We start from the raw sequence: 57,671 nt of genomic DNA, 5'->3' as shown, positions 1-57,671 counted from the left end.
CGAAGGATAATGGCTGCGAGCACCAGAATCGCTACTGGGTAAGCCAGCGCATAGTTACCCAGCGAACTGCTGAAGTAATAGAAAATACTGCTCGTGCCCTCGGTGCCGTCCATGCGTGAAGTGAATTGCATGCGCACCACTTCGTTGAGGAACTCTTGACCGCCGCTGAGCCTGGCGAGCAGCAATAGCGCGCCGATGCAGACCGCCAGTAATACCGCCGCTTGCACACCGAAAATAAACATCCGACGCCATTGGCCGCCCAGCACGTAATAACTGCACAGCATGCCGGTGGGAACCACCAGGCCGATGGGGCCGCGAATGGCAAAGCCCAGCACCAATAGCGCGAGGATCAGACCCATGCGCCGACGCGCGCCGAAGTGGTCTGCGGCGTAGCCCAGGTAAAACACGGCGAACGAGACGGTCGCGAGCATTTGGTCCAGGGAAATCGCGCGGGTTTCAGTGATGAAGGTATTGCTCAGCAGCAGCAAGGCCACGCTGACCAATGCCCATGTCCGCGAGTGCGCCGCTACCAAGCGATAAATAAGCGTGACCAACACCGTCGAGGCAATGGCCGTCGGCAACCATGCGGTGAGGCTGATCACTTGCCCAAACGGCAGCGAGAGCAGGTAAATAAAGAACGTCGATGTGGCGGAATAGTCTGGGTAAGGCTCGCCGTAGGTCGTGGGGAAAAAGCTTGGACCGTGGCGCAACATTTCCTGGGCGAAAATCACAAAGCGCGAGTCGAAACCGATTGCCGCCTGTTGATAGTTACCCACGACAAATAGCAGGAATGCCAACACTCCCAGGGCGATGGACTGGCGGCGTAGGGTCGCCGAAGAGGCCGCTGAGGGCTGGGGCAGAGGTAGGAACGGCAAACGTGTATCTCCAAAAAAACAAAACGTCGCTGCGCTTCAACGTGAACGCTCACGAACACCGGATGCACAAAGGGCCAGAGCCCGCAAACCACAGGTGGCTGCAGGCGCTGACCCTGGCGGATTACAGTGCGTTAGCGTCGGTAACGCTGTTCGCATTCCATTGCTGAAACGGAATCGGCAGGGAGCGAGAATCGCCACGGCCCATTGGGAAATAGGTGAAGCCCTTCCTCTTCATGCGCTCGGTGTCATACAGGTTGCGACCGTCAAAAATCACCGGCGTTTTGAGGCGTTCGTGGATCAGATTGAAATCCGGCGCCTTGAACTGTTGCCATTCGGTGCAGACGATCAATGCATCGGCGCCGCCCAGTACGGATTCTGGCGTACCCATCAAGCTCAGGCCTGGGTGGTTGCCATAAATGCGCTGGGTTTCTTGCATGGCTTCCGGGTCGAACGCCCGAACCGTTGCGCCAGCTGCCCATAGCGCTTCCATCAAAATCCGGCTCGGCGCATCGCGCATGTCATCGGTATTGGGCTTGAACGCCAAGCCCCACACCGCAAAGATTTTTCCGCGCAAATCGCCCTTGTAGAACGCGTTCACGCGTTCGAACAGTTTGGTTTTCTGCCGTTGGTTGATGGCTTCCACCGCTTGCAGCAAATCGCTGGAGCAATGTGCTTCCTGAGCGCTGTGGATCAACGCGCGCATGTCTTTAGGGAAGCACGAACCGCCGTAGCCGGCGCCCGGATAGATAAAGTGGTAACCGATGCGTGAGTCAGCACCGATGCCCAGACGCACGGACTCGATGTCCGCGCCCAAGTGTTCGGCCAGTTCAGCGATTTGGTTGATGAAGCTGATCTTGGTGGCCAGCATGCAGTTGGCGGCGTATTTGGTCAGCTCGGCGCTGCGCAGGTCCATGAAAATGATGCGGTCATGGTTGCGGTTGAACGGTGCATACAGGTCGCGCATCACGTCGCGCACCTCTTCGCGCTCGCAACCGACCACGATCCGGTCCGGGCGGCGGCAATCGGTCACTGCCGAGCCTTCTTTCAGGAATTCAGGGTTGGAGACGATATCGAACTCCAACGGCCGGCCGGCCAGGGCTTTTTCAGTGTGCAGGCGCAAGGCGTCGCCAGTGCCGACCGGTACGGTGGATTTTTCCACCAGAATCAGCGGCTCGACCCGATGACGCGCAACCATGTCGCCCACTGCGAACACCGCTTTCAGGTCCGCTGAGCCGTCATCGCTGGACGGCGTACCGACGGCGATGAACAGCACTTGGCCGTGCTCGATGGCGAGCTTCTCGTCGTTGGTGAAATGCAGGCGTCCGCTTTCCAGATTTTCCCGTACCAGCGTCGCCAGACCGGGCTCAAAAATGCTTACGTGGCCTTGCTGCAACTGCTTCACTTTTTCTGCATCGATGTCCATGCAGATCACATCGTGGCCGACTTCAGCCAACACGGTTGCTTGCACAAGGCCGACGTAGCCACTACCTAATACTGTGATTTTCATGCCGAATTCCTGGACCGTGTCGCGGAGCTACGTTTTGAGGAGCTACGTTGTGAGTTGATAGTGATGACGCCGAGGATAACCAGAGTCACACCTAATGTTTTGGAAGCGCTGAACTGTTCATGGAAGACCGGCAGACCTGCTGCCAGCAAATACACCAAGGCGTAACTAATGCTGAGTAATGAGTAAGCACGGCCCAGCGGCACGTCGCGCAATGCAAGTAACCAGCACAGCATCGAGAGGGCGTAAGCCAAAATCGCGGCACAGACAACGCCAATCGCGAGCAAATCGATGCTGCCGTTACCGAGTGCGTCCAGCCATTGGGTCGGCAAGGGCAGGCGCGTCATGCTCCAGCGCATCCCCAGTTGTGCGCCGCTGACCAACAACACGCTGCCCAAGGCGAAGGTGACGCCACGTCGCAGGTTCATGCGTGTTGTCCGAGCAAAATCACGCCACCGATCACCAACGCGACGCCAATCCAGTGGCGGCGGTCGATGGACTCTTTGAACAAAAAGCGTGCAACCAGTGTGATCAGAACGAAGTTCAAGCTCAGCATCGGGTAAGCAATACCGACTTCAACGCGCTGCAGCACTAGCAGCCACAATAGCAATCCGAAACCCAAGCTCGCCAAGGCCAGCCATAACCAAGGCGAACGCAGGGCGAGGCCGATGCCGACGTTTTTTCCGCGCCAGCCCTCGACCGCGAATTTTTGCGCGACTTGGCCCAGGCAGCTCAACAAGCAGGCGGCCAGCAACAAAAGCAGGGTCATGAGGCGGATTGCGCGAAGATCAGGATCACAATGTTCCCTTCTTCATAACGCTGGCCGTCCTTGGGCAGCAGGTTGACCTCATCGCGGTCTTCCTGACTGTTAACCCGCATGACCACGCCGACCTGGCCTTCGCTTCGCGCTACGCTCATCCACTGCTGCACGTTTGCAACGTCGACTTTGCGGGCGACAGAATCTGCGTACGTCAGGCCATATTTGACTTCGCCCACGGTGTTGTACAACGCGACATCGGGTCGCTGTATGCGCCATGACAGCGCGGAAGCGGCGCCCAGGTCGTTACTCAACAGGCTTTTGCTTTGGCTCAGCGCTGTCGCATGCCGGGCGATAAACCGGTCGGGGGTTTTGTTGAACACCATGCTGTTGGGCAGGCTCATGGGTATCAATGCCACAAACAGCCAAGCACCCAGCGCTGGCATGAGCCACAAGGTCAACGGTCTGACCACTTGAAAAAGATTGGCGACGGTCCAACCCACAACCGCAACCAAGGCCAGTGTCAGGTGCAGCGGCTCGTTTTCATAGATGGGCTTGCTGTACTGCATGTAAGCCAAGGCAATCAGGACAATCACACCGATGGCGATGTTCAACAGCCCATTGAGGCGCAACGCTTGGAAACGGGCACTGGCGAGTCGATCCACCACTGCCGGTCCCATCAGCAATGCCAGCGGCAACATGCACGGCATTACGTACGTTGGCAGTTTGCCTCGGCTCAGGCTGAGAAACGCCAACGGCAACAGTAACCACAGCAGCACAAAGACCGTGTTGGGGTGGGTTCGCGACTGCCAGGCTTGTTTGAACGTTGCCGGTAGCATCGCGGCCCACGGCAAACTCGCCATCACCAGCACCGGCAGGTAGAACCACCATGCCTGAGGGTGCGGCGCATCGGCCCCGGCAAAGCGACGAATGTGTTCATGCCAGAAGAAGAAGTTCCAGAAGTCCGGCTCGCGTTGCTGCACCGCCAATGCCCAAGGCAGGCATACCACCAGCGCTACAACCACTGCCAGTGGGCCGAATCTCAGCAGTTCACGAAAGCGTTTTTGCCAGACCATGTATGGCACGGCGATCAACGCCGGCAGCAGCCAGGCGAGAAATCCTTTGGTCATGAAGCCCATGCCACAGGCGAAACCCACCAACATCCACGCGGCAATGCGTTCGCGGCCAGCGCTGTTAACGGCAAACCACACCCCGGCCAAACTCAGATTGACCCATAAGGTGAATTGCGGATCGAGGTTGGCGTAACCCGCTTGCGCGGCGATCAGGCCAAAGCTCAAAAAAATCAGGGCGCACATAAAACTCTTGCGCGGGTCATTCCACATCCGACGGGCAACGGCGTAGATCAGCAGCGCACTGAGGCCGACGCTAAGCGCCGAAGCAATGCGCACACCAAACAGGTTTTCACCGAAAATCGCCTGACCCACAGCGATCATCCAATAACCGCCTACGGGTTTTTCAAAGTAGCGCAGGCCCATGAAATGAGGCGACACCCAATTGCCGCTGAGCAGCATCTCCTGACTGACTTGCGCATAACGGCTTTCATCTGGAATCCACAGGCCATGACTGCCCAGCGGTAGAAGAAAAGCCAGAAAAAACGCAACCAGCAAAAAAAGTAACGCCCAGCGTCCCGTCACGTGCGCTGCACTCCCAACCAGCCTTCGCGACCACTCAGGGTGCCACGGACCAATAGTCCTGCTGGCAGGGTATCGATCTGAGCGGGCAACAGGTTGCCGAGCGGTTGGAACTGGATGTCGCGCAACTTGGCTTGCGCCAGCAGTTCGCGGAAATCATTGGCCATTAGAATCCCTTCTACTTCTGCGTGGATCGTATAAATGTTCAGTTTCTCGGCGCCGAAGCGGTCGAGAATAAAAGCGTTGAAATCCTTGGCGCTAACGTCTGGACCGACCACTTCATCGAAGGTGGGAAGATCCACCGGAATCTGTGGTGTGCCTAAACGGCCGTCCTTAAGCGTGGGGCGAAACAGGCTTTGGCCGCGACAATCGCTGTTGTAGCGAAAACCAAACTGCTCTTTGGCTTCAACTACACGTTCATCGGCGCGCCAGCCAGCCGTTGCTGAACAGTCGACCCGGTGACCGGTGATATCACTCAAACAGTCCACGCCGCGACGAATCTGCTCGATCAGTTGCGCGTCGCTCCAGCGTCCTGCATTGGCTTGCCAACCGTGATGGTCCCACGCGTGCAAACCGACCTCATGCCCGGCCTCGACCGCTTGGCGCATCAGATGACCCAGGTCGCGGCCGATAGGCTTTCCTGGCCAGGCAGTGCCCGCCAGAAGAATGTCCCAGCCATACAAGCTGGCCGCCTTTGAACGAAGCATTTTCCAGAAAAACTGAGGGCGGATGAGACGCCATAAATGACGCCCCATGTTGTCCGGTCCGACACTGAAAAAAAACGTCGCCTTGACCTGTGCTTCATCGAGCATTTCCAACAACCGCGGCACCCCTTCTCGGGTGCCTCGATAGGTGTCTACGTCGATTCGCAGTCCTGCCTGCATCAGCGTTTATCCGCGATTTCAGCCATGGCTTCACGCAGGAAGAAGTCCAGGGTGTTGCCGATGGTTTCGCTCATTTCTACCGTCGGTTCCCAGTTCAGCAAGCGCTTGGCGTTGTGAATGCTTGGTTTGCGATGGGACACGTCTTGGTAGCCAGTGCCGTAGAACGCCTTGCTTTCCACGTCGCGGAAGCCGGCAAACGGAGGGAAGTTGGCGCGCAGTGGGTGAGCTTCGAACTGACGCAGCAGTTCTTCGCCCAACTGACGAATGCTGGCTTCGTTGTCCGGGTTGCCGATGTTGATGATCTGACCGTTACACGCGTCATTCTCGTTGTCGATGATGCGAGCCAGCGCTTCGATGCCGTCAGCGATGTCGGTGAAGCAGCGTTTTTGTTCGCCACCGTCGAACAGGCGGATGGGCGTGCCTTCAACCAGGTTCAGGATCAGTTGGGTAATGGCGCGTGAGCTGCCGATACGTGCGGAATCCAGACGGTCCAGACGCGGGCCCATCCAGTTGAACGGACGGAACAGGGTGAAGTTCAAGCCTTTCTGGCCGTAAGCCCAGATTACGCGGTCAAGCAATTGCTTGGAGACCGAGTAGATCCAGCGCTGCTTGTTGATTGGGCCGACCACCAGGTTCGAGGTGTCTTCGTCGAAGTTTTGGTCCTGGCACATGCCATAGACTTCAGACGTCGAGGGGAAGATCACGCGCTTGTTGTACTTCACGCAGTAACGAACCAGTTTCAGGTTCTCTTCGAAGTCCAGTTCAAAAACGCGCAACGGGTTGCGGGTGTATTCGATTGGCGTGGCGATGGCCACCAGCGGCAGGATCACGTCGCACTTCTTGATGTGATATTCGATCCACTCGGAGTGGATACTGATATCGCCTTCGACGAAGTGGAAGTTAGGGTGGCTGCGCAGGCGCTCTACCGCGTCAGAACCGATGTCCAGGCCATAGACGTCATATTTGTCGTCACGCAGCAGGCGCTCGGACAAGTGGTTACCGATAAAGCCGTTAACGCCGAGGATCAGCACGCGGGTACGGCGTGGGGCGCGGCCGGACTCGGCACCACGCAGCACGGAGCCGTCTACCAAGCCCAATTCGTTAGCCAGTTGCGGACCGCTCAAATACAGACCGTTTTCGTTACGCTGACCGGCTTTGATGACCAGTGAGTCTTCGCCACACGCGATGCGCAATGGATCGATGCTAATCACGCGGCCTGGGGCCAGACCTTCGTTGCCCTTGATAACGTCCGCGTTCCAAACGATCAGCTTGTGCTCGCCGGCTGCGCAGAAAGCGCCTGGGTAAGGCTGGGTGACCGCGCGAACCAGATTAAACAGTTCTTCAGCAGGGCGTTGCCAGACCAACTTGCCATCGGCCGGGGTGCGACGACCGAAGTAGGTCGCTTTGGATTCGTCCTGAGGCGTTTCGCTCAGTTTGCCTTGAGCCAGTTGTGGCAATGCTTCGTTGAGCAGGTTGGCAGCCGATTCGCGCAGTTTGCTGTGCAAGCTCAACGCAGTGTCGGAACGCTCGATGGCAACCCGTTGCTGAGCCAGAATGCCGCCCGCGTCAGCGCGCTTGACCATGCGGTGCAGGGTGACGCCGGTTTCGGTTTCGCCGTTGACCAGAACCCAATTAGCCGGAGCGCGACCACGATAGCGTGGCAGCAGCGAACCGTGCAGGTTGAATGCACCTTTGCCGGCACAGGCCAGCAGTTCGTCGCTCAGCAGATTGCGGTAGTAGAACGAAAAGATGAACTCGGGTTTGAGCTTGGCGATGCGCTCGATCCACAACGGGTGGTTGGCATCTTCAGGGGCGTGAACCGGAATGCCTTTGCGGGCACACAGCTGTGCAACTGAACCGTAGAAGGTGTTTTCCTTCGGGTCATCAGCATGGGTAAACACAGCGGCGATTTCATAACCTGCGTGCAGCAGGGACTCAATGCCCGTGCAGCCAATATCGTGATAGGCAAAGACGACAACTTTCGGATTCATAACGTGACCTGAGTAGAAGATGAAGATTCTTTTGAGTCGCTAACGCTAACGGAAGACGTGACCGGTTGGCTGCGCAGCACTTTCTCGATGAAAAAGCGCGGGCGGGCCCGAACATCGCTGTACATGCGGCCGAGGTATTCACCCAGCAGCCCCATGCCAATGAACTGGCCACCGGTAAACACGAACAGTACCGCGAACAAAACGAAGGAGCCGTCACCGGCCCAGACTGCGCCGAACATCAAGCGCAAGATGATCAGCATAATGGCGAAGAGACCGCCCAATAACGCCATGCTGAAACCGATAATGCTCAGCAAGCGAAGGGGGGTGGTGGTCATGCAGGTGATCAGATCGAACATTAGATTGATCAGGCGCATGGTGCTGTATTTCGAGTCGCCGTGTTCACGTTCGGCATGCTGCACAACCACTTCAGTGGTGTGGCGCGCGAAGCTGTTGGCGAGAATCGGGATGAAGGTGCTGCGCTCGCGGCAGGCGAGCATGGCGTCTACAACGGACCGGCGATAAGCCCGCAGCATGCAGCCGTAGTCACTCATGGCGACACCCGTGGAACGTTGAACCGCCAGATTAATCAGTCGCGAAGGCCAGCGGCGCCAGGCAGAATCTTGACGGTTGCTGCGCACGGTGCCGACTACGTCGTAACCCAGAGCTGCCTGTTCTACCAAGCGCGGAATTTCTTCCGGCGGGTTTTGCAGGTCAGCGTCAAGCGTGATGATTACATCGCCCTTGCATTGTTCAAAGCCCGCCATGATCGCGGCGTGTTGACCATAGTTGCGATTGAGGATCACGGCAACGATATGGCTGCCTTCTTGCTCGGAGGCGTCCTGCAGAATCTGCGCGGATTCGTCTCGGCTGCCGTCGTCGACCAACACAATCTCGAACCCATAAGAAAGTTGGGCGCAAGCGGCTTCGGTGCGGCGCAGCAGTTCAGGCAGGCTTTCCTCTTCGTTGTAGACCGGGATAACGATCGACACGAATTGAATCGGATAAGGTCTCACAGGCGCTTTCCAAGAGTAGTTTCAATGGCGCTGGCGACCCGCTCGACGTCGTCGAGGCTCATGTCAGGGAACAGCGGGATTGAGCACAGACGTGCGGAGTTCCACTCGGTGTTGGGCAAATGAACATCCGGGAAACGTTGACGGTAATAGGTGTGCATGTGGGTGGCGACAAAGTGAATGCCGCTGCCGATATTCTGTTCCTGCAGGCCTTTCATAAAGGCCTCACGGTCAATGCCGCATTGCTCGGCGTCGATGCGCAGGATGAATAAGTGCCAGGCGTGTTGCTGCGGATACTGCGGCAGGTGCAGCGGTTGTACTGGTAACCCCGACAGGCGTTTCAGGTAAGCCTGGGCCAGTACTTCGCGCTTGGCGTTGATGTCGTCCAAGCGCTGCAATTGCACCAGCGCAATGGCTGCGTTCATGTCGGCCAGGTTGTACTTGAAACCAGGCTCGATAACCATTGCCTGGGGTTTGCGGCCATGGGTCATGCGGTCATAGGCATCGACGCCCAGGCCGTGGAATTTGAGCGTCCGTACGCGATTGGCGAGCTTTTCGTCGTCACTGACGAACATCGCGCCTTCGGCGCAGGTCATGTTCTTTATCGCGTGGAACGAAAAGATCGCCGTGCCTTTGGCGCCGACCGGGCGGCCACGGTACACCGTGCCTGCCGCGTGAGCAGCGTCTTCAATCACGGTGATGCCGTGACGATCGGCAAGGGCGTACAACGGATCGAGGTCGTAAGCAGCCCCGGCGTAGTGCACTGGAATAATGGCTTTGGTGCGTGGCGTGATGGCCGCTTCGATGGCAGAAACGTCACTCATCAGCGTATCGCGGTCTACATCGACAAACACCGGCGTCGCGCCCAGCAAGCAAATCATGTTCGCGGTAGATACCCATGTTTGCGACGGCGTGATGACTTCATCGCCTGGGCCAATACCCAGCGCCAACAGGGTGACGTGCATCGCGCCGGTCGCCGAAGAAAGCGCCACGGCATGAAGGCTGCCTACGCGTTCGGCGAACTGCTGCTCAAGTTCCTGACTTTTCGGGCCGGTGGTAATCCAGCCGGAGCGAAGTACCTGCTCTACGGCGGCTATTTCCTCGTCGCCAATACTTGGGCGGGAAAACGGAAGGAAACTTTGACTCATGGGACCCTCTGGTGCAGGAAGACATTGCGGCCGTACATACAAGCCGTGCGCAATGCCCAGTGATCAACTGTCTATTTGTTGGAAAAACGAGGCTGTATTAGCCGAAACGTTAACCGACCCTCGAAATATCGGTGTAGTGAAGCATAGTTCGGGGCTGGTGAAAATTGCGTTTACATTCCGCACCTTCCGGTACGTTCGTGCACTGTTCAGATAACAGCGGGTTAGCCCAGTATTCATTGGGCTATACAGGCCTAAATCAGATAATTGGCGCGGGTGTCAACTATTTTAGATTTTCTGCGATGCACAGGTTTTGTTCGTGGATTGCCTCCGCAGACACTAACAGTTCGAACCTGAACAGTAACTGTCGGCAGAAAGGCTACAGGTCCATTGGCGTGTAGCGTGTAACGTCCTATAGCCGCTTGGGTTGTTTAAACAACAGGTTTAATAGCGTGCTATGTAGGGGCTTAAGGCTATTTATTCTGGTTTGCAGGTGTTACCCCGTACGTGCGACGCTTGTTGCGGGTCCTTCGATAGGCTGACCTGCGTAAGAGTGTGATTAGCTGGGGCAGGTGATCGCAGTTAGTTAACGAATCGGGAAGCCGTATTAATGCAAACCGCCTACACCGTCCTGATTTTGTTAATGCTGGTCGGCGTTTCCCGACTGGTCGCACGATTGATCCCGGTGCCGCTGCCGTTGCTGCAGATTATTGCTGGCGCATCGTTAGCAGTGCCGACCTTGGGGTTGCACGTCGCGCTGGACCCTGAACTGTTTTTATTCCTGTTTTTGCCTCCGCTGCTGTTTTCTGATGGTTGGCGCATGCCCAAGCGTGAGTTATGGCGGTTTCGTGGGGCCATCTTTACCTTGGCCGTGGGGTTAGTGCTTTTCACCGTGCTGGGGGCCGGTTTTTTCATTCACTGGTTGCTGCCGACAATCCCGTTGCCGGTGGCCTTTGCACTGGCGGCTGTGTTGTCGCCAACGGACGCCGTGGCGGTGTCAGCCATTGCTCAAGATCGATTGCCGGGGCCGATCATGCACATGTTGCAGGGCGAGGCGCTGATGAACGATGCCACGGGTCTGGTGACGTTCAAGTTCGCCTTGGTCGCCGCTGTAACCGGTGTTTTTTCGTTGGCCGATGCCAGCCTGACGTTTGTTCTGGTGGCCTGCGGTGGTCTGGCCATCGGCGTGGCGCTGAGTTGGTTGGTAGGCAGACTGCGAAGTTGGATGGTCGCCCGGGGGTGGGACGACCCCGCGACCCATGTGGTGTTCATGTTGTTGCTGCCGTTCGCGGCCTATGTGCTGGCTGAACGCTTGGGCGCTTCCGGGATTCTATCGGCAGTGACCGCGGGCATGATGCAAAGCTGGGTGGACCTGTTGCCGCGCCAAACCAGCACGCGCTTGCTCAACCGCAGCGTGTGGGCGTTGCTGGAATTCGCCTTCAACGGCTTGATCTTTCTGCTGCTGGGCCTGCAGTTACCGGACATTATCAAGGCGGTTGCCAGCCACGAAGTCTCACTGTGGCCGATGCTGTTGTGGCGCAGTCTCGACGTATTGATAATTTTTCTGGTGCTGTTGGTGCTGCGCTATGTGTGGGTGCAGAGCGTTTGGCGGCTGATGGCGGGCATCCGTCGCTGGCGTGGTCATGGTCACGGCCATTCAGGGCTCGAGCTGACGGCCCGTTCGGCGTGGCTGTTGACGATGGGGGGTATACGCGGTGCCGTCACCTTGGCGGGCGTGTTATCAGTGCCGCTGCTCATCAGTGCCGGGGTGGAATTCCCCGAGCGGGATTTGCTGATCTTTATCGCGGCGGGGGTGATTTTGCTGTCGTTGATTTCGGCCTGCATTGCCCTACCGTTATTGCTGCGCGGGGTGGTCAAAGGTCCAGATCACGCCATGAAGCGCGAGGTGCGAGAAACCTGGAAGCGCACGGCTGAAGCGGCGATTCACGCCTTGGAGGTTGAAGAACTCCCGGACAAAGGCGGCAAACTGGATGCGACACAAGCGGCATTGGCGATGGAAGTCAAAGCGCGGATCATGACGGAGTATCGTCATCAGTTGGACGTGTTCAACGACACCTCCGAAGCGCAAGCACTGGCGTGGCAAATGGACCAGCTAGAGCGTCGGCTTCGCTTGCATGCCCTGCGTGCACAGCGTCTGGAGCTGTATAGCCTGCGCCGGCATCACCGAATCGGCGATGACGTGCTACGGCAGGTGCTTGGAGAACTTGACCTGAGTGAGGCGAATCTGGGGGCTATTAACTGATGGATGTTGGTCTTGGCGACACCTTCGCAGGCAAGCCTGCTTCCACGGGACTTGTGCTGGGCACAAATGTGTAGCCACTGTGGGAGCAGGCTTGCCTGCGAATGGCTTGCCCGGTACTCAGCAAACAATCTGTACAGGAGTTGCGTCCATTAGCCGTTGATAAAGTCCCGAATCCGTTCTGCTGCTTCGACGCACTCGGCCAGCGGAGCCACCAGTGCCATGCGTATGCGTCCGGCGCCTGGGTTGAAGCCGTTCACTTCCCGGGACAGGTATGAGCCCGGCACAACAGTCACGTGCTGGGCCACAAACAGATCGCGGCAAAACTCGGCATCGTCAGTCCCGACATTCGGCCACAGGTAGAAACCACCGTCCGGGCGCTGCACATCAAGCACCGGGGCGAGTATCGCCAGTACTGCCTCAAACTTCTCCCGATACAGCGTCCGGTTGGCGCGAACGTGCTCCTCGTCATTCCAGGCAGCAAGGCTCGCCAATTGGGTTTGCACCGGCATCGCGCAGCCGTGGTAGGTCCGATACAGCAGAAATGCTTTAAGGATATCGGCATCACCTGCCACAAAGCCCGAACGCAAACCGGGCAGGTTTGAACGCTTAGACAAACTGTGGAACACCACGCAGCGTTTGAAATCCTTGCGACCCACTGCCACGCACGCACTCAGCAGGCCGGCGGGCGGCGTCGCTTCGTCGAAATACAATTCGCTGTAGCACTCGTCCGCTGCAATCACGAAATCGTGCTCATCGGCCAGTGCGATCAACTTTTTCAGTGTTTCCAGCGGCACCAATGCGCCCGTTGGATTGCCGGGCGAGCAGAGAAACAGAATCTGGCAGCGTTTCCAGACATCCGCAGAAACAGCGTCGAAATCCGGGTTAAAGCCGTTCTCGGCCAAGCACGGCAAGTAATGCGGCTGCGCTCCGGCAAGGAACGCCGCGCCTTCATAGATTTGGTAAAACGGGTTTGGGCTGATCACCAAGCCGTCGTCGCTGCGGTTGACCACGGTTTGAGTGAATGCAAACAGCGCTTCACGGGTGCCGTTGACCGGCAACACATTGCGTGCCGGGTCAAGCCAGCCAGCAGGGACACCAAAACGCCGTTCGCACCAAGCCGTAATCGCTTCGCGCAATGCCGCAATGCCGAGCGTCGTCGGGTACACCGCCATTTGGTCGAGATTAGCGGCCAGTGCTTGAGCGACGAACGCCGGTGAGCGGTGTTTGGGTTCGCCAATGGACAACGCAACCGGGCGCTTGTCGGGATTGGGGGTCACGCTGCCGAGCAGGACGCGGAGCTTTTCGAACGGGTAGGGCTGAAGCTGCTGCAGGGCGTTATTCATGGGCGCAAGGTCTCAATAAGCGTGGCGCCCCGTGGGCGCCGTTGAGTCGAATCATATAAGGCGGGCGTCAGATACTGAGGCGCATCTCGCCGTGAGGTTCGTAGCTGACGTTAAGCTGCTCGACGATGGCATCTTGTAATCGAATGCACAGTTCCGGGTCGGACAGTGGTTGATTGTTCGCGTCCGTAATAAAGAACACGTCTTCTACCCGCTCACCCAGCGTGGCAATTTTCGCGTTCTGCAACGACAGGTCGAAATCCAGGAAGATCTTGCCGATCCGTGCCAGCAAGCCCGGTCGATCCGGAGCGCTCAATTCCAGAATCGTCACTGGGCGCTGGGCGTCGGTGAGAATCGTGACCTGAGGGGCAAACGCAAAATGCTTGAGCTGACGCGGCACCCGGCGCTTGATGATGGTCGGGTAATCGTCTGGGTTGCGCAGGGCATCGGTCAGGCCGTCACGGATTTTCTTGATGCGCTCCGGGTTATCCCCGATCGAGCCGCCGTCGGCGTCGAGCACGATGTAAGTGTCGAGGGTGAACTGGCTGCTGGACGTAATAACGCGGGCGTCATGAATGTTCAGGTTGAGCTGATCCATGGCCGCCACGGTTACCGCAAAGAAATCATGCTGGTCGGGGGCGTAGATGAAAATCTGCGTGCCGCCTTCGAACTCACGCTGGGTGGTCTCCCTCATGAGTACCAGGGGGCCGCCGTCAGCAGGCTGTCGCAAAATGGCATCGCTGTGCCAAGCCACATCGCCAGCCGTGTGACGCAGGAAGTAGTCATCGCCCAACTGAGACCAGAGTTGTTCGACGTCGTCCGGGTCAGTACCGTTACGCACCAGAATATCCAGCGCTGCACTTTGTGTGCGCCGAATCTGCTCTTCTCGGTCGACTGGGTTTTCCAAGCCGCGACGCAAGGCCCGCTTGGTCTCGGTGTACAGCTGGCGCAATAAACTGGCGCGCCAAGAATTCCAGAGCGTCGGGTTGGTCGCGTTGATGTCGGCGACAGTCAGCACATACAGGTAGTCCAGGTGGACTTCATCACTGACCAGCAGCCCGAAGTCATGAATGACCTGCGGGTCCGACAGGTCCTTGCGCTGGGCAGTGGTCGACATCACTAAGTGGTTCTGTACCAGCCAGACGATCAGACGCGTGTCCCAGACCGGCAAGTGATGACGCTGACCAAAGGCTTCGGCATCGATCGCGCCCAGCTCGGAGTGATCGCCGCCACGGCCTTTGCCAATGTCGTGATAAAGCCCGGCCAGGTATATAAGCTCGGGTTTGGGCAGTTTGCCCATGATTTTGCTGGCGAGCTGAAACTTGTCCGAGGACTGTGTGTACTGCAGCTTGCGCAGGTGCTTGATCAGGTTAAGCGTGTGGGCATCGACCGTGTAGATGTGGAACAGGTCGTGCTGCATTTGGCCGACGATATGGCCAAACTCGGGCAGGTACAGACCGAGAATGCCATAGCGGTTCATCCGCCGAAGGTTGCGGTGGATGCCGAACTCACACTTGAACAGCTCAATGAAAAGGCTGGTAATGCGAATGTCGTGGCGGAATTCATCGTTGATCAAATACCGGTTTTCGCGCAACAAACGAATGGTGTCGGCGCGAACCCCTTTTATTTCCGGGCGTTGAGCCAAGAGCACAAAGATTTCAATCATCGCAAACGGCGTGCGCGCGAACACGTTCGGGTGCGTCGCCTCGATGAAGCCATCGTGCAACTGAAATCTTGAGTTGATCGGTTGGGTGTTACCGCTTTCGTCCGGCGAAAGAATGACTTCGTCAAAATGCTGAATGATCAGTTCGCTGAGTTGGGCGATGCTGATGACCACGCGGTAATACTTCTGCATGAAGCGTTCGATGGCTAATTTAGCATCGCTGTCTTCGTAGCCCAGCAGGCCGGCGATGCTGCCTTGATGGTCGAACAGCAATCGATCCTCTGAGCGCCCGGCAAGCATGTGCAAGGCGTAGCGCACTTTCCACAGGAATTCCTGGGACGAAGCGAGCAGGTTGTTTTCGCTTTCCAGCAAAAAGCCTTCGTCTGCCAGCGCGTGCAGATTCAAGGTGCCGTACTGGCGGCGGGCTACCCAAAGAATGGTCTGGATATCACGTAAGCCGCCGGGAGACCCTTTGACGTTCGGCTCGAGGTTGTATTCGGTGTCGTTGTATTTGTGATGGCGCGTTTTCTGCTCGGCGCGTTTGGCCAGGAAGAACTCTTTGCTCGGCCACATTCTTTCGGGACTGGTGACCTCAAGCATGCGTCGACGCAAGCGTTCAGGACCGGCAATGGTGCGGCTTTCCATGAGGTTGGTGATGACGGTCAGGTCGGCCAAAGCTTCCTGAGCGCACTCGTCCACCGAGCGAACGCTTTGGCCAACTTCCAGGCCGATGTCCCACAGTAGCGTCAGAAAACGCTCGATGGATTCGCGGAAAACTTCGTGGTCGGCGCTGTCGAGCAGAATCAGCAGGTCAATGTCCGAATACGGATGCAGTTCCCCGCGCCCGTAACCGCCCACTGCCAGCAGCGCGATGTCGGCTTCTTCGCTCCAGTCAAAATGGTCCCAGGCCTGTTGCAGGATGTTGTCGACAAACCAGGCGCGGTCCTCGATCAGGCGCCGTATATCGCGACCCGAACGAAAGCGGTCGTCCAGAACCTCCCTGGCCTGCCGGATGGCTTTCTTGAAAGCGGCAATAGGGCTTGCTTTCAACGCCAGTTCTGCCTGGAACTGGCCGCGGTCGAATAACTCTGGATCCACCTGCGGCATCGAACAGCTTTCCTTTTATTGTCTGGAGTTTTTATCGACGAGTTTTAGCGGATGTATTTATGCCGACGCTGACGTGCGAGCAATGGTGTCATCGCTGCGCAGGGTAAAAATTTCATAGCCTTCGGCGGTGACCAAAATAGTGTGTTCCCACTGAGCGGACAGCTTGCGGTCCTTGGTGATCGCGGTCCAGCCATCGCCTAACAGTCGGGTTTCGGCGCGGCCTTGGTTGATCATTGGTTCAATGGTGAAGGTCATCCCTTCCTTCAATTCCATCCCGGTGCCAGCGCGGCCATAGTGCAGTACTTGCGGCTCTTCATGGAAGACCGTTCCGATACCGTGACCGCAGTATTCGCGGACCACGGAAAAACCGTTCTTTTCCGCGTGTTTCTGGATCACTTCGCCGATGTCGCCAAGACGAGCGCCGGGGCGCACGACCTCAATGCCTTTGTACATGCATTCCTGAGTAATCTTGGACAGACGCTCAGCCCACTCAGGCACTTTACCGACGTGGAACATTTTGCTGGTGTCGCCGTGGTAGCCATCCTTGATTACCGTGACATCGATGTTCAACACATCCCCATCCTTGAGCGGCTTCTCGTTCGGAATCCCATGGCACACGACGTGGTTGATCGAGGTGCAGATGGATTTGGGGAAACCTTTGTAGTTCAGCGGGGCCGGGATCGCCTTTTGCTCGTTGACAATAAAGTCATGGCAGATGCGGTCCAGCTCGTCGGTGGTCACGCCAGGTTTGACATAGTTACCGATCATTTCCAGCACGTCGGCAGCCAGACGGCCAGCGATGCGCATCTTTTCGATGTCCTCATGGGTTTTGATGGTGACAGTCATAAGATTCTCTCGGCGCGACGGAGCGCGGCTCAACGGGTAAAGACGCGATTCTAACAGACCGTCAGGCTCGAAGTGACCCTCGCATTTTTCTCCTCCTATAAAGAAGCCGTCGCAACGGCCTGAAGCGCCGTTACAAAGCACGTTTGCCGTAGCGCTTATTTCGGGTTTCGTTATCCGGTCTTTTATGATATAAAATGCGCCGCTTTCCGGGGTATGCCCCGAGAGCTTAAACCCACACACGTGTCGACACGATGACCTGGGTGCCCTCAGCTTGAAGCTGTTGGTTGGTCATTGGGATACGTGGAGGCCTAACCCGACTTATCAAGGAACTATCATGTCCCAAGTCAACATGCGCGATATGCTGAAGGCCGGTGTCCACTTCGGTCACCAAACCCGTTACTGGAACCCGAAAATGGGTAAATACATTTTCGGCGCACGTAACAAGATCCACATCATCAACCTTGAAAAAACCCTGCCTATGTTCAACGAAGCGTTGGCTTTCGTTGAAAAACTGGCTTCGGGCAAAAACAAGATTCTGTTCGTTGGCACCAAGCGTTCCGCTGGCAAGATCGTCGCTGAAGAAGCTGCACGTTGCGGCTCGCCTTACGTCGATCACCGCTGGTTGGGCGGCATGCTGACCAACTTCAAAACCATCCGTGCCTCGATCAAGCGTCTGCGTGAGCTTGAAATTCAGGCAGAAGACGGCACGTTCACCAAGCTGACCAAGAAAGAGGCGCTGATGCGTACTCGCGACCTGGAAAAGCTTGATCGTAGCCTGGGTGGTATCAAGGACATGGGCGGTCTTCCTGACGCACTGTTCGTCATCGACGTTGATCACGAGCGCATCGCGATCACCGAAGCCAACAAACTGGGTATCCCGGTTATCGGCGTAGTTGACACCAACAGCAGCCCTGAAGGCGTTGACTACATCATCCCAGGTAACGATGACGCCATTCGCGCCATTCAGTTGTACATGGGTTCGATGGCTGACGCAGTTATCCGTGGTCGTAACAATGCTAATGGCGGCACCGACGTATTCGTCGAAGAGGCTCCAGCAGCAGCAGTAGTAGAAGGCTGAGTAGCAAACGCCTAGCGTTTACTCAGTACGCAAAAAGGGGGCTTAGCCCCCTTTTTGCCACCTCGAAAACCATGTTGGCGCCGCCTGCAGTCATGAGCCGCAGCCAGCAACGGTTCTCAAGAATTTGAACGCCCGTTTGATCGGGTGGAATGGTTTAAGACCTATCCAAGAGGAATTTGAAATGGCAGAAGTTACTGCAGCGTTGGTTAAAGAACTGCGTGAGCGCACCGGCGAAGGCATGATGGATTGCAAAAAGGCCTTGACCAAGGCTGACGGCGACATCGAAAAAGCAATCGACGATATGCGCGCATCCGGTGCGATCAAAGCAGCCAAAAAAGCAGGCAACATCGCTGCTGAAGGCTCGATCAGCATCAAGGACGACGGCAAAGCTGCCGTTATCGTTGAAGTTAACTCGCAGACCGACTTCCTGGCTTTGCAGGACGACTTCAAAGCGTTCGTCGCTGCCAGCGTAGAAAAAGCATTTGCTGACAAGCTGACTGACGTAGCTCCATTGATCGCGGCTCAAGAGCCTGATCGTTTGGTGCTGGTTGGTAAAGTAGGCGAAAACGTCAACATTCGCCGTCTGGCGCGTATTGAAGGTGACGTCGTGGGTTCGTACCTGCACGGCAACAAGATTGGTGTTGTGGTTGCTCTCAAAGGCGGTAGCGTCGAGCTGGCTAAAGATATCGCCATGCACGTAGCTGCCAGCGCTCCTGAGTTCCTGCTGCCTACCGAAGTGTCTGCTGAAGCCATTGAACGCGAGAAAGGCGTGTTCATGACCCTCAACGAAGACAAGATCAAAGGCAAGCCACCTGAAATCGTTGAAAAAATGGTTGCAGGCCGCATCAGCAAGTTCCTCGCTGAAGCCAGCTTGGTCAATCAGCCGTTCGTGAAGAACCCTGAGCTGACCGTTGGTGCCTTGGCCGCAAAGGGCGGCGCTGAGATCGTTTCTTTCACTCGCTTTGCAGTGGGTGAAGGCATCGAGAAGCCTGTAGACAACTTCGCTGAAGAAGTTGCCGCACAGGTTGCAGCAAGCAAGAAGTAAGACGGTTTTTTAACTGTCGCTAAGAAGAGGCTGCCCGCTTACGCGCGCAGCCTCTTCTTCAAATAGGTAAAACGAATTTGTTTTCCTTAGGGAAGTGGCTTACAAGGCTGCATCCCTGTGACGCTGTCAAAGCGTCAACTAGAGTTAGCGCAGGCTGAAAACAGCCCGCACAGAATTTTTTTAAACGCCGCAGGAGAGATTCGCAATGGCTCAGCAGGGCAGTGGTTATCAGGCTCGCTATAAACGCATTCTACTCAAGCTTAGCGGCGAGGCCCTGATGGGCTCGGAAGAGTTCGGCATCGACCCGAAAGTCCTGGATCGCATGGCCCTTGAAGTCGGCCAATTGGTCGGTATCGGCGTGCAGGTCGGGCTGGTAATTGGTGGCGGTAACCTGTTTCGCGGCGCCGCATTGAGCGCTGCCGGTATGGATCGGGTCACGGGCGATCACATGGGCATGCTGGCCACTGTGATGAACGCTTTGGCCATGCGCGACGCGCTGGAACGTGCCAATATTTCAGCCATCGTGATGTCGGCGATTTCTATGGTGGGTGTGACAGATCATTACGATCGCCGCAAAGCCATGCGCCACCTCAATGCCAAAGACGTAGTGATTTTTGCTGCCGGTACCGGTAACCCTTTTTTCACTACCGATTCGGCAGCCTGTCTGCGAGCAATCGAAATCGACGCCGACGTCGTGCTCAAAGCGACCAAGGTCGATGGTGTTTACACTGCCGATCCTTTCAAAGACCCGCATGCCGAGAAGTTCGATCATCTGACCTACGATGAAGTGCTGGATCGCAAGCTGGGTGTGATGGATTTGACGGCTATTTGTTTGTGCCGTGACCACAAGATGCCGTTGCGCGTATTTAACATGAACAAGCCCGGCGCCCTGCTGAATATTGTGCACGGCGGCGCTGAGGGAACCCTGATCGAGGAAGGCCAACAATGATCAACGAAATCAAGAAAGACGCCCAAGCCCGTATGCAGAAGAGCCTTGAGTCCCTGGCTCATGCGTTCAGTCGTATCCGCACCGGCCAGGCCCACCCAAGTATTCTTGGTGGTGTGATGGTGCCTTACTACGGTGCTGATACCCCATTGAATCAAGTGGCAAACGTTACGGTCAAAGACTCACGCACCCTGCAAGTCGTGGCATTTGAACGCAACATGCTGGGCGCCGTGGACAAAGCGATTCAAAGCTCTGGGTTGGGTTTCAACCCAACGAACCTTGGCGAATTGTTGCTCATCTCGATGCCGGCTCTGACTGAAGAAACCCGCAAGGGCTTCGGCAAGCAGGCACGCGATGCCGCAGAAGATGCTCGGGTGGCAGTGCGCAACATCCGTCGCGATTCGTTGAGCCAGTTCAAAGACCTTATTAAAGAGAAAGAAATCAGCGAAGACGAAGAGCGTCGTGCCGCTGATGACATCCAAAAACTGACCGACAAGTTCGTGGCGGAAATCGAAACCGCTGTGAAACAAAAAGAAGCGGACCTGATGGCCGTATAAAGGGTCAGTGCGTTTTATGGATAAGACCAAACAGGCTGTGCTGACATCGGTACCGCGACATGTCGCGATTATCATGGATGGTAATAATCGTTGGGCAAAGAAACGTCTTTTACCCGGTATCGCCGGGCATAAAGCTGGCGTAGATGCCGTTCGTGCAGTCATTGAGGTTTGCGCTGAAGCCAAGGTTGAAGTATTGACCTTGTTCGCTTTTTCCAGTGAAAACTGGCAGCGTCCTGCCGAGGAAGTCGGGGCGTTGATGGAGCTGTTTTTCACCGCTCTGCGTCGTGAAACTCGGCGCCTTAACGATAACTCCATCAGCTTGCGAATCATCGGTGACCGTTCGCGGTTCCACCCCGAGTTGCAGGCGGCTATGCGCGAAGCTGAAGTGCGGACTGCGGGTAACGATCGCTTTGTGCTGCAAATTGCGGCCAATTACGGTGGGCAATGGGATATCGCTCAAGCGGCGCAACGTCTTGCGCGTGAAGTTCAGGCAGGACATCTACAGCCAGAAGACATCACGCCGGAACTGTTGCAAACCTGTTTGGCAACCGGCGACCTGCCGTTGCCGGATTTGTGCATTCGTACCGGTGGCGAGCATCGCATCAGCAATTTTTTACTGTGGCAGCTGGCCTACTCAGAGCTGTACTTCTCCGACCTGTTTTGGCCGGACTTCAAACACGATGCCATGCGCACTGCGCTGGCAGATTTTGCTTCTCGCCAACGTCGCTTCGGTAAAACGAGCGAGCAAATAGAAGCTGGAGCCCGGGCTTAATGCTGAAACAACGAATCATCACGGCACTGATCCTGCTGCCTATTGCCCTGTGTGGCTTCTTTCTCCTCGAAGGTGCGAGCTTCGCCGTGTTCATTGGCGTGGTGGTGACACTGGGTGCTTGGGAATGGGCGCGTTTGGCAGGGTTTACCGCGCAGGTCGCTCGAGTCATTTACGCCGTTGTAATCGCTGCGCTGCTGTTGCTGATGTATGTACTGCCGGATTTGGCGCCCTGGGTTTTGGGCGCCGCAGTCGTGTGGTGGTTGTTGGCGACATTCCTCGTGCTGACTTACCCTGAGACCAGTAGTCGTTGGTCCGGCACTGTCTGCAAGCTGGTGATCGGTTTGGTGATTCTGCTGCCGGCATGGCAGGGATTGGTATTGATCAAGCAGTGGGAGTTGGGTAACTGGTTGATCCTGTCGGTCATGGTCCTAGTTTGGGGCGCAGACATCGGTGCGTACTTTTCGGGCAAGGCCTTCGGCAAGCGCAAGCTGGCGGCAAAAGTCAGCCCAGGTAAGAGCTGGGAAGGCCTGTTTGGCGGTTTGATTGCTAGTTTGGTAATCACCGCTGTCGTCGGTATTTTTCGCGGTTGGTCCGGTTCGCAGTGTGTTCTCGGTTTGCTTGGCGCCGCCGTGGTGGTGCTGATCTCGGTTGTCGGGGATTTGACAGAAAGCATGTTCAAGCGCCAGTCCGGCGTTAAAGACAGCAGTAACTTGCTCCCCGGCCACGGCGGGGTGTTGGACCGAATTGACAGTTTAACGGCTGCCATTCCAGTGTTTGCGGTGCTGCTCTGGGCCGCTAACTGGGGTGTGATGTGAAGAAACTTCAACAGATCACCGTTTTGGGCGCCACCGGTTCGGTGGGCCTCAGTACGCTGGACGTCATTGCCCGGCACCCGGATCGGTATCAGGTATTCGCGCTGACGGGCTTCAGTCGGTTGAAAGAGCTGCTGGCGCTGTGCGTTCGCCATTCACCACGGTTTGCGGTGGTTCCTCAGTTGGATCTGGCGCGGGGATTACAGGATGCCCTCGCTGCAGCCGGTCTCGATACGCGAGTGCTGGTGGGGGAGGGCGGTCTTTGTGAAGTCGCGGCTCACCCACAAGTCGATACCGTGCTGGCGGCGATTGTTGGCGCAGCTGGGCTGCGTCCGACATTGGCGGCGGTAGAGGCAGGCAAGAAGGTATTGCTGGCTAATAAAGAAGCTTTGGTCATGTCCGGTGCGCTGTTCATGCAGGCGGTGCATCGCAGCGGCGCCGTGCTGTTGCCCATCGACAGTGAGCACAACGCGATTTTCCAGTGCTTGCCTACAAATTGTTCTGGTGGGTTGGGCGCGGTTGGCGTACGCCGCATTCTGCTGACCGCATCCGGTGGTCCGTTTCGTGAAACACCGCTGGCCGACCTGATGAGCGTCTCGCCTGAGCAAGCGTGCGCTCACCCAAATTGGTCGATGGGGCGCAAGATTTCTGTAGACTCCGCCACCATGATGAACAAAGGCCTTGAGTTGATCGAGGCCTGTTGGCTGTTCGATGCTCGGCCAAATCAGGTTGAAGTGGTGATTCACCCGCAAAGCGTCATCCATTCCATGGTCGATTACGTGGATGGCTCAGTGTTGGCTCAGTTGGGTAACCCTGACATGCGCACACCGATTGCCCATGCATTGGCTTGGCCGCAGCGGATTGATTCAGGGGTAGCGCCGCTCGATCTCTTCAGCATTGCGCGTCTGGATTTTCAAGCGCCCGACGAACAGCGATTTCCGTGCCTTCGGTTAGCCAGACAGGCGGCGGAGGCTGGTAATAGCGCGCCGGCTGTGCTGAATGCGGCCAATGAAGTGGCAGTTGCAGCATTTCTTGGCCGGCGCATCCGCTACCCAGAGATCGCGAGTATCATTGACGAGGTTTTGAATCTTGAGCCCGTCATAGCAGTAACAGAATTGGATACGGTGTTCGAGATTGACTCGAAAGCCCGCGCTTTGGCTGAGCACTGGCTCACTCGCAGCGGGCGGTAACAGCTACAAGGCACAGGCCGCCACGGAGGAAGTTGATGAGCGCGCTCTATATGATTGTTGGCACCCTGGTCGCATTGGGTGTGCTGGTGACCTTTCACGAATTTGGCCACTTTTGGGTGGCTAGGCGTTGTGGCGTCAAGGTTTTGCGTTTTTCGGTAGGGTTCGGCATGCCGCTTTTGCGGTGGCATGACCGCAAGGGTACTGAATATGTGCTGGCCGCCATTCCCTTGGGCGGCTACGTAAAAATGCTCGATGAACGCGAAGGTGAAGTGCCTGCGGATCAGGTCCATCAGTCGTTCAACCGTAAGACCGTCTATCAGCGTATCGCCATCGTAATTGCCGGGCCGGTTGCCAACTTCCTGCTGGCTATCGTGTTTTTCTGGTTTTTGGCCATGCTCGGTAGTCAACAAGTACGTCCAGTCATCGGCGCGGTCGAGTCGGGCAGTCTTGCGGATAAAGCGGGCTTGAGCGCTGGGCAGGAAATTGTTGCCGTCGATGGCGAGCCCACATCGGGTTGGTCGGCAGTGAATTTGCAACTGGTGCGGCGTTTGGGCGAAAGCGGCACCATAGCCCTGCAAGTACACGACCAGGGTTCGACTGTTGATTCTCCCCGTATGCTTACATTGGATAAGTGGCTAAAGGGCGCGGATGAGCCAGACCCTATTCGTTCGCTGGGTATTCGTCCGTGGCGTCCGGCGTTGGCGCCCGTGCTGGCTGAATTGGATCCGAAAGGCCCGGCGCAAGCCGCTGGTCTGAAGACCGGCGACCGACTGCTGGCAATTGACGGGCAGCCCTTGAGCGATTGGCAGCAGGTGGTCGATGCGGTTCGTCTGCGTCCCGCTGCAAAGATTTCCCTGCGCGTTGAACGTGATGGTGCGCAGTTGGACGTGCCGTTGACGCTGGCGACCAAGACTGACAGCAAGGCTACAACCGGCTATCTCGGGGCTGGGGTCAAGGGTGTCGATTGGCCACCGGAGATGTTGCGCGAGGTCAGTTACGGGCCTTTAGCCGCCGTTGGCGAGGCCGCCAAACGCACTTGGACCATGAGTGTGTTGACCCTTGATTCGCTGAGAAAAATGTTGTTCGGCGAGCTATCTGTAAAAAACTTGAGCGGACCGATAACCATTGCTAAAGTGGCGGGCGCTTCGGCCCAGTCGGGGATAGGTGATTTTCTAAATTTCCTCGCCTATCTGAGCATAAGCCTAGGGGTTCTCAATTTGTTGCCCATCCCAGTATTGGATGGGGGGCATCTGTTGTTCTACCTGGTCGAGTGGGCGCGGGGTCGCCCGCTGTCTGATCGGGTGCAGGGTTGGGGGGTTCAGATCGGGATCAGTTTTGTGGTCGGGGTAATGCTACTCGCCTTGGTCAACGATCTGGGTCGACTGTAAAGCTTCGCTGTGTTGCGAATCTGCCGCATTTTGCGGCAGTTTGTTTATTGCCAGTTGGAATAAGAAAGGACTTCATGAAACGTCTGCTGCTAACTGCGGTTCTCGCCGTACTGATGATCGCCGAAGTTCACGCCGAGTCCTTCACTATCTCTGATGTCCGTGTCAATGGCCTCCAGCGGGTTTCCGCCGGTAGCGTCTTTGGTGCCTTGCCGCTGAACGTCGGCGAGACTGCGGATGATCGTCGCTTGGTGGATGCCACTCGTGCGTTGTTCAAAACCGGGTTCTTTCAAGATATCCAACTGGGCCGTGATGGCAATGTTCTAGTCATCACGGTGGTCGAGCGGCCTTCTGTTTCGAGTATCGAAATCGATGGCAACAAGGCGATCACCACTGAAGACCTGATGAAGGGTCTCAAACAGTCGGGCCTGGCTGAAGGTGAAATCTTTCAGCGTGCGACGCTTGAAGGCGTACGTAACGAGCTGCAACGTCAATACGTTGCTCAAGGTCGTTACTCGGCAGAAGTTTCTACCGAAGTCGTGCCTCAGCCTCGTAACCGTGTTGGCCTGAAGATCAACATTAACGAAGGTACGGTTGCTGCGATTCAGCACATCAACGTGGTGGGCAACAGCGTCTTCCCCGATGAAGACCTGATCGGGCTCTTCGAACTCAAGACCACCAACTGGCTGTCCTTCTTCAAGAACGACGACAAGTACGCCCGGGAAAAACTGTCCGGCGACCTGGAACGTCTGCGTTCGTACTACCTCGACCGCGGCTACATCAACATGGACATCGCATCGACCCAGGTGTCCATTACGCCTGACAAGAAAAGCGTGTACATCACGGTCAATGTCAACGAAGGCGAAAAATACACCGTTAAGTCGGTCAAGCTGAGCGGCGACCTGAAAGTCCCTGAAGATCAAGTCAAGGCGCTGTTGCTGGTCAAGCCGGGTCAGGTCTTTTCGCGTAAGGTCATGACCACGACGTCCGAGCTGATCACCCGTCGACTGGGTAACGAAGGCTATACCTTCGCCAACGTCAACGGCGTTCCGACACCGAACAACGAAGATCACACCGTTGACATTCTGTTTGCTGTCGATCCAGGCAAGCGTGCCTACGTTGACCGCATTAACTTCCGTGGTAACACCAAGTCTGCGGACGAAGTGTTACGCCGTGAAATGCGTCAGATGGAAGGCGGTTGGGCTTCGACTTACCTTATCGACCAATCGAAAACCCGTTTGAATCGTCTCGGTTTCTTCAAAGAAGTGAACGTGGAAACGCCGGCAGTGCCGGGCACCGATGACCAAGTTGACGTGAACTACACGGTTGAAGAACAGGCGTCCGGTTCGGTGACCGCCAGCGTCGGTTTTGCACAGAGTGCAGGTTTGATCCTGGGTGGTTCGATCAGCCAGAACAACTTCTTGGGCACCGGTAATAAGGTCAGCATCGGTCTGACGAAAAGCCAATACCAGACGCGCTACAACTTTGGTTACGTCAACCCGTACTTCACGCCAGATGGCGTCAGCTTGGGCTACAACGCTTTCTATCGCACCACGGACTATAAAAATCTCAGCGTCGATGTGGCCAGCTATGCGGTAGACAGTTTGGGTGCAGGTGTCAGCCTTGGCTATCCTATCAACGAGACGTCGCGTCTGACGTATGGCTTGACGGTACAGCAGGATCAAATCAAGACGGGTGTTTATACCGTTGACGAGATTTTCGACTTCGTTAACAAAGAAGGTAACAAATACCTCAACTTCAAGGCTTCTGCTGGCTGGTCAGAGTCAACCTTGAACAAAGGTGTTCTGGCTACCCGCGGTCATTCGCAAAGTCTGGTATTTGAAACCACCACGCCGGGCAGCGACCTTTCGTTCTTCAAACTTGATTACCGCGCTCAGTATTTCCACCCGCTGACTGAAAACTACACCCTTCGTCTGCACACCGAGTTGGGTTATGGCGACGGTTATGGTTCGACCTCAGGTCTGCCGTTTTACGAGAACTACTACGGTGGTGGCTTCAACTCGGTACGTGGCTTCAAGGACAGCGGTCTCGGTCCTCGCAGTACCCCGAGTCGTGGTGAATCTGTGACCGGCAACGCCGGAACCCTGGTTGATCCAGACGGCAAGGCACTGCCTTTCGGCGGTAACGTCTTGATTCAAGGAGGGGTGGAGGTCATGTTCCCACTGCCATTCATCAAAGATCAAAAGTCGCTACGGACGTCGCTCTTCTGGGACGTGGGTAACGTATTCGACACTAACTGCGGATCATCTGGCAGCAACACCATCGCGGCGTCGGATGTGAAGCCTAAATGTGACAACATCGGTCTTGCAGGTTTGGCAAGTTCTGTCGGTGTAGGCGTCACCTGGGTTACCGCCCTAGGCCCCCTGAGTTTCGCTTTGGCTGTGCCGGTCAAAACGCCAGACAATGCAGACACCCAGATTTTCCAATTTTCCCTCGGTCAGACCTTTTAATCGTCTGATCAATGATAACGACAACAGATTTTGTAGGAGTGCATCGTGCGTAAGTTGACTCAATTGGTTCTTTTGGCTACAGCCCTGATGGCGACGCCAGCATTCGCTGAAATGAAAATCGCTGTGCTGAATTATCAAATGGCACTGCTCGAGTCAGACGCTGCAAAGCAATATGCCGTGGATGCTGAAAAGAAGTTCGGCCCCCAATTGACCAAGCTGAAGACCCTTGAAAGCAGTGCCAAGGGGATTCAGGATCGCTTGGTAAGCGGCGGCGACAAGATGGCCCAGCCTGAACGCGAGCGTCTTGAACTCGAATTCAAGCAAAAGGCTCGCGACTTCCAGTTCCAATCCAAGGAACTGAACGAAGCTAAAGCAGTTGCTGACCGTGAAATGCTCAAGCAATTGAAGCCTAAGCTGGATCAGGCGGTAGAAGAAGTTATCAAGAAAGGTGCCTTTGACCTGGTGTTCGAGCGCGGTGCTGTGATTGATGTTAAACCTCAGTACGACGTGACTCGCCAAGTCATCGAGCGCATGAATCAGCTGAAGTAACCATGACCGTAACCATCAAGCTCGGCCAATTGGCCGAGTTTCTCGGCGCCACGCTACGTGGTGCGGCGGATAAAGACATCACTGGGCTAGCCACTTTGCAAGAGGCTGGCCCTGGTCAGGTAAGTTTCCTGGCCAATCCCCAGTACCGTAAATTCCTTGCCGTTAGCCATGCAGCCGCCGTGTTGCTTAAACCGGCCGATGCCGAGGGGTTTGCAGGTGATGCGTTGCTGGTGCCAGATCCTTATCTGGCCTACGCAAAGATCTCCCATTTATTCGACCCCAAACCCAAGGCGTTGCCAGGGGTTCATGCGTGCGCAGTGATTGCCGCTGATGCTCAGGTTGACGTCAGCGCTAGTATCGGTGCATTCGCTGTTATCGAAAGCGGTGCGCGCATCGCCGCGAACGTCACAGTAGGGGCTCACTGTTTTATCGGTGTTCGTAGCGAAATTGGCGAAGGCGGCTGGTTGGCGCCACGGGTGACGCTTTATCACGATGTACGCATCGGCAAGCGAGTCGTGATTCAGTCTGGCGCAGTACTCGGTGGCGAAGGCTTCGGCTTCGCCAACGACAAGGGTATTTGGCAGAAGATCGCGCAGGTTGGCGGTGTATTGGTCGGTGACGACGTGGAGATTGGCGTCAATACCGCAGTTGATCGCGGTGCCTTGGCCGATACGGTTATCGGCAACGGCGTGAAGCTGGATAACCAGATTCAGATCGCGCATAACGTCCAGATTGGCGATCACACCGCCATGGCGGCGTGCGTCGGCATCTCGGGAAGCACGAAAATTGGCAAGCATTGCACCATTGCTGGCGGTGTTGGCATGGTTGGGCATATCGAAGTCTGTGACGGCGTATTCGTCACCGGTATGACCATGGTGACCCGTTCGATTACCGAACCCGGCGCCTATTCCTCGGGGACTGCGATGCAGCCCGCTGCGGAATGGCGTAAGAGTGCGGCGCGCATTCGTCAGCTTGATGACATGTCGCGACGCTTGCAGCATATGGAAAAGGTTGTTGAGGCAGTGACCTCGGGCGGTAAAGCTTCATCTGATGGCTGATACCTTTTTATATCAAGCGTGCACAGCTGATAAAACTGCCTCCTTGATTTGCAAGAGGAGTGCCGCGCATTAGTCGCGCACTCCTCATCTTTACTACAGGCTTCCCCCCGAAATGATGGACATCAACGAGATTCGCGAATACCTGCCTCACCGTTACCCGTTCCTGTTGGTGGACCGGGTAGTCGAGTTGAATGTCGAGGCCAAAAGCATTCGTGCCTACAAGAATGTCAGCATCAACGAGCCTTTTTTCAACGGTCACTTTCCCCAGCATCCAATCATGCCGGGCGTATTGATCATCGAAGCGATGGCCCAAGCTGCCGGCATCCTCGGTTTTAAAATGCTCGATGTGAAGCCATCCGACGGCACGCTTTATTATTTCGTCGGCTCTGACAAACTGCGATTCCGTCAGCCAGTCTTGCCGGGCGATCAGTTGATCCTTGAAGCTACGTTCATCAGTTGCAAGCGTCAGATCTGGAAGTTTCAATGCCAGGCTTCGGTCGACGGCAAGCCGGTTTGCTCCGCAGAAATCATCTGCGCGGAACGTAAACTATGAGTTTGATTGACTCTCGCGCAATCATCGATCCGACGGCCATTCTGGCCGACGACGTAGAGGTCGGCCCTTGGTCGATCGTCGGACCTGGTGTGGAAATTGGCGAGGGTACAATCGTTGGGCCGCATGTGATTCTCAAAGGCCCTACGAAGATCGGCAAACACAACCATATCTATCAGTTTTCATCGATAGGTGAGGACACGCCCGATCTTAAATACAAAGGCGAAGAGACGCGCCTGGTCATTGGTGACCACAACGTCATTCGTGAAGGCGTGACGATCCATCGCGGAACGATTCAAGACCGCGCAGAGACCACGCTGGGTGATCACAACCTGATCATGGCCTACGCGCACATTGGCCACGACAGCGTTATTGGTAACCACTGCATCCTGGTCAACAACACTGCATTGGCGGGTCATGTACATGTTGACGATTGGGCGATCCTGTCCGGTTTCACACTGGTGCATCAGTTTTGCCATATTGGCGCCCACAGCTTTTCCGGCATGGGCACCGCAATTGGCAAGGATGTTCCTGCGTTCGTTACAGTGTTCGGCAACCCTGCGCAGGCGCGGAGCATGAACTTCGAAGGCATGCGCCGTCGTGGGTTCAGTGAAGAGGCTATTCACGCGCTACGCCGAGCCTACAAGGTCGTCTATCGCCAAAGCCTGACAGTCGACCAGGCTATTGCTGAGTTGGCCGAGCCCGCTGCACTGTTTCCCGAAGTTGCAATATTTCTTGAGTCCATCCAAACGTCGACCCGTGGCATAACCCGCTAATGAATTCGTTGATGACCAAGGCACTGCGTGTTGCGCTGGTTGCGGGCGAAGCGTCCGGCGATATTCTTGGCTCGGGCTTGATGCGTGCGCTCAAGGCGCGTCACCCCGATGTAGAATTCGTCGGCGTCGGTGGTCCGCTGATGGAGGCCGAGGGGCTGGTGTCCTACTTCCCGATGGAGCGGTTGTCGGTGATGGGGTTGGTCGAGGTGCTTGGCCGACTCAGGGAGCTGCTGGCTAAGCGTAAGCAGCTCATTCAAACGCTCATCAGCGAAAAGCCCGACGTGTTCATCGGCATCGACGCCCCGGACTTCAACCTCGACATCGAACTAAAGTTGCGTCGTGCCGGGATTAAGACCGTGCATTACGTCAGCCCGTCAGTGTGGGCGTGGCGTCAAAAGCGTGTATTGAAAATTCGCGAAGGCTGCGATTTGATGCTGACGCTGCTGCCGTTCGAAGCGCGTTTCTACGAAGAGAAGGGCGTGCCGGTGCGGTTTGTCGGTCATCCATTGGCTGACACCATCCCCCTAAAATCTGATCGCGCGGCGGCCCGAGCAACTTTGGGCCTGCCCGCTGGCGTAGTGATCGCGCTGATGCCGGGCAGCCGGGGCGGTGAAGTCGGTAAGCTGGGCGGCCTGTTTTTCGATGCCGCCGAGCGGCTGATGGTTCTGCGCCCTGGTATCAGGTTTGTGCTGCCCTGCGCGAGCCCCCAACGGCGTATTCAGATCGAGGCGTTGCTGCAAGGGCGCAACCTACCCATTCTGTTGCTCGACGGTCAGTCGCACCTTGCACTCGCTGCCTGCGATGCGGTGTTGATCGCCTCAGGCACCGCGACACTCGAAGCGCTGCTGTACAAACGACCAATGGTCGTTGCCTATCGTCTGGCACCGATTACCTTTTGGATACTCAAGCGTTTGGTGAAAAGCCCTTACGTCTCGTTGCCGAACTTGCTTGCCCAACGTTTGCTGGTCCCGGAGTTATTGCAGGAAGCTGCGACAGCCGAGACCCTCGCGCAAACCTTGTTGCCGCTGCTTGAAAGTGGCGAAGTGCAGACGGCAGGCTTCGATGAAATTCACCGGACCTTACGCCGCGATGCCTCCAACCAGGCCGCCGAGGCGGTGCTCGGGTTGCTGGGCCAATCGCCTTCACAGTGAGTAGGTTATAAATGCAAATGGGTTTGGACTTTAATCTGGTCGAAGAACTGGTTGCCGGTGTCGACGAAGTCGGTCGCGGTCCGCTCTGTGGTGCTGTAGTGACGGCTGCCGTGATTCTTGATCCGCGCAGACCGATTCTGGGCCTCAACGATTCGAAAAAACTCACCGAAGCTCGCCGTGAAAAGCTCTACGACGAAATCTGTGAAAAAGCCTTGTGCTGGTTTATCGCCCGGGCAGAAGTAGAGGAAATCGACGAGCTGAACATTCTCCATGCCACGATGTTGGCGATGAAGCGCGCCGTCGAAGGGCTGATTATTATTCCGAAGCTGGCGTTGATCGACGGCAATCGCTGTCCACAATTGTCAGTGCCCAGTGCCTCGGTTATTCAGGGCGACGCATCGGTACCGGCCATCGCAGCAGCTTCGATCCTGGCCAAAGTCAGCCGGGACCGGGAAATGGCAGCATTCGAACTGATTTATCCTGGCTATGGGATGGGTGCTCACAAAGGTTATCCGACCCCCGTTCATCTTGAAGCACTGGCGCGCTTGGGGCCGACCCCGATCCATCGTCGTTCGTTTGCTCCCGTGCGGGCGGCATACGAAGCTCAAGCCATGATGCTGCAAAGTCCGCTTTCAATCTTCGCGCCGGGCTGATGTTTTAACCAAGGCCCAGTACAATCCCGGCCTTCGTTTTTTTGTATTTCGCGCTATAGGATCAACATGCCGGCTTCTTTCGTTCATCTACGCCTGCACACTGAATATTCTCTGGTCGATGGTTTGGTCCGGGTCAAACCCTTGGTCAAGACCTTGGGCAGCATGAATATGCCAGCCGTGGCTGTGACCGATCAGAACAACATGTGTTCGCTGGTCAAATTCTACAAAGCGGCCATGGGCGCAGGTATTAAGCCGATCTGCGGCGCGGATTTGTGGTTGTCCAACAAGGATGAAGACGCCGGGCTGAGCCGGATCAGCCTGTTGGTGATGAATGCCAAGGGTTACCGTAACCTGACCGAATTGATTTCCCGTGGCTTTATCGATGGCCAGCGCAACGGTCAAGTGATCATCGAGCGTGAATGGGTCGCGCAGGCCAGTGAAGGCTTGATCGCGCTGTCGGCAGCCAAAGAAGGCGAGATTGGCATGGCCTTGCTCGCCGGAAACCCCGGTGAAGCCGAGCAATTGCTGCGTGATTGGATGGCGGTATTCCCTGACCGTTTTTATGTCGAAGTGCAGCGCACCAACCGGCCCAATGACGAAGAACATTTGCACGCAGCCGTCTCCTTGGCTGATCGGCTGGGTGCGCCGCTGGTGGCCACCAACGATGTGCGCTTCATCAAGCAGGAAGACTTCGAGGCCCATGAAACCCGAGTTTGCATTGGCGAAGGCCGGGCGCTTGATGATCCGCGTCGTTCACATAACTACAGCGATCAGCAATACCTCAAGACCGCAGCGGAAATGGGCGAGCTGTTCAGTGATTTGCCTGAGGCACTGGCAAACACCGTTGAAATCGCCAAGCGCTGCAATATCGACGTAAAGCTTGGCCAGCACTTTCTGCCTAACTTCCCGATTCCCGATGGCCTGACCATCGACGAGTACTTTCGCAAAGTGTCGTTCGATGGTCTTGAAGACCGTCTTTCGGTATTAATGCCAAAGGACACCACCGAGGATTACGACGCCAAGCGTCAGGTCTACATTGACCGGCTGAACTTCGAGCTGGATATCATTATCCAGATGGGCTTTCCCGGTTACTTTCTGATCGTAATGGACTTCATACAGTGGGCCAAAAGCAACGGCGTCCCGGTAGGTCCAGGCCGTGGGTCGGGTGCGGGTTCGCTGGTAGCTTACGTTCAGAAAATTACAGACCTCGACCCGCTGGAATACGACCTGCTGTTCGAACGGTTCTTGAACCCGGAACGGGTATCCATGCCCGACTTCGACGTCGATTTCTGCATGGACGGTCGCGACCGGGTTATTGAGTACGTGGCGCAGAAGTACGGGCGCAACGCGGTCAGCCAGATCATTACCTTCGGTTCAATGGCCGCCAAGGCTGTGATACGCGACGTCGCGCGGGTGCAGGGCAAGTCCTACGGCTTGGCGGATCGCCTGTCGAAAATGATCCCGTTCGAAGTCGGCATGACGCTGGAAAAAGCCTACGAGCAGGAAGAGATCCTGCGCGACTTCATCAAGATCGATGAAGAGGCCGCTGAAATCTGGGAGATGGCCCGCAAGCTTGAGGGCATCGTGCGCAACGTCGGCAAGCACGCTGGCGGGGTGGTGATTGCGCCGACCAAACTGACTGACTTCTCGCCGATCTATTGCGATGAGCTGGGCGACGGCCTGGTGACCCAATTCGACAAGGATGACGTCGAGGCTGCAGGGCTGGTGAAGTTCGACTTCCTCGGTCTGCGGACTCTGACCATCATCGATTGGGCGCTGAAAACGATTAACCGCGAGCGCGCCAAGGTCGACGAGCCGCCGCTGGATATTGCATTTATCCCGCTGGACGACAAGCCGACTTACCAATTGCTGCAAAAGGCTGAAACTACTGCGGTGTTCCAGCTTGAGTCGCGCGGCATGAAGGAGCTGATCAAAAAGCTCAAGCCCGACTGCCTGGAAGATTTGATCGCCCTGGTAGCGCTGTTCCGCCCCGGCCCACTGCAATCAGGCATGGTAGATGACTTTATCAACCGTAAGCACGGTCGGGCAGAGCTGTCGTATCCCCACGTTGATTATCAGTACGAAGGTCTCAAACCGGTGCTGGCGCCGACTTACGGCATCATCCTGTATCAAGAACAGGTTATGCAGATCGCCCAGGTTATGGCCGGCTATACCCTTGGCGGCGCCGATATGTTGCGTCGGGCCATGGGTAAGAAAAAGCCCGAAGAGATGGCCAAACAACGTGGTGGTTTCATTGAGGGCTGTAAGAACAACAACATCGACGCGGACCTGGCCGGTAACATTTTCGACCTGGTGGAAAAGTTCGCCGGTTATGGTTTCAACAAGTCTCACTCGGCCGCGTACGGACTGGTGTCGTATCAGACCGCATGGCTGAAAACCCACTACCCGGCGCCGTTCATGGCCGCCGTGCTGTCGGCCGACATGCACAACACCGACAAGGTTGTGACCTTGATCGAAGAAGTGCGCAACATGAAATTGCGCCTCGAATCCCCGGACGTAAATACCTCGGAATACAAATTCACGGTTAGCGATGATGGCCGAATTTTGTACGGGCTGGGCGCTATCAAGGGCGTGGGCGAAGGCCCGGTGGAAGCGATCACCGAGTCACGTCAAGCCGGGCCATTCAAGGATCTGTTCGATTTTTGCGCGCGGGTAGACCTCAAGCGTATCAACAAGCGGACCCTCGATGGCTTGATCCGCAGTGGTGCGCTGGATCGCTTGGGGCCGTATTTTGAAGACAACGTAGACGTCAAAACCTATCAGGCCAACCTTGACCGCAACCGCTCGGTGCTATTGGCGGCGCTGGAAGAAGCCATCCAGGCCGCGGAACAAACCGCGCGCAGTCACGACAGCGGGCACTCGGATCTGTTTGGCGGTTTGTTCGTTGAAGCCGATGCCGACGTTTATGCGAACCATCGCAAGGCCAAGGAGTTGAGCCTCAAAGACCGTTTGCGCGGTGAAAAAGAAACCTTGGGCTTGTACCTGACAGGGCACCCCATAGACGAGTACGAAGGCGAAATTCGCCGTTTCGCTCGTCAACGCATCATTGATTTGAAGCCTGCCCGCGACACGCAAACCGTTGCCGGTTTGATCATTGCATTGCGGGTCATGAAGAACAAAAAGGGCGACAAAATGGGCTTCATTACCCTTGATGACCGTTCGGGGCGAATTGAAGCGTCGCTGTTTGCCGAGGCTTTCCATTCCGCACAATCGTTATTGCAGACCGATGCGATGGTGGTGGTCGAAGGCGAGGTCAGCAATGACGACTTTTCAGGCGGCCTGCGCTTGCGGGCCAAGCGGGTGATGAGTCTTGAAGATGCACGGACTAATCTTGCTGAAAGCTTGCGCCTGAAAATTCATGCGGACGCGCTCAAGGGCGATCGGCTCAAATGGCTGGGAGAATTGTGCAAGCGTCATCGTGGAGCCTGTCCGATTACCCTCGACTACACCGGGATGGATGCGAAGGCGTTGCTGCAGTTTGGCGAGGCCTGGCGAATCGATCCGGCCGACAGCTTGATTCAAGCGCTGCGTGACCAGTTCGGACGTGAGAACGTCTTCCTGCAATACCGTTGAATAGTGCGGGCCTGTCAATCCGGCCTGCGCTCAACCATAATTTTTAATCTCGACCTGGATGCGCCTGTTCCCGTAAGGTATGGCGCACACGGATCAACCGGCCGGCCCCTTGGCCGTCGACCCAAGACGGATGCCTATGAACCCGAATTTTCTCGATTTCGAACAGCCGATCGCTGACCTTCAAGCCAAGATCGAAGAATTGCGCTTGGTCGGTAATGACAACTCGCTAAACATCGGCGACGAAATTTCCCGTCTGCAGGAGAAGAGCAATACGCTCACCGAAAGCATTTTCGGCAACTTGACCAGTTGGCAGATCGCGCGCATGGCGCGTCATCCACGTCGTCCTTACACCCTGGACTACATCGAGCACATCTTTACTGAGTTCGACGAGCTGCACGGTGATCGGCACTTCTCCGACGACGCTGCCATTGTCGGTGGTGTTGCGCGTCTTGATGACCAGCCAGTAATGATTATCGGCCACCAGAAAGGCCGCGAAGTGCGTGAGAAAGTTCGTCGCAACTTTGGCATGCCACGGCCTGAAGGCTACCGCAAAGCCTGCCGTCTGATGGAAATGGCCGAGCGCTTCAAAATGCCGATCCTGACGTTCATCGATACGCCGGGCGCTTACCCGGGCATCGATGCCGAAGAGCGTAACCAGAGCGAAGCAATTGCCTGGAACTTGCGGGTGATGGCTCGTCTTAAAACGCCGATCATCGCTACCGTGATTGGTGAAGGTGGATCTGGCGGTGCATTGGCCATTGGTGTCTGCGATCAATTGAACATGCTGCAGTATTCAACGTACGCGGTCATCTCGCCGGAAGGTTGCGCCTCGATTCTGTGGAAAACCGCCGACAAAGCACCTGATGCGGCCGAAGCCATGGGTATTACGGCTGACCGTCTGAAAGGTCTGGGTATTGTCGATAAAGTCATTGGCGAACCTTTGGGTGGCGCCCATCGTGACCCGGCGACTGCTGCCGCTTCGATCCGCAAGGAATTGAGCAGCCAGTTGGCGATGCTCAAGACGTTTGATACCGACGCGCTGTTGGCTCGTCGTTACGAGCGTCTGATGAGCTACGGTCTCTGATTGGAGCCTCAACGTCTTCACCAATCCAATCTGTAGGAGCAACTTGTTGGCGAGAGCCATGATGCGGTGTGTCAGGCATGCTACATCGCCAACAAGTTGGCTCAGGGTTGCTTGCCTTGAAACTAGATCTACGTGACCATCTTCTCAGCGCGTTAGCCCCATGGTTCCGAGCACCTGCATGGCGCATCGCGTTCTCGGGAGGGTTGGACTCCACGGTCCTTCTGCATCTCCTGGCTGATCTCGCGACCCGCGAAACATTGCCTCCTTTGTCCGCAATTCACATTCATCATGGCCTTCAGGCTGCGGCAGATGAGTGGCCGGAACATTGTGCTGCGATATGCAGCGCGCTGGGCCTGCCACTGCGGGTGATTCGAGTTGAAGTGAAACCCGGCGCCAGCATCGAGCGTGCTGCCCGTGAGGCGCGTTACGCGGCGTTCAATCAGTTGCTGGAATCAGACGAGGTGTTGTTCACTGCCCAGCACCGTGACGATCAAGCAGAGACGTTGTTATTTCGGCTACTGCGTGGAGCAGGGGTGCGGGGTTTGGCGGCGATGCCTGAACAGCGCGCGTTGGGTAAGGGCCTGATGTCGCGGCCGCTGCTGAATATCTCGCGGTCTGCGCTGGAGGCCTACGCCGCCGAGCACTCGTTGCGCTGGGTGGAAGACCCAAGCAATGCCGACAGCGAGTTCTCTCGAAATTATCTGCGCCGACAGGTTATGCCGTTACTCGTGGATCGCTGGCCTCAAGCGTCGGCGAATATGGCGAAGGCTGCCGGTCGTCTGGCCGAGGCTCAAGGACTGCTCAACGAATTGGCGGTGCAGGATCTTTCCAGCGCTGAGACGCCCACGGCATTCCCTTGGCTCGGGTTGCCATCGTTGGCCCTGGCGCCGCTCAAGCATCTTTCCCTGTCACGTCAGCGCAACGCCTTACGACACTGGCTCGCGGATCTGACGCGCCTGCCGGACAGCGATCATTGGGTTGGCTGGGACAGCTTGCGCGACGCCCGCGAGGGTTCGCAGCCCATTTGGCGGTTGGCCGACGGTGAGCTGCATCGCGCCGAACACCGAATCTGGTGGCTACCTACTGCTTGGTTACAGCCACTGGCTGCGACAACAGCCTGGCGTGACTCTAAACAAATGCTGGCGCTAGCGAGCAATGGTTGGCTTGAATTCAGCGGCGAAGTTCCAGCAGGTGAGTTTCAGGTGCGTTATCGCCAAGGCGGGGAAATCATGCAATTGCCGGATCGAGGGCATCGTGATCTGAAACGACTGCTGAATGAGAGCGGTCTGCCAGTTTTTGCACGAGCTCGTTTGCCATTGTTGTATCACGCAGACCAATTATTGGCGGTTGCCAACCTGCCAGGATTGGACGGCACAGCCCGTGGCGACTGGCAATTGCACTGGATCGCACCGACGAACGACCAAAGTTTGAGCTGAAAGGCCGTTTCCGGTAGACTACGCTCCCTTCTTGATAGAGCTTCTGTGGATTCTTCTGAATTGACGGAAGTTGCCAATTACCAGGCTGTTTTGCTGGGCGATTCTCAAAAATGTAGCGAGCAACAGACAGGCTTTTTCAGTCTGCCGGTCCCAACGCAGCAATTTTCAGGAGTGCACTGTGAGATCTTTTGGTAATTGCGGGCTTCGGCCTTCATTCGCTTTCCCCGGCGGCTCTGACCGCTTTAACGCAGACTTCTAGGGTTTTTCATGACGCGCTACATCTTCGTCACGGGCGGTGTTGTTTCTTCATTGGGGAAAGGCATCGCCGCAGCTTCATTGGCGGCCATCCTGGAGGCGCGGGGACTTAAGGTCACCATGCTGAAGCTGGACCCCTACATCAACGTGGACCCGGGCACCATGAGCCCATTCCAGCACGGTGAAGTGTTCGTCACCCATGACGGCGCTGAAACTGACCTGGACTTGGGCCACTACGAGCGGTTTATCCGCACTACCATGACCCAGAACAACAACTTCACGACTGGCCGTGTGTACGAACACGTCCTGCGCAAAGAGCGCCGTGGTGATTATCTGGGCGCAACCATCCAGGTGATTCCGCACATCACCGACGAAATCAAGCGCCGGATCATCAAGGGCGCAGGCGATGCTGATGTCGCCATGGTCGAGATCGGTGGGACTGTGGGCGACATCGAATCGCAACCGTTCCTGGAAGCTATTCGCCAATTGCGCGTTGAAGTCGGTGCCAAACGCGCCATGTTGATTCACTTGACGCTGGTGCCTTACATCGCCACGGCCGGTGAAACCAAAACCAAGCCTACCCAGCATTCGGTAAAAGAGCTGCGTTCCATCGGTTTGCAGCCTGATGTGCTGATTTGCCGCTCCGATCACCCTATCGATATTTCCTCACGTCGCAAAATTGCGTTGTTCACCAACGTTGAAGAGCGCGCGGTTATTTCCCTGGAAGACGTCGACACCATCTACAAGATCCCGGCGGTATTGCACGCCCAGGGTCTGGATGATTTCGTCGTTGAGCGTTTCGGCTTGCAGTGTGGCGGTGCCGATTTGTCCGAGTGGGAAAAAGTGGTCGATGCCAAGCTCCATCCTGAGCATGAAGTCACCATCGCCATGGTTGGCAAATACATGGAGTTGCTCGACGCTTACAAATCGCTGATCGAAGCGATGAGTCACGCCGGCATCACCAATCGCACCAAGGTCAATCTGCGCTACATCGATTCCGAAGACATCGAAAACCAAGGCACTGCCTTGCTTGAAGGGTGTGACGCGATTCTCGTGCCCGGCGGCTTCGGTCTGCGTGGCGTTGAAGGCAAGATCACTGCCGTCCAGTTCGCTCGTGAAAATAAAGTGCCGTACCTGGGTATCTGCCTAGGCATGCAAGTGGCCGTTATTGAGTTCGCTCGCAACGTGCTGGGTTGGAAAGACGCTAACTCCACTGAGTTTGATCGCGCCAGCGGCCACCCGGTCGTCGGTCTGATCACCGAGTGGGAAGACGCGACCGGGGCTGTTGAAGTTCGTACTGAAACCTCCGACTTGGGCGGCACCATGCGCCTGGGCGCACAGGATTGCCAGCTTGCACCCGGTTCGCTGGTCCACGATTGCTATGCCAAAGACGTCATTGTCGAGCGTCATCGCCATCGTTACGAAGTGAACAACAACCTGCTGCCAAGCCTAATCGAAGCCGGTCTGAAAATTTCCGGTCGTTCTGGTGATGGTGCGCTGGTTGAAGTGATCGAGGCGCCGGATCATCCATGGTTTGTGGCGTGCCAGTTCCACCCTGAGTTCACATCGACACCGCGCGACGGCCATCCGTTGTTCAGCGGTTTCGTGAAGGCGGCACTGACCCAACACCAGAAGAAGGCCTAAGCCGGAATATGAACAGCATGTCGCAGAAGATCATCCGTGTAGGCTCAATCGAGATCGCCAACGACAAGCCGTTCGTGTTGTTTGGCGGCATGAACGTGCTGGAATCCCGGGACATGGCGATGCAGGTCTGTGAGGCCTATGTCCGGGCGACCGAAAAACTGGGCATTCCGTATGTCTTCAAGGCCAGCTTCGACAAGGCCAATCGTTCGTCCGTGACCTCTTACCGTGGCCCTGGTCTGGAACAGGGTATGCGGATTTTCGAGGAAGTTAAGAAGACCTTCGGCGTGCCGCTGATTACCGACGTGCATGAGCCGGAGCAAGCGGCGGTGGTGGCTGAAATCTGCGACATCATTCAGTTGCCTGCATTTTTGTCGCGGCAGACCGATCTTGTGGTTGCCATGGCCAAGACCGGCGCGGTGATCAACATCAAGAAAGCCCAGTTTCTCGCGCCTCAGGAAATGAAACACATCCTGAACAAGTGCGAAGAAGCCGGGAATGACCAATTGATCCTGTGCGAGCGTGGCTCCAGCTTCGGGTACAACAACCTGGTGGTGGACATGCTCGGCTTCGGCATCATGAAGCAGTTTCAATACCCGGTGTTTTTCGACGTGACCCACGCCCTGCAAATGCCGGGCGGTCGTTCGGACTCTGCCGGTGGTCGTCGGGCTCAGGTGCTCGATCTGGCCAAGGCTGGCTTGAGTCAGAGCTTGGCAGGGTTATTCCTTGAGGCGCATCCGGATCCGGATAACGCCAAGTGCGACGGTCCCTGCGCTTTGCGTCTGGACAAACTCGAGCCATTCCTGACTCAGTTGAAAGCACTGGATGACCTGGTAAAAAGTTTTCCGACGGTAGAAACCGCTTAACAGCGGCTTCTCCGGTAGAGTGCCGTTCGGTAAAGTGCCGCACACTATTTCTCTGGTCGATGGTCAGAGGGTTATCGTCAGTCAGAGCTGCCCGCTGCATACGCACTGACGGTGCCATCAATATTTTCAGCTGCGTCGTCTTCGTCAATCCTGGAGTGTTTACAACAATGGCAAAAATCGTCGACATCAAAGGTCGTGAAGTTCTCGACTCCCGTGGTAATCCCACCGTGGAAGCGGACGTGCTCCTCGATAACGGCATCATCGGCAGTGCGTGCGCGCCGTCCGGTGCTTCCACTGGCTCGCGTGAAGCGCTTGAGCTGCGTGATGGCGACAAGAGCCGTTACTTGGGTAAAGGTGTTCTCAAGGCCGTGGCCAATATCAATGGTCCGATCCGTGCCCTGTTGATGGGCAAAGACCCGGTGGACCAGCAGGCGCTTGATCGCGCCATGATTGCCCTGGACGGTACTGAAAACAAAGGCAGTCTGGGCGCCAACGCGATCCTCGCTGTGTCCTTGGCCGCTGCCAAAGCCGCAGCTCAGGATCAGGACTTGCCGCTGTACGCTCACATCGCTAACCTCAACGGCACCCCCGGTGTTTATTCCATGCCCGTCCCAATGATGAACATCATCAACGGTGGCGAGCATGCCGATAACAACATCGATATCCAGGAATTCATGGTGCAGCCGGTTGGCGCCAAGACGTTCTCGGAAGCGTTGCGAATGGGCACCGAAATTTTCCACCACCTCAAAGCTGTGCTCAAGGCTCGTGGCTTGAACACTGCGGTGGGTGATGAAGGCGGTTTTGCGCCTAACCTGGCGTCTAATGAAGACGCGTTGAAAGTCATCTCGGAAGCTGTGGCTAACGCCGGTTACAATCTTGGCACCGACGTGACTCTCGCATTGGATTGCGCGGCCAGCGAATTCTACGAAGACGGCAAATACAACTTGTCCGGCGAAAGCCAAGTGTTTACCTCCGAAGGCTTTGCCGACTACCTCAAGGGCCTGACCGAGCGTTACCCGATCATCTCCATTGAAGACGGTCTGGACGAGTCCGACTGGGCTGGCTGGAAAGTCCTTACCGACAAGATCGGCGAAAAAATTCAATTGGTGGGCGACGACCTGTTCGTGACCAACACCAAGATCCTGAAAGAAGGCATCGATAAAAAGATCGCCAACTCGATCCTGATCAAGTTCAACCAGATCGGCACCCTCACCGAAACGCTGGAAGCCATTCAGATGGCTAAAGCAGCAGGGTATACGGCGATCATCTCGCACCGTTCCGGCGAAACTGAAGATTCGACCATTGCTGACCTGGCGGTCGGTACTGCAGCGGGTCAGATCAAAACTGGCTCGCTGAGCCGTTCCGATCGCATCGCCAAGTACAACCAATTGCTGCGTATCGAAGAGCAATTGGGCGCCAAAGCTGTATACAACGGTCGCAGCGAGTTTCGCGGCTGAGCTGGAGATGGTAAAAAGACGACGGGCACAATACGAAAAGTCGATTAACCGACGATTCTGTCCGTATATGAGTGATCGGACCCGGCTATCGGGTTCGATGCCCTCACTGCTTTAATGTGTCGGCACCGCTGTCTTTTTCCACTGAGTACCTGATATTCCATGCGCAGTCCTAACTGGTTGTTCCTGATCTTGCTCCTGCTGCTGGCTGGCCTGCAGTACCGCTTGTGGGTGGGTAATGGAAGCTTGGCGCAAGTGGCCAGTCTGTCTCAGCAAATTGCTGATCAGCATGCGGAAAACGATGCTTTGCTCGAACGTAACCGTATTCTCGACGCGGAAGTGTTGGAGCTGAAAAAAGGCATGGAGACCGTTGAAGAACGTGCTCGCCATGAACTCGGCATGGTTAAAGACGGCGAAACTCTCTATCAGTTGGCCCAATGATTTCCGCTTTGCCTGCCTTCTGGGCAATTATTCCCGCTGCCGGTATTGGCGCTCGCATGGCGGCAGACCGTCCCAAGCAGTATTTGCAGCTGGGCGGCCTCACTATTCTTGAACACAGCCTCGCTTGTTTTCTCGATCACCCCCAACTCTTGGGCCTGGTGATCAGTTTGGCTGTGGATGATCCTTACTGGCCAACCTTGGCCTGCGCGGCAGACCCACGAATTCAGCGCGCGGCGGGCGGAAAGGAAAGGGCAGATTCGGTACTCAATGCATTGCTGCTGTTGCACGCGAACGGTGCCCATGACGACGATTGGGTGTTGGTTCACGATGCTGCGCGCCCGAACCTGTCGCGTGGGGATTTGAACAAGCTGCTGTCCGAATTGGCTGATGATCCGGTGGGCGGCCTGCTGGCCGTTCCCGCCCGCGATACCTTGAAACGCGCCGACAGCCGTGGTCGCGTCACAGAAACGGTAGATCGCAGTTTTATCTGGCTGGCTTACACGCCGCAGATGTTCCGCCTTGGCGCCCTGCATCGAGCCTTGGCCGACAGCCTGGTGTCGGAGGTCAGCATTACCGATGAAGCGTCTGCCATGGAATGGTCTGGTCAGTCCCCCCGATTGATCGAAGGCCGCTCCGACAACATCAAGGTCACCCGTCCTGAGGACCTTGAATGGCTGCGCCAGCGCCGTAAATTCTAAGTTAAACGCTGAGTGTGGCGGGCTCGCAATATTCCTTTCTCAGGGCTAGGCCGGCTTTAAGGTGTTCTACCAGTTTTCTAACCTTGGGTGACAGGTGCCGTTGTTGCGGATACAGCGCCCAGACGGCCGTGTTCGGAGGCTGATGCGCATCCAGCAAGGGAACCAGCGCGCCACTGTTTAAATGTTCAAGCACGTAATAGTCCGGCAACTGACACAACCCAATTCCTTGTAATGCCGCATCCAGCACGGCTTGGCCACTATTGCAGCGCCAGTTGCCCTGTACCCGTTGCGAAAACTCCCGCCCGTTTTGTTGCAGCAACCAACTGTCGGTGCTGCCGATCAGGCAATTGTGGCGACTTAACTCGGACAAACTGTGCGGTCGCCCGTAGCGCTCAAGGTAGGAAGGCGATGCGCACAGGTACATGCGGCGCGGCGCCAAACGAGTGGCAACCAATCGCGAGTCTTGCAGTCGACCCAGGCGAATGGCCAGATCGAGTCCTTCGTGAACCAGATCTAGGGTGCGATTACTTAGTTCTATGTCGACCCGGAGTTGCGGGTAGAGGCCCATGAATTCAGTCACCAGCGGCGCGACAAACCGCTCTCCATACGCCACCGCACAGGTCATGCGCAGCAGGCCTTTGGGTTCGCTCGCCAAATCGCCGACCGCTCGCAGTGCTTCCTCGCGGCCATCCTGCAAGCGTTGGCAATGTTGTAAAAAGGTTTGTCCGGCTTCGGTCAGGGTCACCCGTCGGGTACTGCGGTAGAGCAGGCGTGTTTGCAGTCGTTCCTCAAGCCGAACGATTTGACGACTGATGTGCGATGAGGAAACGCCCATACGCTCAGCGGCGGCAGTGAACTGTCCGCATTCGGCGACGGCGACGAATTCATCCAGCCCTTCCCAGCGGTTGGCGATCATTGATTATCCCTGTGCAGCAATAATGTTTTGCTTTCGGTCGGATTATTCCGCAAACAGCACTGTATTACACTCCAACGCTTGTATTTACTCGATGGAGAAAAACTGATGATCAAGTCACGTGCCGCCGTTGCCTTTGAGGCCAAGAAACCGCTCGAAATCGTTGAAGTCGATGTCGCGATGCCAAAGGCTGGTGAAGTGCTGCTTCGGGTCGTCGCTTCCGGCGTTTGCCATACGGACGCCTACACGCTGTCCGGCGCAGACCCGGAAGGCATCTTTCCATCGATTCTTGGCCACGAAGGCGGCGCAATCGTTGAAGCCGTCGGCGAAGGCGTGACCTCGGTCGCTGTCGGCGATCACGTTATTCCGCTGTACACCCCTGAATGCCGCCAATGCAAATACTGTTTGTCGGGCAAGACCAACCTCTGCCAAGCCATTCGCGCCACCCAGGGCAAGGGCTTGATGCCGGACAGTACGTCGCGCTTTTCCTACGAAGGGCAGACGATTTTCCATTACATGGGCACCTCGACGTTCTCTGAATACACGGTGCTTCCAGAGATATCGGTGGCCAAGATCTCCAAAGATGCGCCTCTTGAAAAAGTCTGCCTGCTCGGCTGCGGCGTCACCACCGGGATCGGCGCTGTCATCAACACCGCCAAGGTCAAGCCCGGCGATACCGTGGCAATCTTTGGCTTGGGCGGCATTGGCTTGTCGGCACTCATTGGTGCAGTAAAAGCTAAGGCCGGCCGGATCATCGCCATCGACATCAACCCAGGCAAATTCGACATTGCCAAACAACTGGGGGCCACCGACTGCATCAACCCGAAAGACTACGATCGACCTATCCAGGAAGTGATTGTTGACCTCACTGATGGCGGCGTGGATTTCTCCTTCGAATGTATCGGTAACGTGCAACTGATGCGCGCAGCGCTTGAGTGCTGCCACAAAGGGTGGGGCGAGTCGGTGATCATCGGTGTGGCGGGTGCCGGTCAGGAAATCTCCACGCGTCCCTTCCAATTGGTTACCGGGCGCGTGTGGCGCGGTTCGGCATTTGGCGGCGTACGCGGTCGCACCGAGTTGCCAAGCTATGTAGAAATGGCGCAGAGCGGCGAAATCCCGCTGGATACCTTCATCACCCACACCATGGGCCTTGAAGACATCAACAAGGCGTTTGACCTGATGCATGAAGGTAAAAGCATTCGAACAGTCATACATTTCTAATAGCAGCTTCAAGCTTCACGCTATAAGCCTCAAGTAAGAGCACTGCGCATCATCTCTTGCCGCTTATCGCTTGAAGCTTACCGCTGGGAGAATCCCCCTTGTCCCTAGAAAATCTTTCCTGCCAGAAAAGCTTCGGCGGCTGGCATAAACGCTACAAGCATCACTCAGAGGTGCTCGGTTGCGACATGGTGTTTGCCGTTTACCTGCCACCTCAAGCTGAGCAGGGCGGCAAGTTGCCAGTGGTCTATTGGTTGTCAGGACTGACCTGCACCGATGAAAACTTCATGCACAAGGCCGGCGCGCAACGAATTGCAGCCGAGTTGGGTTTGATTATCGTGGCGCCGGATACCAGTCCGCGCGGCGCCGACGTACCTGGCGATCCAGACGGTGCGTGGGATTTCGGTCTCGGTGCGGGCTTCTACCTGAACGCAACCCAGCAGCCGTGGGCCAAGCATTACCGGATGCATGACTATGTGGTTAACGAGCTGCCTGCATTGGTCGAGGCGCATTTTCCGGCCTCGGACGTGCGCGGGATTAGCGGTCACTCCATGGGTGGGCATGGGGCGCTGGTGTGTGCGTTGCGCAATCCGGGTCGTTATAAGTCAGTCTCAGCGTTTTCGCCGATTACCAACCCGATAGATTGCGCGTGGGGTCAAAAAGCGTTTTCCCGTTATCTGGGGGAAGAGCGGTCCCGCTGGCGCGAATGGGATGCCTGTGCGTTGATCGCCGAGGCCACTGAAAAGCTGCCGATCCTCGTTGATCAGGGCGATCGTGATGACTTTCTCGCCCATCAGCTCAAGCCTGAAGCATTGGTGCAAGCGGCGAAATCCGCAGATCATCCGCTAACGGTGCGCATGCAGCCGGGCTACGACCACAGCTATTTCTTCATCGCGAGCTTCATCGAAGACCACCTGCGGCATCATGCGGTCGCTCTAAGCGGTTAATGTCCGACAAAGTAGGTAGAATCACGCCCTGACTTTTTCGGGGCGTTTTTTTATGCGTATTGGCCACGGCTATGATGTGCACCGGTTTACCGAAGGCGATTTCATTACCTTGGGCGGCGTGCGGATCGCGCACGGTTTCGGGTTGCTCGCTCATTCCGATGGCGATGTGCTGTTGCATGCGCTCAGCGACGCGTTGCTCGGTGCTGCAGCATTAGGCGATATCGGCAAACATTTCCCGGACACCGACCCGCAATTCAAGGGCGCGGACAGCCGTGCGTTGTTGCGTCATGTGATGGCGTTGGTCAAAAACAAGGGCTGGAAAGTCGGTAATGTCGACGCCACCATTGTGGCCCAGGCGCCGAAAATGGCCCCGCATATTGAATCGATGCGTGCGCTGATTGCCGCGGATCTTCAGGTTGAGTTGGATCAAGTGAACGTAAAAGCTACCACCACCGAAAAGCTCGGCTTTGTTGGCCGTGAAGAAGGTATTGCGGTTCACGCCGTCGCCTTGTTGCTTTCGGTATGACTGAATTCGAATTGCTCGGACCCCGTGCGTATGGCGACGCGTTAGGTACTGCGGTGCTTAAGGCCACGGCCGAGGATTTTCAGGTCGACGAAGTGTTGGATATTCCCCTGTCGGGTGATGGCGAACACTTATGGTTGTGGGTTGAAAAGCGCGGACTGAATACTGAAGAAGCGGCACGTCGTCTGGCGCGTGCTGCCGGTGTGCCGCTGCGGACTGTCAGCTATGCGGGTTTGAAGGATCGCCAAGCGTTGACCCGGCAATGGTTCAGCGTGCAATTGCCCGGCAAGGCCGACCCCGACCTTTCGGCGGCCCAGGACGATACGCTGAAAATCCTGAAGATGAGCCGCCATAAGCGCAAGTTACAACGCGGTGCTCATGCCGCAAATGGTTTTACACTGCGTTTGACCCAGCTGCAGGGCGACCAGGCGGCGTTGCAGGCGCGGCTTGAATTGATCGCCCTTCATGGCGTTCCGAATTACTTCGGCGCCCAGCGTTTCGGTTGGGATGGCGGCAATGTGGGTGAGGCGCGAGACTACGCGGCTCGCCAGGCACTGCCGGAACAGCGCGCGGTTCGTTCCCGATTGCTGTCGACGGCGCGCAGCTATCTGTTTAATAAAGTGCTGGCGGCCCGCGTGGCTGACGGCAGTTGGCAGCGAGCACAAGTCGGCGATCTACTGGCGTTTACCGACAGCCGCAGTTTTTTTCCTGCTGGCGAAGCAGAGTGCAGCGATCCGCGTCTGGCGATTCTCGACCTGCACCCGACCGGGCCGCAGTGGGGTGAGGGCGATTCGCCAGCCACCGGTGTCACGGGCGCTCTTGAGCAATCAATCGCGGCGGACGAGCCAGCCTTGCGCGATTGGCTGATCAAAGCGGGCATGGAACACGAGCGTCGTATCCTGCGACTGCCCATTGGCGGGTTGACGTGGCATTATCCTGAGCCTGACATTCTGCAACTGGAATTCGTCCTGCCGGCCGGATGCTTTGCCACCGTACTGGTGCGCGAACTCGTCGACCTGGTTCCGGTGGGGCTAACGGACAGCTCATGCGTATTCTGATTTCTAACGATGATGGGGTAAGTGCGCCCGGTCTTGCTGCGCTCCATGCTGCGCTGGCGGACTATAGCGAGTGCGTTGTCATTGCCCCTGACCAAGACAAAAGCGGTGCAAGCAGCTCGCTGACGCTAGACCGTCCGCTGCATCCTCATACGTTGACCAATGGCTTTATCAGCGTAAATGGAACACCTACCGATTGTGTGCACCTTGGCCTCAATGGGCTGCTGGAGCATCAACCGGACATGGTTGTTTCCGGGATTAATCTCGGCGCCAACCTGGGTGATGATGTGCTGTATTCCGGCACCGTGGCGGCCGCCCTGGAAGGGCGTTTTCTCGAACGTCCTTCTTTTGCGTTTTCGTTGTTATCGCGTCAGGTGGATAACCTGCCAACCGCGGCGCATTTTGCGCGGCTGCTGGTCGAAGCGCATGAACAGCTCGATTTACCACCGCGTACGGTACTGAACGTTAATATTCCGAATCTTCCGCTTGAGCACATTCGCGGGATTCAATTGACCCGGTTAGGCCATCGCGCCCGCGCTGCGGCACCGGTCAAAGTAGTCGATCCACGGGGACGAGTCGGATATTGGATTGCCGTGGCTGGGGACGCCGAAGACGGAGGTCCGGGCACTGATTTTCACGCTGTCATGCAAGGTTATGTATCGATTACCCCATTACAACTGGACCGTACTTATCAGGATGGTTTCACCAGCCTAAATGGCTGGCTAGAGGGACTGCGCTGATGTCGCGAGAGCAAGATAGCCTGTTAAGACGCGGGATCGGCATGACCTCCCAGCGCACTCGCGAGCGTCTGATTCAACGCCTCTATGAAGAGGGGCTTTCCAACGCTCAAGTGCTGGAAGTGATCCGCAATACTCCCCGGCATCTGTTTGTTGATGAAGCGCTGGCGCACCGTGCGTATGAAGACACCGCGTTGCCCATCGGACATAACCAGACCATTTCCCAGCCCTACATGGTGGCGCGCATGAGCGAGCTGCTGTTGGCTGCGGGTCCGTTGGACAAAGTGCTTGAGATTGGCACCGGCTCAGGCTATCAGACGGCGGTGTTGTCGCAATTGGTCGAACGGGTATTTTCAGTGGAGCGCATCAAGGTTTTGCAGGACCGCGCGAAAGAGCGATTGGTCGAGCTTAACTTGCGCAACGTTGTGTTTCGTTGGGGAGACGGCTGGGAAGGTTGGCCTGCGTTGGCGCCCTACAATGGCATTATCGTGACGGCAGTCGCTACCGATGTTCCACAGGCATTGCTTGATCAACTCGCACCCGGTGGACGATTGGTCATCCCCGTCGGCTCTGGAGAGGTTCAGCAGTTGATGCTGATTATCCGTGAGGAAAATGGCTTTTCCCGGCATGTACTTGGCGCGGTAAGGTTCGTGCCGTTGCTCAATGGACCGCTTGCTTGATATCTCGTTTAGCCACTCACTGAATTCTGACCCGCGGTACAGGTCTTATAGCCCGACGTACAGGTTAATGCAGTATCTTCATTTGGTGCTGTAAAGCACGGTTTTGCAAACAGTTAAGTATTAGCTGCCAGCCGTTGTTACGGCACAATAGGCAGCTTTAATTCAGTCACCAGTAAAGGAGTGACGGGTGAGTCTCACAGTCATTCAGCAGCGACTATCTACAACTAGCATTCAGCGTCTGGTGATTGGCCTTGTCCTTGGTTTCTTGCTGGTCGGCTGTTCCAGTAGATCGCCGGGCAATGCGCCGGTCTTTGATCGAAACAAAGTCGCGCCTCAGCGACAGGCGGTAACAACTGGCCAATATGTAGTTCGGCGTAGTGACACGTTGTTTTCCATTGCATTTCGATACGGTTGGGATTGGAAAGCGTTGGCTGAACGCAACCAAATACCCGCGCCTTACACCATCCATCCGGGTCAAACCATACGCTTTGACGGCCGTTCAAGCTCGGCGCCCGTTGTAGCCAGCGTTGCGCATGCACCCCAGATGGTGACGTCTACGACGGGCTCTGCGGCTTCCGGTTCATTTAAAACAACCGTACTTTCTCGCCCGGTTGGCGTCGTCCCCGTGATTTTGCCTGCCAAAGAAAGTTCCCCTGCTACGACGCCGATTCAGTCTGTAGGACGCTCGCCAGCGGGTTGGGCGTGGCCTACTAATGGCATTTTGATTGGCAAATTTTCTTCAAACGGTAGTTTGAATAAAGGAATTGATATCGCTGGAGATTTGGGACAGCCTGTTTTAGCTGCGTCTGATGGTTCGGTTGTTTACGCCGGGAGTGGCTTGCGGGGCTACGGCGAATTAGTGATCATCAAACACAACGATACCTACGTCAGTGCTTACGGTCATAACCGTAGACTGTTGGTTCGGGAGGGGGAGCAGGTCAAGGTCGGGCAGACAATTGCCGAGATGGGGTCAACTGGGACTGACCGGGTGAAACTGCATTTTGAGATTCGCCGCCAAGGTAAGCCTGTAGATCCTCTGGAATTCCTGCCACGCCGTTGATCGGTCACCAGCCTGTTTCTTGCGTAGAGGGAACAGGCTCAAGCGTTGCCAAGGAAGATGAGGCGTCGCTAGAGCTTGAGGTCGAACTCACCAAAGGACTATAACAATGGCTCTCAATAAAGAAGCGCCGGAGTTTGACATCGATGATGAGGTACTCCTTATGGAGCCTGGCATCGTTTTGGACTCATCGTCGAACGAGGAAGCTGCTGCACCTCCCGTTCGCGCCCGGGCCAAGAACTCCACAACGCTCAAGCAGCACAAGTACATCGATTACACGCGTGCACTCGACGCTACTCAGTTGTACCTCAATGAAATAGGTTTCTCCCCCTTGCTGTCGCCTGAGGAGGAAGTCCACTTTGCGCGTTTGTCGCAAAGCGGTGATCCGGCGGGGCGCAAGCGCATGATTGAAAGCAATCTGCGGCTGGTGGTAAAAATCGCCAGGCGTTATGTCAACCGCGGGCTTTCATTGCTCGATCTGATCGAAGAAGGCAACCTGGGGTTGATCCGGGCTGTCGAGAAGTTTGATCCAGAGCGCGGTTTTCGCTTCTCAACGTACGCGACCTGGTGGATTCGTCAGACCATTGAGCGCGCCATCATGAATCAGACCCGTACCATCAGGTTGCCGATTCATGTGGTCAAAGAGCTCAACGTTTACCTGCGCGCCGCTCGCGAACTGACTCAGAAACTCGACCACGAACCCTCTCCTGAAGAAATCGCTAACCTGCTCGAAAAGCCGGTCTGCGAGGTCAAGCGCATGTTGGGACTTAATGAACGGGTCTCCTCGGTGGACGTTTCCCTAGGGCCCGATTCGGACAAAACCCTGCTCGATACGCTGACCGATGACCGTCCGACCGATCCGTGTGAGCTGCTCCAAGACGATGATCTTTCACAGAGCATTGATCAGTGGCTTTCCGAGCTGACTGATAAGCAGCGTGAAGTTGTAGTACGGCGTTTCGGTCTGCGAGGGCATGAAAGCAGCACTCTGGAAGATGTTGGCCTTGAAATCGGTTTGACGCGTGAAAGGGTCAGGCAGATTCAGGTCGAAGGGCTTAAGCGCTTGCGCGAGATCCTTGAGAAGAACGGTCTGTCCAGCGAGTCTTTGTTCCAATAGCAGAACTCGCGCTTTTCCCGCGCTTACCTTTAACCGATGCAATCGTACAAATACCTCGACTGGCTCGGGGTGTTTGTATGTGTGTGAAAATCGTTAGCTGATCGTTCTTAATTATTTATTAGATGACGTGGTTAATACAGTGGGTTTTCATGTCAAACAGTGCTTTTTGCTGTAAGCCTTTGCTTACTTGTTTTGTAAGTTATCGTGGTTTTTAACCGTACCTTTGTCCGTCTGTCGCACTATAAAACCCGCAAGTGTTTGATTGTATGAAATTTTTAGTTGTTGGTTGATTTTCTGCGTATCGTTTTGAAAGATTTGGCGGGTTGCTCTCCACCGTTAAATCACTATTATTGGAACTGTGTCGAGGGACAGACACAGACCGTCAAGGACGACAGTCATGGACATCGCAGGATGCGATTCATCAGGATGATGAAAAGGATATAAGGGACTACGGAAAAAATGTGGGCGGGTCATACCGCCCCTTTTTTCGTCTGCAATAAAGCTAAAACAAAAAAGGCCCGCAATGGGCCTTTTTTGACGATCAGCGGAACTTAGCGTTCCAAGTCCTTGAGCTTACCTTTAACGCCGTCAAAGTCTTCGGCGCCTGGCAGGCCCTGTTTCTTTTCAGTGATATTGGGCCAGATTTCCGCTAACTCTACGTTCAGCTGGATAAATACCTTCATGTCCTCGGGGACTTCATCTTCCGAGAAAATGGCGACGGCAGGGCATTCAGGCTCGCAGAGCGCGCAATCTATGCACTCATCCGGGTGGATCACCAGGAAATTCGGGCCTTCGTAGAAGCAGTCCACCGGACACACTTCTACGCAGTCGGTGTACTTGCACTTGATGCAGTTGTCGGTGACGACGAAGGTCATTTCTAATTCTCTCCTCAGGCGGCGGTAGCAGAGCCCTTTCAGCAGGGTTGCCAAGGTCGGGGAATCTCCCGGGCCGTGTGAATATTTGCAGTCAGCAGGCGGACGTTCATTTACTACCGCGTCTTGACCTGCTTTGGTTCGCAACGTACTCACGCGGCCTGGACAATCTGCGTAGTCAGGCTAAAACCAGCAGCATCCCAAACCGCGCGGGATTCTAACAGCTTGTAACGAATCCCGTTAGATCCGAGTTTGCAAGGAATACAACAACTCTAGCGCCTGGCGGGGTGTCAAATCATCAATTTTGGTTTTCGACAACTCTTCCAGAACCGGGTGCGGCAGGCTGGCGAACATATCGCTTTGCTGTGGGATCGCAGGTTTTCCGGGTGCCGCCCGTGGTGTTTCATGGGGCAGACTTGTGGTTTCCAATCGCAGCAAATGCTCCTTTGCACGCACGATAACCTTGGCTGGAACCCCCGCCAGCTGGGCCACCGCCAAACCGTAGCTCTGACTGGCGGGGCCTGGCAGTACCCGGTGGAGGAAAACAATGCGTTCGTTGTGCTCGGTTGCATTGAGGTGCACGTTGGCAACCAGCGGCTCGCTTTCCGGCAGTACTGTCAGCTCAAAATAGTGGGTAGCGAACAATGTGTAAGCACGCAGTTGTGCGAGACATTCTGCCGCAGCCCACGCCAACGAAAGACCGTCGAAAGTGCTGGTTCCGCGCCCGACTTCGTCCATTAGCACCAAACTGCGGTCTGTGGCGTTATGCAGAATATTCGCAGTTTCGCTCATCTCCACCATGAAGGTCGAGCGTCCGCCAGCGAGATCATCGCTGGAACCGATGCGAGTAAAGATTCGATCGACCAAGGACAGCTCGCAACGGGCGGCCGGTACGAAACTGCCGATGTGCGCCAACAACACAATCAACGCGGTCTGGCGCATGTAGGTCGACTTACCACCCATGTTAGGTCCGGTGATCACCAACATTCGGGTGTTGTCGTCGAGTGCAAGGTCGTTGGCGACGAAGGGGGTCGTCAGGACTTGCTCGACCACCGGGTGCCGACCCTGCTCGATGCGCATGCACGGCTCGTCAACGAAGCGCGGGCAGTTCAAGTCCAGATGAAGCGCACGTTCGGCCAGGTTGTTGAGTACATCCAGCTCAGCCAAGGCCGCTGCGGTGTCCTGTAACGGCGCCAGATGGCCTATCAGGTCTTCCAGAAGCGCTTCGTAAAGCATCTTCTCTCGGGCCAGCGCACGGCTCTTGGCTGACAGCGCTTTGTCTTCGAATGCCTTCAACTCTGGGGTAATGAAACGTTCAGCACCCTTGAGGGTCTGGCGGCGGATGTAGTCAGCGGGGGCCTGTTCAGCTTGCTTGCTCGGCAGCTCGATGAAATACCCATGAATCCGGTTGTAGCCGACTTTCAAATTGGCCAAGCCGGTGCGGGCCTTCTCGCGGGTCTCCAGATCAATCAAAAACTGTCCGGCGTTCTCGCTGAGCGATTGCAGATCGTCTAGCTCAGCGTCGTAGCCGGTTTTCAGCACGCCGCCATCGCGGATCACGGCGGGCGGATTATCGATCACCGCGCGTTGTAGCAGATCCGCCAATTCAGGGTAGGTGCTGGTGGTATGCGCCAGTTGTTGGATATGCGGCGCTTCCAGTTCCATCATCGCCAACTGCAATTCGGGGAGCGCTGCAAGCGCGTCCCGCAGACGTGCCAAATCACGCGGACGTGCGTTGCGCAGCCCGATGCGGGCGAGAATCCGTTCGATGTCGCCAATTTCTTTCAATTGCGGTTGCAGGTGTTCGAAGCGATAACGTTCAAGCAAGCAGGTAATCGAGCTTTGTCGGGCCTTCAGTACTTCCAGATCCCGCAGCGGCCGATTCAGCCAACGTGTGAGCAAGCGACTGCCCATGGCGGTCTGGCAGCGGTCCACGACCGATTGCAGCGTGTTATCGCGGCCGCCCGCCAGGTTGGTATCCAGTTCGAGGTTGCGTCGTGTGGCACCATCAAGCACCACGGTATCGTCCAGACGCTCATGGCGCAGGCTGCGCAAGTGCGGAAGGGCCGTGCGTTGGGTTTCTTTGGCGTAACCGAGCAGGCAACCGGCGGCACCGATGGCCAGCGTCAGGTTCTCGCAGCCGAAGCCTTTCAGGTCTTGTGTAGAAAATTGTTGGCACAGGGCTTTTAACGCGGAGTCGCGTTCGAAGTCCCACGGCGCACGACGCCGGGTGCCGCGACGCTTTTCTGCCGGTAAACCTTGTGGCCAGTCGTCAGGGATCATCAGTTCAACCGGGTTGACCCGCTCTAACTCAGCCAGCAGGTTTTCCCAGCCCTTGATTTCAAGGACGCTGAAATTGCCGCTGGTGATGTCCAAAACGGCAAGGCCAAACAGGCGTTCATCGCCTAACACGGCGGCAATCAGGTTGTCGCGGCGCTCGTCGAGCAACGCTTCATCACTGACCGTACCGGGAGTAATGATCCGCACGACTTGACGGTCCACCGGGCCTTTGCTGGTGGCGGGATCACCGATCTGCTCACAGATCACCACGGATTCGCCGAGCTTCACCAGCTTGGCGAGATACCCTTCTGCGGCGTGATAGGGAATCCCACACATGGGAATCGCTTGTCCTGCGGACTGGCCTCGCGCCGTCAGGGTGATATCCAGCAGCTTCGAGGCCTTCTTGGCGTCCTCGTAGAAGATTTCGTAGAAATCCCCCATGCGATAGAACATCAACTGGTCCGGGTGCTGATTTTTCAGCCGCCAGTATTGCTGCATCATCGGGGTGTGCGAGGAGAGGTCGGTAATGGCTTTATTCATCGGGTTTTAGGCGAATTCGTTAAAAAGTGTGAGGCAAGGAAAGGCACGTGCGAGCGCTCATCGGCGTGATGAGGCCCTATGGCCCGGCTGCTTGCTGCGATGGGCGCAAGATTACCACGCAGCATCGAGTACCGCAGAATTGGGCAGGGAAAAGCTCGGTTACGACGTTGCCGTGGGCGGTTAGGCGGATAGAGTTACGCTGGCAGTGCGGCATTCCTTTAAACACTATGAACAGGATGTTCACCGTGCAACAAAGGGGGGATTCCAGAAAGAAAATGGCGACGCCGTCTTCGCAGCTACCGTTGGTACTGACGGCGTCTTGCATTACGCGACGTAGAACACTATCGCAAGGCGAGAGTTAGGGATGTGAATGTGTATTTCATAGGTGCCATCGTGCGTTGGCAACAACCCTCAAAACCCAATACTTGTGCGGCGAATCCGTATGTTGCCATGCTGGTACTGCAGGTAGCCGGTGTAGGGGAGAAGCATTGTATCGGCGATACTGGAGATCACCATGTCGAGAACAATTGGCGACGCAGCCCAGTGCGAACCGGATCTGGGAGGACCGTTCAAATTGCAGAACTGATAGGCTGCGCCACTATAGGTACGGGGTATGGAGTGGCACTCTGACTGCCACTTCGCCAGGTTGTCGGCAGCGCCTTCCTCATCGTGCAGCGTTTTGAGGGTGCCGCAACCCGAAATTGCTGCAACGAGACAGCCTGCAATCCATGACCTCATAAAATAGCCTCCACTCCTGTCTATGCGCGAACCGTTAACCTTGGCTCAGTCGGTCCGCCATTAAGCAATTTTTCGCCACTTCGGGAAAAGTAAAACTAGTTACAGATAGTGTCAGAGGTTGCTTGTCCGCATATGTGGACACTTATCAATGTAACTAGCCTATTGGGCCCGGCTGCTTTTGCAATGAGCGCGCTTACCAAGTTTTATCCCGTTCCCTAGGGAAGGTCTGAAATAAGACCTTCTTTTTCTGGCAAATCGGGCGTCAAGCGCTCCGAAAGAAAGTACTTCACTGAAATTTCGAAAATATCGGCTTTTATTGATGAATAAGCCGGTTTTAAGCACTTATTAACCCTTAATTTCCATACTGCGGACGCACCTGTCCTATAGGCTCCATCAAATGTCGGCGCGCCATCCACAGATTCGACAGTGCAAACAGTGTCACCAACTGCGCCGTGTTCTTTACCAACCCGCGAAACCGCACCTTGGTGTAACCAAACTGGCGCTTGATCACCCGAAACGGGTGCTCAACCTTGGCCCGAGTTTGCGATTTGGCGTATTCAATCTTGCGCAACGCACGGCCAATGACGCTTTTTTCTCCATGTTTGCGGCGGCTGCTGGGCCTGGCGGAGATCGACTAGATCATCTCGCGCCCCTCATGTTCAAGCCGCTTTTCTACGCCGGTGTAGCCCGCGTCGCCACAGAGATGGGTCTCTTCGCCGTGCAGCAACTGATCGACTTGAGTGACGTCCGCGACATTGGCTGCCGTGCCCACCACGCTGTGCGTCAGACCCGTATCAGCGTCTACTCCGATGTGCGCTTTCATCCCGAAAAAATATTGATTACCTTTCTTGGTCTGATGCATTTCGGGGTCGCGTTTACCCTCTTTATTCTTGGTCGACGTCGGCGCATGAATGATCGTGGCATCAACAATTGTGCCCTGACGAAGCATCAAACCTCGGTCTCCCAGGTAGCCATTAATGACCTCCAGGATTCCCCCGGCAAGATGGTTTTTCTCCAGCAGGCGACGGAAGTTGAGAATCGTGGTTTCGTCGGGAATGCGTTCCAGATTCAACCCCGCGAACTGGCGCAGAATCGTGGTCTCATAAAGAGACTCTTCCATTGCTGGATCGCTATAGCCGAACCAGTTCTGCATCAGGTGCACACGCAACATGGCCATCAAGGGATACGCCGGGCGGCCCCCTTCGCCTTTTGGATAATGCGGCTCGATCAAAGCGATCAACCCCTTCCAGGGGACGACCTTGTCCATCTCGCTCAGGAAAATCTCACGGCGGGTTCGCTTACGTTTACCGGCGTACTCGGCATCGGCGAAAGAAATTTGCTTCATGGGGGGGCAACCGCTCGGCTCATGTGATGGGGGACATTTCACCAGATTTGAAAACCTTTTTCAGAGTTTCCCTAGAGTCAACTGGGAAAAGCGCAGTTACGACTTCACGCTGGGTGATTTGGCGAATCACGCTAGGCTGTCAGTGCGGTACCT

At 56.1% G+C, this 57,671-nt stretch carries 48 protein-coding genes and 1 pseudogene (1 of these 49 running past the window's edge); 32 read left to right on the top strand and 17 right to left on the bottom strand.

Annotated features, from left to right (window positions below):
* The 9 genes from RHM59_RS10245 to arnB all read right to left on the bottom strand — a co-directional run.
* Positions 1 to 875, bottom strand: the 5' portion of a protein-coding gene (locus RHM59_RS10245; protein WP_322168060.1) for an ArnT family glycosyltransferase. It extends 745 nt beyond the left edge of the window; 875 of the gene's 1,620 nt are visible here — the first part of the coding sequence; its start codon is at positions 873 to 875; its stop codon lies beyond the left edge, outside the window.
* A 121-nt stretch (positions 876 to 996) separates the two neighbouring features.
* Positions 997 to 2,382: a UDP-glucose/GDP-mannose dehydrogenase family protein gene (locus RHM59_RS10240; RefSeq protein WP_322168061.1), complete on the bottom strand. Its 1,386-nt coding sequence runs from the start codon at positions 2,380 to 2,382 to the stop codon at positions 997 to 999.
* Positions 2,379 to 2,807, bottom strand: coding sequence for a 4-amino-4-deoxy-L-arabinose-phosphoundecaprenol flippase subunit ArnF (arnF, locus tag RHM59_RS10235; RefSeq protein ID WP_322286514.1), 429 nt, complete (start codon positions 2,805 to 2,807; stop codon positions 2,379 to 2,381). Before arnF ends, RHM59_RS10240 begins: the two co-directional genes overlap by 4 nt.
* A complete protein-coding gene (gene arnE / locus RHM59_RS10230) occupies positions 2,804 to 3,148 on the bottom strand; it encodes a 4-amino-4-deoxy-L-arabinose-phosphoundecaprenol flippase subunit ArnE (RefSeq protein WP_322286513.1) in 345 nt (114 codons plus the stop codon). Before arnE ends, arnF begins: the two co-directional genes overlap by 4 nt.
* Positions 3,145 to 4,791: a lipid IV(A) 4-amino-4-deoxy-L-arabinosyltransferase gene (arnT, locus tag RHM59_RS10225; RefSeq protein ID WP_322286512.1), complete on the bottom strand. Its 1,647-nt coding sequence runs from the start codon at positions 4,789 to 4,791 to the stop codon at positions 3,145 to 3,147. The genes arnE and arnT overlap by 4 nt, the downstream gene beginning before the upstream one ends.
* Complete coding sequence (gene arnD / locus RHM59_RS10220; RefSeq protein WP_322168065.1) at positions 4,788 to 5,672, bottom strand: 4-deoxy-4-formamido-L-arabinose-phosphoundecaprenol deformylase; 885 nt, start codon at positions 5,670 to 5,672, stop codon at positions 4,788 to 4,790. The genes arnT and arnD overlap by 4 nt, the downstream gene beginning before the upstream one ends.
* The gene (arnA, locus tag RHM59_RS10215) at positions 5,672 to 7,663 is read right to left on the bottom strand and encodes a bifunctional UDP-4-amino-4-deoxy-L-arabinose formyltransferase/UDP-glucuronic acid oxidase ArnA (protein WP_322168066.1); all 1,992 of its coding nucleotides are present in this window, start codon (positions 7,661 to 7,663) and stop codon (positions 5,672 to 5,674) included. Before arnA ends, arnD begins: the two co-directional genes overlap by 1 nt.
* Positions 7,660 to 8,676, bottom strand: coding sequence for an undecaprenyl-phosphate 4-deoxy-4-formamido-L-arabinose transferase (gene arnC / locus RHM59_RS10210; protein WP_322168067.1), 1,017 nt, complete (start codon positions 8,674 to 8,676; stop codon positions 7,660 to 7,662). Before arnC ends, arnA begins: the two co-directional genes overlap by 4 nt.
* Positions 8,673 to 9,821 (bottom strand): UDP-4-amino-4-deoxy-L-arabinose aminotransferase, encoded by a 1,149-nt coding sequence (gene arnB / locus RHM59_RS10205; RefSeq protein ID WP_322168068.1) that lies wholly within the window; start codon positions 9,819 to 9,821, stop codon positions 8,673 to 8,675. The genes arnC and arnB overlap by 4 nt, the downstream gene beginning before the upstream one ends.
* A gap of 607 nt (positions 9,822 to 10,428) precedes the next feature.
* On the opposite strand from arnB, the gene RHM59_RS10200 reads away from it, so the two are divergent.
* Complete coding sequence (locus tag RHM59_RS10200; protein ID WP_322286511.1) at positions 10,429 to 12,081, top strand: Na+/H+ antiporter; 1,653 nt, start codon at positions 10,429 to 10,431, stop codon at positions 12,079 to 12,081.
* A 149-nt stretch (positions 12,082 to 12,230) separates the two neighbouring features.
* Here the strand turns inward: RHM59_RS10200 and dapC are convergent, their stop codons facing one another.
* The 3 genes from dapC to map form a co-directional block, all read right to left on the bottom strand.
* Positions 12,231 to 13,424, bottom strand: coding sequence for a succinyldiaminopimelate transaminase (gene dapC / locus RHM59_RS10195; protein ID WP_322286510.1), 1,194 nt, complete (start codon positions 13,422 to 13,424; stop codon positions 12,231 to 12,233).
* Between the two features lie 67 nt (positions 13,425 to 13,491).
* Positions 13,492 to 16,191, bottom strand: coding sequence for a [protein-PII] uridylyltransferase (locus RHM59_RS10190; protein ID WP_322286509.1), 2,700 nt, complete (start codon positions 16,189 to 16,191; stop codon positions 13,492 to 13,494).
* 57 nt (positions 16,192 to 16,248) lie between these two features.
* Positions 16,249 to 17,037, bottom strand: coding sequence for a type I methionyl aminopeptidase (gene map / locus RHM59_RS10185; RefSeq protein WP_322168072.1), 789 nt, complete (start codon positions 17,035 to 17,037; stop codon positions 16,249 to 16,251).
* A gap of 334 nt (positions 17,038 to 17,371) precedes the next feature.
* Between map and rpsB the strand changes: the two genes are divergently transcribed.
* The 23 genes from rpsB (at position 17,372) to ispD (ending at position 43,499) form a co-directional block, all read left to right on the top strand.
* Positions 17,372 to 18,115 (top strand): 30S ribosomal protein S2, encoded by a 744-nt coding sequence (gene rpsB / locus RHM59_RS10180; RefSeq protein ID WP_219061233.1) that lies wholly within the window; start codon positions 17,372 to 17,374, stop codon positions 18,113 to 18,115.
* A gap of 181 nt (positions 18,116 to 18,296) precedes the next feature.
* Entirely contained in the window at positions 18,297 to 19,160 is an 864-nt protein-coding gene (gene tsf / locus RHM59_RS10175; protein WP_322168073.1) for a translation elongation factor Ts, read from the top strand.
* Between the two features lie 205 nt (positions 19,161 to 19,365).
* Complete coding sequence (gene pyrH / locus RHM59_RS10170) at positions 19,366 to 20,109, top strand: UMP kinase (protein WP_003440426.1); 744 nt, start codon at positions 19,366 to 19,368, stop codon at positions 20,107 to 20,109.
* A complete protein-coding gene (gene frr, locus RHM59_RS10165) occupies positions 20,106 to 20,663 on the top strand; it encodes a ribosome recycling factor (protein ID WP_322168074.1) in 558 nt (185 codons plus the stop codon). Before pyrH ends, frr begins: the two co-directional genes overlap by 4 nt.
* A 16-nt stretch (positions 20,664 to 20,679) precedes the next feature.
* Positions 20,680 to 21,435 carry a polyprenyl diphosphate synthase gene (gene uppS, locus RHM59_RS10160; RefSeq protein ID WP_322168075.1) on the top strand — a complete coding sequence of 252 codons (756 nt, stop codon included), beginning with the start codon at positions 20,680 to 20,682 and terminating at the stop codon, positions 21,433 to 21,435.
* Positions 21,435 to 22,250: a phosphatidate cytidylyltransferase gene (locus RHM59_RS10155; protein WP_322168076.1), complete on the top strand. Its 816-nt coding sequence runs from the start codon at positions 21,435 to 21,437 to the stop codon at positions 22,248 to 22,250. The genes uppS and RHM59_RS10155 overlap by 1 nt, the downstream gene beginning before the upstream one ends.
* Positions 22,247 to 23,437 (top strand): 1-deoxy-D-xylulose-5-phosphate reductoisomerase, encoded by a 1,191-nt coding sequence (gene ispC / locus RHM59_RS10150; RefSeq protein WP_322286508.1) that lies wholly within the window; start codon positions 22,247 to 22,249, stop codon positions 23,435 to 23,437. Before RHM59_RS10155 ends, ispC begins: the two co-directional genes overlap by 4 nt.
* 35 nt (positions 23,438 to 23,472) lie before the next feature.
* The gene (gene rseP, locus RHM59_RS10145) at positions 23,473 to 24,825 is read left to right on the top strand and encodes a sigma E protease regulator RseP (protein WP_322168078.1); all 1,353 of its coding nucleotides are present in this window, start codon (positions 23,473 to 23,475) and stop codon (positions 24,823 to 24,825) included.
* A 74-nt stretch (positions 24,826 to 24,899) separates the two neighbouring features.
* Positions 24,900 to 27,293: an outer membrane protein assembly factor BamA gene (bamA, locus tag RHM59_RS10140; RefSeq protein ID WP_322286507.1), complete on the top strand. Its 2,394-nt coding sequence runs from the start codon at positions 24,900 to 24,902 to the stop codon at positions 27,291 to 27,293.
* A gap of 45 nt (positions 27,294 to 27,338) precedes the next feature.
* Complete coding sequence (locus RHM59_RS10135; protein ID WP_322168080.1) at positions 27,339 to 27,842, top strand: OmpH family outer membrane protein; 504 nt, start codon at positions 27,339 to 27,341, stop codon at positions 27,840 to 27,842.
* 2 nt (positions 27,843 to 27,844) lie between these two features.
* The gene (gene lpxD / locus RHM59_RS10130) at positions 27,845 to 28,900 is read left to right on the top strand and encodes a UDP-3-O-(3-hydroxymyristoyl)glucosamine N-acyltransferase (RefSeq protein ID WP_322168081.1); all 1,056 of its coding nucleotides are present in this window, start codon (positions 27,845 to 27,847) and stop codon (positions 28,898 to 28,900) included.
* Between the two features lie 112 nt (positions 28,901 to 29,012).
* Positions 29,013 to 29,453: a 3-hydroxyacyl-ACP dehydratase FabZ gene (fabZ, locus tag RHM59_RS10125; protein ID WP_322168082.1), complete on the top strand. Its 441-nt coding sequence runs from the start codon at positions 29,013 to 29,015 to the stop codon at positions 29,451 to 29,453.
* Complete coding sequence (gene lpxA / locus RHM59_RS10120; RefSeq protein ID WP_322168083.1) at positions 29,450 to 30,226, top strand: acyl-ACP--UDP-N-acetylglucosamine O-acyltransferase; 777 nt, start codon at positions 29,450 to 29,452, stop codon at positions 30,224 to 30,226. The genes fabZ and lpxA overlap by 4 nt, the downstream gene beginning before the upstream one ends.
* 11 nt (positions 30,227 to 30,237) lie before the next feature.
* Positions 30,238 to 31,377, top strand: coding sequence for a lipid-A-disaccharide synthase (gene lpxB / locus RHM59_RS10115; protein WP_322286506.1), 1,140 nt, complete (start codon positions 30,238 to 30,240; stop codon positions 31,375 to 31,377).
* Between the two features lie 11 nt (positions 31,378 to 31,388).
* Entirely contained in the window at positions 31,389 to 32,030 is a 642-nt protein-coding gene (gene rnhB / locus RHM59_RS10110) for a ribonuclease HII (RefSeq protein ID WP_322168085.1), read from the top strand.
* A 66-nt stretch (positions 32,031 to 32,096) separates the two neighbouring features.
* Complete coding sequence (dnaE, locus tag RHM59_RS10105) at positions 32,097 to 35,624, top strand: DNA polymerase III subunit alpha (protein ID WP_322168086.1); 3,528 nt, start codon at positions 32,097 to 32,099, stop codon at positions 35,622 to 35,624.
* A gap of 136 nt (positions 35,625 to 35,760) precedes the next feature.
* Positions 35,761 to 36,708, top strand: a complete 948-nt coding sequence (locus RHM59_RS10100) for an acetyl-CoA carboxylase carboxyltransferase subunit alpha (protein ID WP_322168087.1) — start codon at positions 35,761 to 35,763, stop codon at positions 36,706 to 36,708.
* 77 nt (positions 36,709 to 36,785) lie between these two features.
* Positions 36,786 to 38,144 carry a tRNA lysidine(34) synthetase TilS gene (gene tilS, locus RHM59_RS10095; RefSeq protein ID WP_416195066.1) on the top strand — a complete coding sequence of 453 codons (1,359 nt, stop codon included), beginning with the start codon at positions 36,786 to 36,788 and terminating at the stop codon, positions 38,142 to 38,144.
* Between the two features lie 267 nt (positions 38,145 to 38,411).
* Positions 38,412 to 40,043 (top strand): CTP synthase, encoded by a 1,632-nt coding sequence (locus RHM59_RS10090; protein WP_322286504.1) that lies wholly within the window; start codon positions 38,412 to 38,414, stop codon positions 40,041 to 40,043.
* Between the two features lie 17 nt (positions 40,044 to 40,060).
* A complete protein-coding gene (gene kdsA / locus RHM59_RS10085; RefSeq protein ID WP_322286503.1) occupies positions 40,061 to 40,906 on the top strand; it encodes a 3-deoxy-8-phosphooctulonate synthase in 846 nt (281 codons plus the stop codon).
* Positions 40,907 to 41,073: 167 nt separating this feature from the next.
* The gene (gene eno, locus RHM59_RS10080) at positions 41,074 to 42,363 is read left to right on the top strand and encodes a phosphopyruvate hydratase (protein WP_322168091.1); all 1,290 of its coding nucleotides are present in this window, start codon (positions 41,074 to 41,076) and stop codon (positions 42,361 to 42,363) included.
* Between the two features lie 159 nt (positions 42,364 to 42,522).
* Entirely contained in the window at positions 42,523 to 42,801 is a 279-nt protein-coding gene (ftsB, locus tag RHM59_RS10075) for a cell division protein FtsB (protein ID WP_322168092.1), read from the top strand.
* Positions 42,798 to 43,499: a 2-C-methyl-D-erythritol 4-phosphate cytidylyltransferase gene (gene ispD / locus RHM59_RS10070; RefSeq protein ID WP_322168093.1), complete on the top strand. Its 702-nt coding sequence runs from the start codon at positions 42,798 to 42,800 to the stop codon at positions 43,497 to 43,499. The genes ftsB and ispD overlap by 4 nt, the downstream gene beginning before the upstream one ends.
* A gap of 1 nt (position 43,500) precedes the next feature.
* Here ispD and RHM59_RS10065 read toward each other — a convergent pair whose 3' ends face one another.
* Complete coding sequence (locus RHM59_RS10065) at positions 43,501 to 44,415, bottom strand: LysR substrate-binding domain-containing protein (protein WP_322286502.1); 915 nt, start codon at positions 44,413 to 44,415, stop codon at positions 43,501 to 43,503.
* 105 nt (positions 44,416 to 44,520) lie between these two features.
* On the opposite strand from RHM59_RS10065, the gene RHM59_RS10060 reads away from it, so the two are divergent.
* From RHM59_RS10060 to rpoS, 8 genes are all read left to right on the top strand, one after another.
* On the top strand, positions 44,521 to 45,633 hold the full coding sequence (locus RHM59_RS10060) for an S-(hydroxymethyl)glutathione dehydrogenase/class III alcohol dehydrogenase (RefSeq protein ID WP_322168095.1): 1,113 nt from the start codon (positions 44,521 to 44,523) through the stop codon (positions 45,631 to 45,633).
* A 98-nt stretch (positions 45,634 to 45,731) separates the two neighbouring features.
* On the top strand, positions 45,732 to 46,577 hold the full coding sequence (gene fghA / locus RHM59_RS10055; protein ID WP_322168096.1) for an S-formylglutathione hydrolase: 846 nt from the start codon (positions 45,732 to 45,734) through the stop codon (positions 46,575 to 46,577).
* A 52-nt stretch (positions 46,578 to 46,629) separates the two neighbouring features.
* Positions 46,630 to 47,103: a 2-C-methyl-D-erythritol 2,4-cyclodiphosphate synthase gene (gene ispF, locus RHM59_RS10050; RefSeq protein ID WP_322168097.1), complete on the top strand. Its 474-nt coding sequence runs from the start codon at positions 46,630 to 46,632 to the stop codon at positions 47,101 to 47,103.
* On the top strand, positions 47,100 to 48,158 hold the full coding sequence (gene truD / locus RHM59_RS10045; protein WP_322168098.1) for a tRNA pseudouridine(13) synthase TruD: 1,059 nt from the start codon (positions 47,100 to 47,102) through the stop codon (positions 48,156 to 48,158). Before ispF ends, truD begins: the two co-directional genes overlap by 4 nt.
* A complete protein-coding gene (surE, locus tag RHM59_RS10040; RefSeq protein WP_322168099.1) occupies positions 48,146 to 48,895 on the top strand; it encodes a 5'/3'-nucleotidase SurE in 750 nt (249 codons plus the stop codon). The genes truD and surE overlap by 13 nt, the downstream gene beginning before the upstream one ends.
* Before the next feature lie 41 nt (positions 48,896 to 48,936).
* Positions 48,937 to 49,572 carry a protein-L-isoaspartate(D-aspartate) O-methyltransferase gene (locus RHM59_RS10035; protein ID WP_322170791.1) on the top strand — a complete coding sequence of 212 codons (636 nt, stop codon included), beginning with the start codon at positions 48,937 to 48,939 and terminating at the stop codon, positions 49,570 to 49,572.
* 187 nt (positions 49,573 to 49,759) lie between these two features.
* Entirely contained in the window at positions 49,760 to 50,632 is an 873-nt protein-coding gene (locus RHM59_RS10030; protein WP_322168100.1) for a peptidoglycan DD-metalloendopeptidase family protein, read from the top strand.
* Between the two features lie 106 nt (positions 50,633 to 50,738).
* Positions 50,739 to 51,743: an RNA polymerase sigma factor RpoS gene (rpoS, locus tag RHM59_RS10025; protein ID WP_322168101.1), complete on the top strand. Its 1,005-nt coding sequence runs from the start codon at positions 50,739 to 50,741 to the stop codon at positions 51,741 to 51,743.
* Positions 51,744 to 52,294: 551 nt separating this feature from the next.
* Here rpoS and fdxA read toward each other — a convergent pair.
* The 4 genes and pseudogenes from fdxA to RHM59_RS10005 form a co-directional block, all read right to left on the bottom strand.
* A complete protein-coding gene (gene fdxA, locus RHM59_RS10020) occupies positions 52,295 to 52,618 on the bottom strand; it encodes a ferredoxin FdxA (RefSeq protein ID WP_322168102.1) in 324 nt (107 codons plus the stop codon).
* A 237-nt stretch (positions 52,619 to 52,855) separates the two neighbouring features.
* Entirely contained in the window at positions 52,856 to 55,423 is a 2,568-nt protein-coding gene (gene mutS / locus RHM59_RS10015; protein WP_322170794.1) for a DNA mismatch repair protein MutS, read from the bottom strand.
* Positions 55,424 to 55,846: 423 nt separating this feature from the next.
* Positions 55,847 to 56,173 carry a YceK/YidQ family lipoprotein gene (locus tag RHM59_RS10010; RefSeq protein ID WP_322168103.1) on the bottom strand — a complete coding sequence of 109 codons (327 nt, stop codon included), beginning with the start codon at positions 56,171 to 56,173 and terminating at the stop codon, positions 55,847 to 55,849.
* Between the two features lie 352 nt (positions 56,174 to 56,525).
* A pseudogene (locus tag RHM59_RS10005) lies at positions 56,526 to 57,518 on the bottom strand (IS5 family transposase).
* Positions 57,519 to 57,671: the final 153 nt, after the last annotated feature.

The sequence above is a fragment of the Pseudomonas sp. MH10 genome, from assembly GCF_034353045.1.
Lineage (GTDB): Bacteria > Pseudomonadota > Gammaproteobacteria > Pseudomonadales > Pseudomonadaceae > Aquipseudomonas.
This window is presented reverse-complemented; position numbering and strand designations above follow the sequence as displayed.

Coding starts and splice junctions, on each gene's coding strand:
- RHM59_RS10065 (WP_322286502.1), bottom strand. CDS start 44,415: ATGATCGCCAACCGCTGGGAAGGGCTGGATGAATTCGTCGCCGTCGCC.
- lpxA (WP_322168083.1), top strand. CDS start 29,450: ATGAGTTTGATTGACTCTCGCGCAATCATCGATCCGACGGCCATTCTG.
- RHM59_RS10200 (WP_322286511.1), top strand. CDS start 10,429: ATGCAAACCGCCTACACCGTCCTGATTTTGTTAATGCTGGTCGGCGTT.
- surE (WP_322168099.1), top strand. CDS start 48,146: ATGCGTATTCTGATTTCTAACGATGATGGGGTAAGTGCGCCCGGTCTT.
- RHM59_RS10090 (WP_322286504.1), top strand. CDS start 38,412: ATGACGCGCTACATCTTCGTCACGGGCGGTGTTGTTTCTTCATTGGGG.
- dapC (WP_322286510.1), bottom strand. CDS start 13,424: ATGAATAACGCCCTGCAGCAGCTTCAGCCCTACCCGTTCGAAAAGCTC.
- RHM59_RS10035 (WP_322170791.1), top strand. CDS start 48,937: ATGACCTCCCAGCGCACTCGCGAGCGTCTGATTCAACGCCTCTATGAA.
- kdsA (WP_322286503.1), top strand. CDS start 40,061: ATGTCGCAGAAGATCATCCGTGTAGGCTCAATCGAGATCGCCAACGAC.
- arnA (WP_322168066.1), bottom strand. CDS start 7,663: ATGAATCCGAAAGTTGTCGTCTTTGCCTATCACGATATTGGCTGCACG.
- RHM59_RS10240 (WP_322168061.1), bottom strand. CDS start 2,382: ATGAAAATCACAGTATTAGGTAGTGGCTACGTCGGCCTTGTGCAAGCA.
- RHM59_RS10010 (WP_322168103.1), bottom strand. CDS start 56,173: ATGAGGTCATGGATTGCAGGCTGTCTCGTTGCAGCAATTTCGGGTTGC.
- rpoS (WP_322168101.1), top strand. CDS start 50,739: ATGGCTCTCAATAAAGAAGCGCCGGAGTTTGACATCGATGATGAGGTA.
- rpsB (WP_219061233.1), top strand. CDS start 17,372: ATGTCCCAAGTCAACATGCGCGATATGCTGAAGGCCGGTGTCCACTTC.
- map (WP_322168072.1), bottom strand. CDS start 17,037: ATGACTGTCACCATCAAAACCCATGAGGACATCGAAAAGATGCGCATC.
- uppS (WP_322168075.1), top strand. CDS start 20,680: ATGGATAAGACCAAACAGGCTGTGCTGACATCGGTACCGCGACATGTC.
- lpxD (WP_322168081.1), top strand. CDS start 27,845: ATGACCGTAACCATCAAGCTCGGCCAATTGGCCGAGTTTCTCGGCGCC.
- RHM59_RS10100 (WP_322168087.1), top strand. CDS start 35,761: ATGAACCCGAATTTTCTCGATTTCGAACAGCCGATCGCTGACCTTCAA.
- frr (WP_322168074.1), top strand. CDS start 20,106: ATGATCAACGAAATCAAGAAAGACGCCCAAGCCCGTATGCAGAAGAGC.
- ispF (WP_322168097.1), top strand. CDS start 46,630: ATGCGTATTGGCCACGGCTATGATGTGCACCGGTTTACCGAAGGCGAT.
- rseP (WP_322168078.1), top strand. CDS start 23,473: ATGAGCGCGCTCTATATGATTGTTGGCACCCTGGTCGCATTGGGTGTG.
- RHM59_RS10060 (WP_322168095.1), top strand. CDS start 44,521: ATGATCAAGTCACGTGCCGCCGTTGCCTTTGAGGCCAAGAAACCGCTC.
- tsf (WP_322168073.1), top strand. CDS start 18,297: ATGGCAGAAGTTACTGCAGCGTTGGTTAAAGAACTGCGTGAGCGCACC.
- dnaE (WP_322168086.1), top strand. CDS start 32,097: ATGCCGGCTTCTTTCGTTCATCTACGCCTGCACACTGAATATTCTCTG.
- fabZ (WP_322168082.1), top strand. CDS start 29,013: ATGATGGACATCAACGAGATTCGCGAATACCTGCCTCACCGTTACCCG.
- fdxA (WP_322168102.1), bottom strand. CDS start 52,618: ATGACCTTCGTCGTCACCGACAACTGCATCAAGTGCAAGTACACCGAC.
- lpxB (WP_322286506.1), top strand. CDS start 30,238: ATGACCAAGGCACTGCGTGTTGCGCTGGTTGCGGGCGAAGCGTCCGGC.
- bamA (WP_322286507.1), top strand. CDS start 24,900: ATGAAACGTCTGCTGCTAACTGCGGTTCTCGCCGTACTGATGATCGCC.
- RHM59_RS10155 (WP_322168076.1), top strand. CDS start 21,435: ATGCTGAAACAACGAATCATCACGGCACTGATCCTGCTGCCTATTGCC.
- rnhB (WP_322168085.1), top strand. CDS start 31,389: ATGCAAATGGGTTTGGACTTTAATCTGGTCGAAGAACTGGTTGCCGGT.
- arnB (WP_322168068.1), bottom strand. CDS start 9,821: ATGAGTCAAAGTTTCCTTCCGTTTTCCCGCCCAAGTATTGGCGACGAG.
- arnF (WP_322286514.1), bottom strand. CDS start 2,807: ATGAACCTGCGACGTGGCGTCACCTTCGCCTTGGGCAGCGTGTTGTTG.
- RHM59_RS10190 (WP_322286509.1), bottom strand. CDS start 16,191: ATGCCGCAGGTGGATCCAGAGTTATTCGACCGCGGCCAGTTCCAGGCA.
- eno (WP_322168091.1), top strand. CDS start 41,074: ATGGCAAAAATCGTCGACATCAAAGGTCGTGAAGTTCTCGACTCCCGT.
- arnE (WP_322286513.1), bottom strand. CDS start 3,148: ATGACCCTGCTTTTGTTGCTGGCCGCCTGCTTGTTGAGCTGCCTGGGC.
- pyrH (WP_003440426.1), top strand. CDS start 19,366: ATGGCTCAGCAGGGCAGTGGTTATCAGGCTCGCTATAAACGCATTCTA.
- truD (WP_322168098.1), top strand. CDS start 47,100: ATGACTGAATTCGAATTGCTCGGACCCCGTGCGTATGGCGACGCGTTA.
- ftsB (WP_322168092.1), top strand. CDS start 42,523: ATGCGCAGTCCTAACTGGTTGTTCCTGATCTTGCTCCTGCTGCTGGCT.
- arnD (WP_322168065.1), bottom strand. CDS start 5,672: ATGCAGGCAGGACTGCGAATCGACGTAGACACCTATCGAGGCACCCGA.
- ispD (WP_322168093.1), top strand. CDS start 42,798: ATGATTTCCGCTTTGCCTGCCTTCTGGGCAATTATTCCCGCTGCCGGT.
- tilS (WP_416195066.1), top strand. CDS start 36,786: ATGCTACATCGCCAACAAGTTGGCTCAGGGTTGCTTGCCTTGAAACTA.